54 protein-coding genes and 1 pseudogene are annotated in these 52,541 nt (G+C 61.7%); 46 read left to right on the plus strand and 9 right to left on the minus strand.

Going from position 1 to position 52,541, the window contains the following annotated elements:
* The first annotated feature begins 258 nt into the window (after nt 1–258).
* Together NKI38_RS25375 and NKI38_RS25380 are read left to right on the plus strand one after the other, a co-directional pair.
* On the plus strand, nt 259–1,188 hold the full coding sequence (locus tag NKI38_RS25375) for a DUF2493 domain-containing protein (RefSeq protein ID WP_352662363.1): 930 nt from the start codon (nt 259–261) through the stop codon (nt 1,186–1,188).
* A gap of 350 nt (nt 1,189–1,538) precedes the next feature.
* Complete coding sequence (locus NKI38_RS25380; protein ID WP_352662222.1) at nt 1,539–1,706, plus strand: hypothetical protein; 168 nt, start codon at nt 1,539–1,541, stop codon at nt 1,704–1,706.
* Nucleotides 1,707–1,900: 194 nt separating this feature from the next.
* Here NKI38_RS25380 and NKI38_RS25385 read toward each other — a convergent pair whose 3' ends face one another.
* Nucleotides 1,901–2,341 (minus strand): Lrp/AsnC family transcriptional regulator, encoded by a 441-nt coding sequence (locus tag NKI38_RS25385; RefSeq protein ID WP_038644816.1) that lies wholly within the window; start codon nt 2,339–2,341, stop codon nt 1,901–1,903.
* Nucleotides 2,342–2,475: 134 nt separating this feature from the next.
* On the opposite strand from NKI38_RS25385, the gene rocF reads away from it, so the two are divergent.
* The 14 genes from rocF (at nt 2,476) to NKI38_RS25455 (ending at nt 13,886) form a co-directional block, all read left to right on the plus strand.
* Nucleotides 2,476–3,408 (plus strand): arginase, encoded by a 933-nt coding sequence (gene rocF, locus NKI38_RS25390; protein ID WP_352662225.1) that lies wholly within the window; start codon nt 2,476–2,478, stop codon nt 3,406–3,408.
* Between the two features lie 2 nt (nt 3,409–3,410).
* Nucleotides 3,411–4,466: an ornithine cyclodeaminase gene (gene ocd, locus NKI38_RS25395; protein ID WP_352662228.1), complete on the plus strand. Its 1,056-nt coding sequence runs from the start codon at nt 3,411–3,413 to the stop codon at nt 4,464–4,466.
* 576 nt (nt 4,467–5,042) lie between these two features.
* Nucleotides 5,043–5,369 (plus strand): DUF736 domain-containing protein, encoded by a 327-nt coding sequence (locus tag NKI38_RS25400; RefSeq protein WP_352662231.1) that lies wholly within the window; start codon nt 5,043–5,045, stop codon nt 5,367–5,369.
* Between the two features lie 196 nt (nt 5,370–5,565).
* The gene (locus NKI38_RS25405; RefSeq protein WP_352662234.1) at nt 5,566–5,826 is read left to right on the plus strand and encodes a DNA -binding domain-containing protein; all 261 of its coding nucleotides are present in this window, start codon (nt 5,566–5,568) and stop codon (nt 5,824–5,826) included.
* A 122-nt stretch (nt 5,827–5,948) separates the two neighbouring features.
* Complete coding sequence (locus NKI38_RS25410; protein ID WP_352662237.1) at nt 5,949–6,287, plus strand: transcriptional regulator domain-containing protein; 339 nt, start codon at nt 5,949–5,951, stop codon at nt 6,285–6,287.
* Nucleotides 6,223–6,711 carry a DUF2285 domain-containing protein gene (locus NKI38_RS25415; protein WP_352662240.1) on the plus strand — a complete coding sequence of 163 codons (489 nt, stop codon included), beginning with the start codon at nt 6,223–6,225 and terminating at the stop codon, nt 6,709–6,711. The genes NKI38_RS25410 and NKI38_RS25415 overlap by 65 nt, the downstream gene beginning before the upstream one ends.
* A 126-nt stretch (nt 6,712–6,837) precedes the next feature.
* Complete coding sequence (locus NKI38_RS25420) at nt 6,838–7,098, plus strand: helix-turn-helix transcriptional regulator (RefSeq protein WP_352662243.1); 261 nt, start codon at nt 6,838–6,840, stop codon at nt 7,096–7,098.
* 104 nt (nt 7,099–7,202) lie between these two features.
* Nucleotides 7,203–7,721 (plus strand): DUF2840 domain-containing protein, encoded by a 519-nt coding sequence (locus NKI38_RS25425; protein ID WP_352662366.1) that lies wholly within the window; start codon nt 7,203–7,205, stop codon nt 7,719–7,721.
* Nucleotides 7,718–8,263 (plus strand): S26 family signal peptidase, encoded by a 546-nt coding sequence (locus NKI38_RS25430; protein ID WP_352662246.1) that lies wholly within the window; start codon nt 7,718–7,720, stop codon nt 8,261–8,263. Before NKI38_RS25425 ends, NKI38_RS25430 begins: the two co-directional genes overlap by 4 nt.
* Before the next feature lie 68 nt (nt 8,264–8,331).
* Nucleotides 8,332–8,667 (plus strand): DUF736 domain-containing protein, encoded by a 336-nt coding sequence (locus NKI38_RS25435; protein ID WP_352662249.1) that lies wholly within the window; start codon nt 8,332–8,334, stop codon nt 8,665–8,667.
* 3 nt (nt 8,668–8,670) lie between these two features.
* Nucleotides 8,671–9,432, plus strand: coding sequence for a lytic transglycosylase domain-containing protein (locus NKI38_RS25440; protein WP_352662252.1), 762 nt, complete (start codon nt 8,671–8,673; stop codon nt 9,430–9,432).
* 243 nt (nt 9,433–9,675) lie between these two features.
* The gene (locus NKI38_RS25445) at nt 9,676–11,415 is read left to right on the plus strand and encodes a relaxase/mobilization nuclease domain-containing protein (protein ID WP_352662255.1); all 1,740 of its coding nucleotides are present in this window, start codon (nt 9,676–9,678) and stop codon (nt 11,413–11,415) included.
* Nucleotides 11,416–11,436: 21 nt separating this feature from the next.
* Nucleotides 11,437–13,425 (plus strand): conjugal transfer protein TraG, encoded by a 1,989-nt coding sequence (locus tag NKI38_RS25450; protein ID WP_352662258.1) that lies wholly within the window; start codon nt 11,437–11,439, stop codon nt 13,423–13,425.
* Nucleotides 13,426–13,430: 5 nt separating this feature from the next.
* Nucleotides 13,431–13,886 carry a CopG family transcriptional regulator gene (locus tag NKI38_RS25455; RefSeq protein WP_352662261.1) on the plus strand — a complete coding sequence of 152 codons (456 nt, stop codon included), beginning with the start codon at nt 13,431–13,433 and terminating at the stop codon, nt 13,884–13,886.
* Nucleotides 13,887–13,981: 95 nt separating this feature from the next.
* Here the strand turns inward: NKI38_RS25455 and NKI38_RS25460 are convergent, their stop codons facing one another.
* Nucleotides 13,982–15,529, minus strand: a complete 1,548-nt coding sequence (locus NKI38_RS25460; protein ID WP_352662263.1) for a Fic family protein — start codon at nt 15,527–15,529, stop codon at nt 13,982–13,984.
* Nucleotides 15,530–16,102: 573 nt separating this feature from the next.
* Between NKI38_RS25460 and trbB the strand changes: the two genes are divergently transcribed.
* Genes trbB through NKI38_RS25515 form a run of 11 tightly spaced genes read left to right on the plus strand, consistent with a single transcriptional unit; the run spans nt 16,103 to nt 25,715 of the window.
* Nucleotides 16,103–17,086: a P-type conjugative transfer ATPase TrbB gene (gene trbB, locus NKI38_RS25465; RefSeq protein ID WP_352662266.1), complete on the plus strand. Its 984-nt coding sequence runs from the start codon at nt 16,103–16,105 to the stop codon at nt 17,084–17,086.
* Nucleotides 17,083–17,415, plus strand: a complete 333-nt coding sequence (locus NKI38_RS25470) for a TrbC/VirB2 family type IV secretion system protein (RefSeq protein WP_352662269.1) — start codon at nt 17,083–17,085, stop codon at nt 17,413–17,415. Before trbB ends, NKI38_RS25470 begins: the two co-directional genes overlap by 4 nt.
* Nucleotides 17,415–17,696: a VirB3 family type IV secretion system protein gene (locus tag NKI38_RS25475; RefSeq protein WP_352662271.1), complete on the plus strand. Its 282-nt coding sequence runs from the start codon at nt 17,415–17,417 to the stop codon at nt 17,694–17,696. Before NKI38_RS25470 ends, NKI38_RS25475 begins: the two co-directional genes overlap by 1 nt.
* Nucleotides 17,697–17,706: 10 nt before the next feature.
* Entirely contained in the window at nt 17,707–20,154 is a 2,448-nt protein-coding gene (gene trbE, locus NKI38_RS25480) for a conjugal transfer protein TrbE (RefSeq protein ID WP_352662274.1), read from the plus strand.
* Nucleotides 20,151–20,909, plus strand: a complete 759-nt coding sequence (gene trbJ, locus NKI38_RS25485; protein WP_352662277.1) for a P-type conjugative transfer protein TrbJ — start codon at nt 20,151–20,153, stop codon at nt 20,907–20,909. The genes trbE and trbJ overlap by 4 nt, the downstream gene beginning before the upstream one ends.
* 9 nt (nt 20,910–20,918) lie before the next feature.
* The gene (trbK-alt, locus tag NKI38_RS25490; RefSeq protein ID WP_352662280.1) at nt 20,919–21,245 is read left to right on the plus strand and encodes a putative entry exclusion protein TrbK-alt; all 327 of its coding nucleotides are present in this window, start codon (nt 20,919–20,921) and stop codon (nt 21,243–21,245) included.
* A 1-nt stretch (nt 21,246) separates the two neighbouring features.
* Nucleotides 21,247–22,593, plus strand: coding sequence for a P-type conjugative transfer protein TrbL (trbL, locus tag NKI38_RS25495; RefSeq protein WP_352662282.1), 1,347 nt, complete (start codon nt 21,247–21,249; stop codon nt 22,591–22,593).
* A 3-nt stretch (nt 22,594–22,596) separates the two neighbouring features.
* Entirely contained in the window at nt 22,597–23,286 is a 690-nt protein-coding gene (trbF, locus tag NKI38_RS25500) for a conjugal transfer protein TrbF (RefSeq protein ID WP_352662285.1), read from the plus strand.
* Complete coding sequence (gene trbG, locus NKI38_RS25505; RefSeq protein WP_352662288.1) at nt 23,283–24,338, plus strand: P-type conjugative transfer protein TrbG; 1,056 nt, start codon at nt 23,283–23,285, stop codon at nt 24,336–24,338. Before trbF ends, trbG begins: the two co-directional genes overlap by 4 nt.
* A complete protein-coding gene (locus NKI38_RS25510) occupies nt 24,335–25,489 on the plus strand; it encodes a TraB/TrbI/VirB10 family type IV secretion system protein (RefSeq protein ID WP_352662291.1) in 1,155 nt (384 codons plus the stop codon). The genes trbG and NKI38_RS25510 overlap by 4 nt, the downstream gene beginning before the upstream one ends.
* A gap of 1 nt (nt 25,490) precedes the next feature.
* Nucleotides 25,491–25,715 (plus strand): DUF2274 domain-containing protein, encoded by a 225-nt coding sequence (locus NKI38_RS25515; RefSeq protein ID WP_352662294.1) that lies wholly within the window; start codon nt 25,491–25,493, stop codon nt 25,713–25,715.
* A 40-nt stretch (nt 25,716–25,755) separates the two neighbouring features.
* On the opposite strand, the gene NKI38_RS25520 is transcribed toward NKI38_RS25515, so the two are convergent.
* Complete coding sequence (locus tag NKI38_RS25520; RefSeq protein ID WP_352662297.1) at nt 25,756–26,709, minus strand: LysR family transcriptional regulator; 954 nt, start codon at nt 26,707–26,709, stop codon at nt 25,756–25,758.
* A 308-nt stretch (nt 26,710–27,017) separates the two neighbouring features.
* Between NKI38_RS25520 and NKI38_RS25525 the strand changes: the two genes are divergently transcribed.
* From NKI38_RS25525 to NKI38_RS25540, 4 genes are all read left to right on the plus strand, one after another.
* On the plus strand, nt 27,018–27,677 hold the full coding sequence (locus NKI38_RS25525) for an ABC transporter permease subunit (RefSeq protein ID WP_352662299.1): 660 nt from the start codon (nt 27,018–27,020) through the stop codon (nt 27,675–27,677).
* 10 nt (nt 27,678–27,687) lie between these two features.
* Nucleotides 27,688–28,437: an ABC transporter permease gene (locus NKI38_RS25530; RefSeq protein ID WP_352662302.1), complete on the plus strand. Its 750-nt coding sequence runs from the start codon at nt 27,688–27,690 to the stop codon at nt 28,435–28,437.
* Between the two features lie 92 nt (nt 28,438–28,529).
* Nucleotides 28,530–29,336 carry a transporter substrate-binding domain-containing protein gene (locus NKI38_RS25535; protein ID WP_352662305.1) on the plus strand — a complete coding sequence of 269 codons (807 nt, stop codon included), beginning with the start codon at nt 28,530–28,532 and terminating at the stop codon, nt 29,334–29,336.
* Between the two features lie 77 nt (nt 29,337–29,413).
* Nucleotides 29,414–30,667 (plus strand): CapA family protein, encoded by a 1,254-nt coding sequence (locus NKI38_RS25540; RefSeq protein WP_352662307.1) that lies wholly within the window; start codon nt 29,414–29,416, stop codon nt 30,665–30,667.
* 16 nt (nt 30,668–30,683) lie between these two features.
* Here NKI38_RS25540 and NKI38_RS25545 read toward each other — a convergent pair whose 3' ends face one another.
* On the minus strand, nt 30,684–31,190 hold the full coding sequence (locus NKI38_RS25545; protein ID WP_352662310.1) for a helix-turn-helix domain-containing protein: 507 nt from the start codon (nt 31,188–31,190) through the stop codon (nt 30,684–30,686).
* A 158-nt stretch (nt 31,191–31,348) separates the two neighbouring features.
* Here NKI38_RS25545 and NKI38_RS25550 point away from each other — a divergent pair, with 158 nt between their 5' ends.
* From NKI38_RS25550 to NKI38_RS25560, 3 genes are all read left to right on the plus strand, one after another.
* Nucleotides 31,349–31,585 (plus strand): helix-turn-helix domain-containing protein, encoded by a 237-nt coding sequence (locus NKI38_RS25550; protein WP_352662313.1) that lies wholly within the window; start codon nt 31,349–31,351, stop codon nt 31,583–31,585.
* Nucleotides 31,586–31,892: 307 nt separating this feature from the next.
* Nucleotides 31,893–32,324 carry a VOC family protein gene (locus tag NKI38_RS25555; RefSeq protein ID WP_352662316.1) on the plus strand — a complete coding sequence of 144 codons (432 nt, stop codon included), beginning with the start codon at nt 31,893–31,895 and terminating at the stop codon, nt 32,322–32,324.
* A 272-nt stretch (nt 32,325–32,596) separates the two neighbouring features.
* Nucleotides 32,597–33,514, plus strand: a complete 918-nt coding sequence (locus NKI38_RS25560) for an NADP-dependent oxidoreductase (RefSeq protein WP_352662319.1) — start codon at nt 32,597–32,599, stop codon at nt 33,512–33,514.
* 461 nt (nt 33,515–33,975) lie between these two features.
* On the opposite strand, the gene NKI38_RS25565 is transcribed toward NKI38_RS25560, so the two are convergent.
* Nucleotides 33,976–34,977 carry a DUF1236 domain-containing protein gene (locus tag NKI38_RS25565; protein ID WP_352662322.1) on the minus strand — a complete coding sequence of 334 codons (1,002 nt, stop codon included), beginning with the start codon at nt 34,975–34,977 and terminating at the stop codon, nt 33,976–33,978.
* 966 nt (nt 34,978–35,943) lie between these two features.
* On the opposite strand from NKI38_RS25565, the gene NKI38_RS25570 reads away from it, so the two are divergent.
* A complete protein-coding gene (locus NKI38_RS25570; protein ID WP_352662325.1) occupies nt 35,944–37,278 on the plus strand; it encodes an ISNCY family transposase in 1,335 nt (444 codons plus the stop codon).
* A 194-nt stretch (nt 37,279–37,472) separates the two neighbouring features.
* On the opposite strand, the gene NKI38_RS25575 is transcribed toward NKI38_RS25570, so the two are convergent.
* From NKI38_RS25575 to NKI38_RS25585, 3 genes are all read right to left on the minus strand, one after another.
* Entirely contained in the window at nt 37,473–37,700 is a 228-nt protein-coding gene (locus tag NKI38_RS25575) for a hypothetical protein (RefSeq protein ID WP_352662328.1), read from the minus strand.
* A gap of 9 nt (nt 37,701–37,709) precedes the next feature.
* A complete protein-coding gene (locus NKI38_RS25580; RefSeq protein WP_352662331.1) occupies nt 37,710–37,952 on the minus strand; it encodes a hypothetical protein in 243 nt (80 codons plus the stop codon).
* Between the two features lie 83 nt (nt 37,953–38,035).
* Nucleotides 38,036–38,737: a Crp/Fnr family transcriptional regulator gene (locus NKI38_RS25585; protein WP_352662334.1), complete on the minus strand. Its 702-nt coding sequence runs from the start codon at nt 38,735–38,737 to the stop codon at nt 38,036–38,038.
* A gap of 370 nt (nt 38,738–39,107) precedes the next feature.
* Here NKI38_RS25585 and NKI38_RS25590 point away from each other — a divergent pair, with 370 nt between their 5' ends.
* The 11 genes from NKI38_RS25590 to NKI38_RS25640 all read left to right on the plus strand — a co-directional run bounded on the left by NKI38_RS25590 (nt 39,108) and on the right by NKI38_RS25640 (nt 51,433).
* Complete coding sequence (locus NKI38_RS25590) at nt 39,108–39,701, plus strand: non-heme iron oxygenase ferredoxin subunit (RefSeq protein ID WP_352662337.1); 594 nt, start codon at nt 39,108–39,110, stop codon at nt 39,699–39,701.
* A gap of 58 nt (nt 39,702–39,759) precedes the next feature.
* Nucleotides 39,760–41,058, plus strand: coding sequence for a sugar ABC transporter substrate-binding protein (locus NKI38_RS25595; RefSeq protein ID WP_352662340.1), 1,299 nt, complete (start codon nt 39,760–39,762; stop codon nt 41,056–41,058).
* Between the two features lie 88 nt (nt 41,059–41,146).
* Complete coding sequence (locus NKI38_RS25600) at nt 41,147–42,139, plus strand: ABC transporter permease subunit (protein ID WP_352662342.1); 993 nt, start codon at nt 41,147–41,149, stop codon at nt 42,137–42,139.
* Complete coding sequence (locus tag NKI38_RS25605) at nt 42,136–43,164, plus strand: ABC transporter permease (RefSeq protein ID WP_352662344.1); 1,029 nt, start codon at nt 42,136–42,138, stop codon at nt 43,162–43,164. Before NKI38_RS25600 ends, NKI38_RS25605 begins: the two co-directional genes overlap by 4 nt.
* Nucleotides 43,165–43,186: 22 nt before the next feature.
* On the plus strand, nt 43,187–44,737 hold the full coding sequence (locus NKI38_RS25610; RefSeq protein ID WP_352662346.1) for a xylulokinase: 1,551 nt from the start codon (nt 43,187–43,189) through the stop codon (nt 44,735–44,737).
* Nucleotides 44,738–44,742: 5 nt separating this feature from the next.
* Nucleotides 44,743–46,230, plus strand: coding sequence for a sugar ABC transporter ATP-binding protein (locus NKI38_RS25615; RefSeq protein WP_352662349.1), 1,488 nt, complete (start codon nt 44,743–44,745; stop codon nt 46,228–46,230).
* 98 nt (nt 46,231–46,328) lie between these two features.
* Nucleotides 46,329–47,330 (plus strand): fatty acid desaturase, encoded by a 1,002-nt coding sequence (locus tag NKI38_RS25620; protein ID WP_352662352.1) that lies wholly within the window; start codon nt 46,329–46,331, stop codon nt 47,328–47,330.
* A gap of 6 nt (nt 47,331–47,336) precedes the next feature.
* The gene (locus tag NKI38_RS25625; protein WP_352662355.1) at nt 47,337–48,584 is read left to right on the plus strand and encodes an NAD(P)/FAD-dependent oxidoreductase; all 1,248 of its coding nucleotides are present in this window, start codon (nt 47,337–47,339) and stop codon (nt 48,582–48,584) included.
* A complete protein-coding gene (locus tag NKI38_RS25630; protein WP_352662369.1) occupies nt 48,584–49,690 on the plus strand; it encodes a zinc-binding dehydrogenase in 1,107 nt (368 codons plus the stop codon). Before NKI38_RS25625 ends, NKI38_RS25630 begins: the two co-directional genes overlap by 1 nt.
* A 5-nt stretch (nt 49,691–49,695) precedes the next feature.
* Nucleotides 49,696–50,535 (plus strand): alpha/beta hydrolase, encoded by an 840-nt coding sequence (locus tag NKI38_RS25635; RefSeq protein ID WP_352662357.1) that lies wholly within the window; start codon nt 49,696–49,698, stop codon nt 50,533–50,535.
* The gene (locus tag NKI38_RS25640) at nt 50,522–51,433 is read left to right on the plus strand and encodes a LysR substrate-binding domain-containing protein (protein ID WP_352662360.1); all 912 of its coding nucleotides are present in this window, start codon (nt 50,522–50,524) and stop codon (nt 51,431–51,433) included. The genes NKI38_RS25635 and NKI38_RS25640 overlap by 14 nt, the downstream gene beginning before the upstream one ends.
* 443 nt (nt 51,434–51,876) lie before the next feature.
* On the opposite strand, the pseudogene NKI38_RS25645 reads toward NKI38_RS25640, so the two are convergent.
* A pseudogene (locus NKI38_RS25645) lies at nt 51,877–52,201 on the minus strand (tyrosine-type recombinase/integrase); the annotation flags it as partial.
* Nucleotides 52,202–52,541 lie beyond the last annotated feature (340 nt).

Genomic DNA, 52,541 nt, shown 5'->3' on the forward strand with positions numbered 1-52,541 from the left:
TCCATTGGGCTTCGGGGGGGCGCTCCACCGGCACCGCAATTGTCTCTCCCGACATTTTTCCCGCGCCCCTGCCCCCCCCCGCGGCGCGCGGCGTGGGGTGCAAGGGCCTTTCCATCGCGAACCAAAATAGCCGGTCTCGCCATCCTACACTTCCGTTACGGCCCTGCGCTGACGCTGTGGGTGCAAGTCCGGACCGCGCACCGCCTTCGTCGCCATGAAGGCCGCGATGGGCGCGGCCGATCCGCAGGAGGAAGCGCCATGGGCCACCAGCACGACACCGACCTCGAACCGCAACCCGCATCATCGCCTACCGACTACCTCCTTCAGGAACTCCAACTCTATGGCTATCGTCCCTTCGAAGACGAACCCGATCCGCGCCCGCTTCCCGAGGGCCATACAATCGCAGCCAGCATCGCCGATATCTTCGACGCCCTCGTGGTGGCGATGTCCGACACGCGCCTCGAACCCGACCTCGAGGAACTGCTTTGGGGCACGGTCAACCTGTTCCATCGCTCGACCCATCGGATCGAGCGCGAACTTGATGACAATGAACTCTCCCAACAACGCTTGCAGCGCGAACAGGACGGCTCCGAGGTCAAATCCGTGGAGTTGGAGCGACTCATTGCGCAAGGTCAGACGCTTGTCGAACGCCGCAACGCTTTCGAACTGATGCGCGACCAGGCCGTCGAGCACTTCGAGCGACACACGCATTCGATCTGGCGACCACGTTCAGGCTCCATCGTCAACCATCGCAAGCTCACCGCGACCATGATTGATAGTCGCGATTTCCTTGCGGCGAAGAAGCATGCCGAGAACCACGCACTTTTACCGCCCGGACCGAAGATCGCCGTCACCGGCGGGCTCGACTTCAATGACCATCGGCTCATCTGGGCCAAGCTAGACCAGGTCCATGCCAAGTATCCGGACATGGTTCTGCTCCACGGCGGATCGCCAAGGGGAGCGGAGTTGATCGCGGCCAAATGGGCTCACAATCGCAACGTGCCGCAGATCGCTTTCAAGCCGGAATGGATACGACACGGCAAGTCCGCGCCCTTCAAACGCAATGATGAAATTCTTGATGCACTGCCGATCGGCGTCATTCATTTTCCTGGCACGGGCATTCAGGACAACCTCGCTGACAAGGCACGCAAGCTCGGCATCCCGGTCTTGAAGTTCGGCGCCGCATGAGCGGCCGGACGGGGCCAGCCCCCTACAATGCCATGCTCGCCTCGGGGTACGCTCGCCCCTGCGGCCTGGCAGGCGCTGCCCGGCAGTTTGCAACGAATGCGAAGCCTGCGCGTCGAGCTCCAGCCATCTTCGGCTCCTGAAAATTCGATGGGGGAACCGATCACCCCGTTCATCGGCGCAATTCCTTGGTCCGGTCCGAGGGCCTGATGCCATCAACCCATAAAGGGTCGGACTACGCAAAGCGTGCCGCCGTGTCGGCTTCGCCTCGCCGGTGATTGCGGCCCTCGGCCGGACACATCGGGCGCCTGTCACGCGGGGACGGTCCCCGCTTCCAAACAGGAGCCGGAGTGATGTCTCCCGCAGAAGCAAACGCCTTCGCTTTCAGCCTCGCCACCAGCCTGATGGTCAGCATCATCATCTTCCGCGCCGGGGATGGCAGCCTCGCCGTCACGCCAGCGGACGAGTACGACGGGGACACCTCGGAGATCGTCGGTGAAACCGACCCCTACGCCGAATGAACCGTCTTGGGACGCAGCGAAAGACGAGGTGACGTCCAACTCCGACGCGCCTCGCCAGCTTGTTCCGCACTTACTGTGTCGCAGGCCAGGATCTGGCAGCGTTGCCAGATCCTGGGCGATAGGTGAGGCGAACAAGGCAACCGCGCGTCAGGCTGTGACGGAATGCGCGCCAAAATTATTGCCTTCCACGACAGCTAGGTCAGTCGTGCCCGCGTTGTGCGCGGCGTGGCCAGGAGCAGGCTCGTTTCGCTACCCGTAATGCCGGCTATGAGTCGGATGCGCCGTAGCACAGCATCGAAATCGGTCAGCGAAGCCGTCCCGAGCTCGACCACCAGGTCCCAGCGGCCGTTTGTCGTGTGAATTGTCGAGACTTCAGGGAAGCCACCAAGCGCCCGAACCACGCGGTCGGCGGCATGGCCTTCTATCTCGATCAGCATGATGCCACGGATGCGCTGATCGACTGCGTCGGCGCGCAGCACCACCGTGTAGCCGATGATGTCGCCGGACCGCTCCAGCCGCTCCATACGTGCTCTGACCGTGGCGCGCGAGACGCCGAGATCAATGGCGAGATCCGACACGCTGCGCCGCGCATCATGCCGCAGCAAGGTCACGAGTCGTTCGTCCAGCGCATCCATCAGGTTACCACTTTGGTCAATTTCGCTGCCGTCACGATAAACAATGCTTTTCGGATTGCCAATTCTACCTGTTCATATCGCCGCCTCGCCATGATCTCCTCCCGGCCAATCGAACTTGGTCAGCGGGAAAAACAATGCGTTGCAAAATCGTCGGGGCACCGGTGCAGGACGGCGCTGGCAGAATGGGATGCGAAATGGGGCCGAGTGCACTGCGGACCGCTGGCCTTGCTGAGGTCCTGTCCAGCCTCGGCCACGCTGTCGAGGATCTCGGCACCGTCCAGGCCATTCTGCCGAGGCGCGTCGTGCATGGCAATCTGGCGCTGAAGGCCTTGCCCGAAATATCGGCCTGGACATCCGCGATTGCCGACGCGGCATATGCGGCGAGCAACGACGCCATGCCGATCTTTCTCGGCGGCGACCATTCGATCTCGGCCGGGACCGTGTCGGGCCTCGCCCGCCGCGCTGCCCAAACCGGGCGTGCGCTGTTCGTGCTGTGGCTCGACGCGCATCCGGACTTCCACACGCTCGACACCACCGCCAGCGGCAATCTGCACGGTGTTCCGCTCGCTTACGCCAGCGGCCAGCCAGGTTTTAGCGGCTATTTTCCGGATCTGCCAGCAGCGGTCGATCCCAAGCGTATTTGCACCATGGGCCTGCGCAGCGTCGACCCGGCCGAGCGCAGCGCGCTCAACCAGGCGGGCGTGACCGTGCACGACATGCGCGCCATCGACGAGCATGGCATCGCGCCGCTGCTGCGCGCCTTCCTGGCGCGCGTGTCGGCGGAAGGCGGGCTGCTGCATGTCAGTCTCGACGTCGACTTCCTCGACCCGTCAATTGCGCCGGCGGTTGGCACCACGGTTCCCGGCGGCGCCACCTTCCGCGAGGCGCATCTGGTGATGGAGATGCTGTCCGACAGCGGTTTGGTCACCAGCCTCGATCTGGTTGAACTCAATCCCTTCCTCGACGAGCGCGGCCGCACCGCGACGCTGATGGTCGACCTGACGGCGAGCCTGATGGGCCGCCGCATCATGGACCGCCCGACCCGCAGCCATTCGGGGAGCTTTTGATCATGACAGCGGCAAAGCTGAACATCGTTCCCTTCGTCAGTGTCGACCGCATGATGAAGCTGGTGATCGCCATAGGTGTCGAGCGCTTCCTGACCGAACTCGCCAGCTATATCGAGGAAGACTTCCGTCGCTGGGACCTTTTCGACAAAACGCCACGCATCGCCTCGCACAGCCATGACGGCGTCATCGAGTTGATGCCGACAAGCGATGGCCGGCTCTATGGCTTCAAATACGTCAACGGCCATCCCAAGAACATGCGCCAGGGTTTGCAGACGGTCACCGCTTTTGGCGTGCTCGCCGATGTCGGAAGCGGCTATCCAATGCTGCTCACGGAAATGACCATCCTGACCGCGCTGCGCACAGCCGCCACATCCGCCGTCGCGGCCAAATATCTGGCGCCGAGCGGCGCCCGCACCATGGCCATCATCGGCAATGGCGCGCAGTCGGAGTTCCAGGCGATCGCCTTCAAGGCGTTGACCGGCGTCGGTCGGCTCAGGCTCTACGACATCGATCGATCAGCCTCGCTGAAATGCGCGAAGAACCTGGCTGGCATGGGATTCGACATCACCATTTGCGAAACCGGGCAGGAAGCGGTCGAAGGTGCCGGGATCATCACGACCGTTACCGCGGACAAGCAATGCGCCACCATTCTCACCGACAACATGATCGGCTCCGGCGTCCACATCAACGCCGTCGGCGGCGATTGCCCCGGCAAGACCGAACTCCATAGAGACATCCTGCTGCGCTCCGACATTTTCGTCGAGTTCCCGCCACAGACGCGCATCGAGGGCGAGATCCAGCAGCTGGATTCCGACCATCCGGTGACCGAGCTCTGGCAAGTGATCGCCGCCAGGGCGCAAGGGCGCCGAGAAGCCAAGCAGATCACACTTTTTGATTCCGTCGGCTTCGCCATTGAGGACTTTTCGGCGCTACGCTATGTGCGCGACCAGTTGCAGGCGACCGGCCTCTATGAGGAACTCGATCTGCTGGCCGATCCCGACGAGCCGCGCGATCTGTTCGGCATGCTGCTGAGGGCGGCCATGCAACCGGCAGCGTGAGACGGGTAACGTCCCGCAGGCCACCGTTTCGCCCGGTTGCGTGTGCGCCAGCTTAACCGGTGACGTTCATTGACTACAACGTTCAAGCGGTGGTCCGCAGTCATCTCCTGCGTCCGTCTGACCAAGGCCACAGCTTTCGATCACCACCGACGACGCGGGTGCAGCGGGAGAGGCTGGGCCCTGGGCTTGTCGCAGGCAATGCAAACAGATCGTGGAAGCATATCATGCTCGACGCAGATCGAGCGTCACGTCCCTGCTGTCTGAAGGCGCGCCAGAGCAGCCATATCTCCTTGATCCAATCCTGTCGTCGCGAGCACACCGGGAGCGGTCTCTTCGATCGGTGTTTCTTGTTCGAAGGACGGCTTCGCCTCGATCGCCTATAACGCAACGGCGCGTCGCGACTTTCTTCCCCTGCCGGCATTGCCGTCATTCCTCGCGCTACAACAAAGTCTCTCCCGCACCGTCCTCCGCTTTGCTTCGGCCCCTTGGGTGCGCCGGCGATTGCCTTCGACCTTTCGATCACCATCGAGACCGCGATGGTGCGGCTCGAAACAAACAGGATCAAGGAGAACTATCATGGCTACCATCGGAACCTTCAAGAAGTCCGGCAACAACGAGTTCACTGGCGACATCGTCACCCTCAGCGTCCAGGCCCGCGGTGTTCGAATCGTCCCCGAAACCCGCACCAACGGTGACAACGCCCCCAGCCACCGCGTCTTCGTCGGCAGAGCAGAGATCGGCGCCGCATGGGCCAAGCAATCCAACGAGGGGCGCAATTATCTCGGCCTCAAGCTCGACGATCCGAGTTTCAACGCCCCGATCTTCGCCAACCTCTTCGATGACGAAGACGGCGAGGGCTATAGCCTGATCTGGTCTCGCCCGAGCCGCCGCAACGCCGAATGAGGCGTCCAAGAAGCCCGCCCGATCCATTCGGGCGGGCTTCCCATTTTGAAGCAGGCTTGGCTTTGTGGGGCGGGTTCAAACATCGGGAGGCGATGCCGAGACAGCATCGCGTGATGCACTCCGAGCCTCCTTCGCTGGCGACACCAGACCTATAAGATTCGGACTTTACATCGACCGATGCCGCCGGAGGGCAACCATGATTGAGCCATTTGACGAGACCGCGCCGACTGGCGACGAACTCACCGACTACGATCGAAGCCACGTGAAGCTCTACATGCGTCTGTTCGATGCTGACGCCGACGGCGCCGATTGGCGCGAAGTGGTCAAGGTGCTTTTCGGAATTGATCCGACAAAGGAGCCCCAACGCGCCCGAACCGTCCATGGTAGCCATCTGGCTCGGGCGCGCTGGATGACGCGCACAGGCTACCGACACCTTCTGCGCCAGACTGACAATTAGCGGGCATTGCCGGCCGGCGATGCTGAAAAGGCATCACGCGATGCTTCCCCGTGACGTTTCGCTGGCCGACAGAGTCCGGAATCGATTCGAGCACGACTTGCCGATTTCGCGAGGAGATGCCGATGAAGCCGAACACGTCGCATTGGCGGGACAGCAACAGCTACGCCTTCTTCGACAGATTGCCAATCGAAGGGCTCGCCTGGGAATGTCTACGCCGCTCAGATTCCTATCATCGTACCTACCTGGGCCTTGTTCATTCGAGAACTGAAAGGGAGCCATTCCCCGAGGAGGCACAGAAACGCTGGGGGTTGCGATTTCCCGGCACGGCCCGATTTGTCGTCCTTGGCGCAAGACGTCTTGTGGTCGCCTCTGGTCGATCCTGCGGTGTTGGCCCTCATGTCATCACCCGACTTCCTGCCGATCGGTCCTGCAACGCTCGGCGGAGTCGGCAGGCATCGTGAGAGCCCGCAAGGATCTCACGCCATTCATGACAACGGGATCTCCGCGCAGATTCTGCTCCTTGCCGGCAGCGAGCGCGACCATTCGCTTGCAGCAGTGATCCCGCTCGATTCTCAAACGCTGGGGCGCGTCGAGGCCCTCGTCCGTCTTTGGCGGGGCTATCACAAGCGGCCTGTGCCGCCAGACACGCGAGTGACAGCTCAGCAGCGCCGTCGCCTGCGGTTGATGATGCAGGCGGCCGATGGCCGCACGAACGGAGCCAGCTATCGCGAAATCGCGACCGCCTGCTACGGAACTGAGCGTGTTGGCGCCAATCCGTGGAAGACCTCATCCCTGCGTGACGCTGCTATTGGCCTCGTCAAAGGCAGCGCGGCCATGATCGGCGGCGGCTATCTGCAACTCCTGCGCCACCGCACGCGACACTAGTCCCGGGGTGGAAATATCACGCCCCCCAATCTTCCCCATCCCCTGCGAAGCCCGCTTTCCGCCACCGTGATCCTCATCCGCCGCTGAACGCCAGCGGTTCCCTTTAGCCACACGGAGGCCGCATCCATGCGAGCAGATCTAGCCGTTTTGCCACCGCGCTTTCTTCGCACCAAGGAAGCAGCCGAATTCCTCAGCCTGTCATCGCGTACGCTCGAGAAGCATCGCACCTATGGCACCGGTCCCGCCTACCGCAAACTCGGCGGCCGTGTCGTCTACGCCATTGACGATCTCCAGGCGTGGGCCGAGCGCGGAGCGGTAATCTCAACATCGGACCCACGCGGTTCAGTCCTTCCCGCCAAACGTCATTTGCCAGTGCTCCGATCCTGACCGGACGGTGAGTTGCGGGACCGCGTAAAGGGCGTGCGCCGATCACGCAATGGACAACCGCTTGTCCTCATCCGGCTGAATCCCGACAAGAGCAGGAGCACATGATGACCGATACCACCGCTTTGGGTGAAGTCGGGTCCGCGCGCGATGCGTTGCGGAACGACAGCCTCACTCGTGTCGAGCTGACATGGATGGCGAAGAAGATCGAGTTCTGGATCCGCTTCGGGTCCGTCGATCGAGAGGAGATCCTTGATCGGCGCCGGCGTGTCCTTTGGTTTCGCCCCGGCGCTATTTTTGCCTTTGTGCGATGGGCCTCGAACGACTTCGGCACGATCATCTCCCGTCTTGATATCGTGCATGCCGTTGCCTCGGGCCAAGCCTACCAGACGCTGCCTTTCGTGCGACCAGGTGGCGACATCCTGCTGACGATGCACGGTTGGCATAGCGTCGAGCGGGTGTTGCAGATGGTCGATGCCGTCGAGCGTCTCGGGATCGATCCGGAAACCGTCTCGCCCGATCATTGGCGGCATGTCCACCACCGGATGACCGCCGGGCAGGAGCCGCGCGCCTACACGCTTGATCTCCATTGCGCCTACCTGCTTCGAAAGAGAATTCAGCCATGAGGCGGTCGGCAATCTACCTGGCGATGGCATTGGCCAGCACGGGCGCGTTCCTTCCAGGTCTCACGGCGTTGCCGCTCCAGTTTGTCTGGAACGCTTCAGCCAGCGTGCCGATCGGCTTCTACCGGATTGACCGCGGCGGCAAGTTTGCGACTGGCGATCTTGTCGCGGTGCGCCCGCCCGAACCGCTGGCAAGCTTCCTTGCCGAGCGGGCCTATCTGCCGAAAAGCGTGCTGCTCCTCAAACGCATCCTTGGTGTTTCTGGCCAGACAGTATGTCGGACCAAGCTCGCTATTTCAGTCGATGGCCGTGACGTTGGCGCCGCGCTTGAGCGAGATCGCGCTGGCCGTGATCTGCCAACCTGGCAGGGCTGTCACAATGTTCCGGCCGCGTCTGTGTTCCTGATGAACCGGCAGGTCCGCGACAGCCTTGACGGCCGCTACTTCGGCTTCTTTTCAACCGACCACGTCATCGGCCGCGCGGTCCCGCTGTGGACCGACGAGCAAGGCGACGGCCGCTTTCAATGGCGCGCGCAAGCGCGGTGAGCGCGCCACCAGCGGCTCTTTCAGGCCGTCCCCGGTCACCGCCGATCATCCTCGAAAGGACAAAGCACATGCCACAGATCGGACAGTTCATACGCAATCAAACCGGCTACTCCGGGCGCATCAGGACACTCAGACTCGACCTCGACATCGCAATCGTCGAGGCGGATGCGAGTGACGCCGAAAACGCGCCTGACTATCGCGTGCACGCCGGCCACGAAGATGGTCCTGCGATCGGCGCCGGTTGGAAACGCTCCGGGGAAAAGGCCGGTGAGTTCGTTTCGCTGCAGATCGACGACCCGACCTTCGCGCAACCCATCCGCGCCAACCTCTTCCAGAGCGGCGATGACAAGGCCTCCTGGTCGCTGCAGTGGTCGCGACCGCGCGACCGCGCTGAGAAGGATTGAGTGATGTCCGCGCGCCGTCGGTCACCGAACCATCTGGACCCGTCCGCATTGCTTCGTGTGAGTCGGGGCAACGCGCTTGTCCTGCTCGCCGGACTCTGCGTCCTATCCTCAGTTCCTGCGATTTCAGTGGCGAAGGATTCCACGGTCGGCACACCGGCGGCGCGCGACTACTACGAGGCCCATATCGCGGAGGCGGCGAAGCGATTCCGGCTACCGCCCGCCTGGATCCGTGCCGTCCTCGGCGCGGAAAGTGCCGGCGACCAACGCGCCACCTCGCGAAAAGGCGCCATGGGCCTGATGCAGATCGTTCCGAAAACCTGGGCCGAGCTGCGAGTTCGGTATCGCCTCGGCAGCAATCCTTACGATCCGCGCGACAACATTATCGCGGGCTCTGCCTACATCCGAGAGCTCCTCGATTGCTATGGATTTCCCGGGTGGATTGCCGCCTACAACGCAGGCCCGGGGCGCTACGAGGCGTCATTGCTGGGTCGGCAACTGCCTCGGGAAACGCGCGCCTATGTTGTTACCGTTGCGTCCGCCATCCGCAGCGACAACACGACGAGAGTTACCAGCCCGGGCCGCGCTGCGGCATCTGGCTGGAGGAAAGCGCCACTCTTCGTCGTGCAACCGGTAGGCAAGCCTGCCGCCAATTCCCGGCCCGCCGAACGTCCGCTCAATGACGCGTCGGGGGCGCAGATTGTGGGCGAACCATCCAATCCTGCACCTTGGTCGGCCGGCCTTTTCGTGACCAGGGCTGAGCCATGAGCCGGCATGCCATCTTTGGTGTCAACGCGAACTCTTGCGCACTATGGCGGGTGTCAGGGTTGAAGGCCGCGAACACGACCGAGGGATGGCAGGATAAAAGGGCGCACTTTGCGCGCCGGTTGGGTGGTTGTTTTTCCTGTGCTTTTCGGGGCGTGCGGCACCTTGCCGCCATTCCGCGCAACGTGCGCCAAATGGCGAACACCTTGGATCTGCATCCATTTCTCCACATTGCAGGAGAGTGCGATGGCCAATGAGCGCGAGTTTCGCATCCGGCCCGGGCGAATCCGCTCGACCCGCTCGCAGCAAGCCCGGCCCTTCATCGCGCAGGCCTTGGCGGCGGCGAGAAAAGCCGGCGGGGGCATCTCCCGCTCGGGACGGATCAATGCCGGCAATCGCTCCCGGTTTGGTCACGGTCAGCGCGCCAGCATCCAGGCCAACCGCCTCATCACCTCGCGGTCGCGAGGCGCCGTCGTCAAGGCACGCGTCGTTCGTCATTCCGTGCGCGCAATGCCACTCGCCACGCATCTCGGCTATCTGCGGCGCGAGGGCGTCAGCCAGGATGGAGAAAAGGGGCGGCTGTTCGGACCGGGAACGGAGAATGCCGATGGCGCGGCCTTCGCCGCACGCAGCCAGGAAGACCGGCACCATTTCCGCTTCATCGTCTCGCCGGACGACGCTCTTGAAATGGCGGACCTCAAATCCTTCACCCGCGATCTGGTTGGACAGATGGAGAAGGACCTCGCCACGCGGCTCGACTGGGTAGCGGTCGATCACTGGAACACCGAGCATCCTCATGTTCATTTGATCGTGCGCGGCGTTCGCGACGATGGCCAGGACCTCGTCATTTCGCGCGACTACATCAAGGAAGGAATGCGCGACCGCGCGCGCGATCTGGTTACCCAGGAACTGGGGCCGCGCACCGATCTTGACATACGCCGCACACTCGAAAGCCAGATCGAGTCCGAACGGTGGACGCAACTCGATCGGCAACTGCTTCGCGACAGCCGGGATACCGGAGTCGTTGATCTAGCCCCGAGTCCTCATGGTCAACCGGATGAGTATCACGCGCTGAAGGTCGGCCGGCTGCGCAAGCTCGACGCGCTTGGTCTTGCCGATCAGGTAGGACCTGGCCAATGGATAATTGATGACAAGGCTGAGGCGACCCTGCGCGAGCTCGGCGAGCGCGGCGACATCATCAAGCGGATCCACCGGGGGCTGTCCGAGCGAGGCATCGAGCGCGGCTCAGCCAGTTATGTCCTGGCCGCAGAACGTCTTGATACGCCCGTTATCGGGCGGCTGGTCGATCGCGGGCTCGATGACGAACTGAACGGAACGGCCTATGCCGTGGTCGACGGTGTCGACGGACGCACCCATCACATCAAGCTTTCCGGTTTGGAGGCGGCTGGCGACAGCGCACCAGGATCGATCGTCGAGCTGCGCAAATTCGACGATGCGCGCGGTCAACGTCGAGCCGCGCTCGCGGTGCGCTCGGATCTTGGGCTGGGTGAGCAGATTACGGCATCTGGCGCAACATGGCTCGACCGTCAGGCAATCGCGCGCGAGCCAACCGCCCTGGCTGAAGCTGGCTTCGGCGCCGAGGTCCACGATGCCTTGGACCGGCGGGTCGAACATCTTGTCAATCAAGGGCTCGCGGAACGGCAAGGCCGACGGATCGTCTTCACCCGTGACCTGCTCGATACCCTACGTCGCCAAGAGCTGGAGATGCTCGGCGACAGGCTCGCGCCCGACACTGGAAAACCCTTCAAACATGCTGCCAGTGGAGACTTTGTCGCCGGCACCTACCGCCAACGCTTATCGCTCGCCTCCGGCCGTTTTGCCATGATCGACGACGGGCTCGGCTTCCAGCTTGTTCCCTGGACGCCCTCTCTTGAAAAACACCTCGGCCAGCACGTCTCGGGTGTCGCCCGCGGGGATGGCGGTATCGACTGGGGCTTTGGCCGCAAGCGGGGGCTCGGACTCTGACACCATAAGAAGGACCACACCATGTCGGCCACGAAAATCCTCTGGGGCCAGATCCTCACCGTCTTTGCTATTGTACTGTTTACAAGCTGGGCGGCTACGCAATGGACCGCATGGAGGCTCGGCTTCCAGAGTGGGCTCGGACCGCCCTGGTTCGAGATCGCCGGGCTGCCCGTCTATTATCCACCGGCCTTGTTCTGGTGGTGGTATTTCTACGACGCCTACGCTCCTGGCATCTTCGTGGAAGGCGGATTGATCGCTGTATCCGGCGGCTTCCTCTCCATCATCGTCGCGATCGGCATGTCAGTGTGGCGGGCGCGCGAAGTCAAGAACGTCCATACCTATGGTTCGGCGCGCTGGGCCGACAGGAGAGAGGTTGAGGCTGCGGGCCTGCTTGGCGCCGAGGGCGTGGTGCTTGGACGCTATGAGGGGCACTATCTGCGCCACGATGGTCCTGAGCACGTGCTGTGTTTCGCCCCGACGCGGTCCGGCAAGGGTATCGGCCTGGTGGTACCTTCGCTGCTTACCTGGCCAGGCTCTGCGATCGTCCACGACATCAAGGGTGAGAACTGGCAGCTTACCGCCGGCTTTCGCGCTCAGCACGGTCGCGTGCTGCTCTTCGATCCGACCAATTCGACATCGTCAGCCTACAATCCTCTACTGGAGGTCCGCCGCGGCGAATGGGAGGTCCGCGACGTCCAGAACATTGCAGACATTCTGGTCGACCCGGAAGGCAGTCTGGAAAAACGTAATCATTGGGAGAAGACCAGCCACGCTCTGTTGGTTGGCGCGATCCTGCATGTTCTCTATGCCGAGCAGGACAAGACGCTTGCCGGCGTCGCCGGTTTCCTCTCCGATCCAAAGCGCCCGATCGAGTCGACGCTTGCCGCGATGATGAAGACCGCGCATCTCGGCGAAGCAGGCCCGCATCCGGTGATCGCCAGTGCGGCGCGAGAGCTGCTCAACAAGTCCGACAACGAACGCTCAGGCGTGCTCTCCACCGCGATGTCCTTCCTTGGTCTCTATCGCGATCCCGTGGTGGCCGGGGTGACCACGCGCTGCGACTGGCGGATCGCCGACATCGTCGGCGGCACACGACCGGCAACGCTTTATCTTGTCGTCCCGCCTTCGGACATCAACCGGACCAAACCGCTCATTCGCCTTATCCTCAATCAGATTGGTCGTCGTCTCACCGAGGACCTGCAAACGAAGACAACCCGCCACCGCCTGCTTTTGATGCTGGACGAGTTCCCTGCCCTCGGCCGCCTCGATTTCTTCGAAAGCGCGCTTGCTTTCATGGCGGGGTATGGGCTGAAAAGCTTCTTAATCTCGCAGTCGCTGAACCAGATCGAGAAGGCCTACGGTCCCAACAACTCGATCCTCGACAATTGTCATGTCCGTGTCAGCTTCGCCACCAACGATGAAAGGACCGCCAAGCGCGTGTCGGACGCGCTCGGCACGGCAACCGAAATGCGGGCGATGAAGAACTATGCCGGTCACCGGCTATCGCCTTGGCTTGGGCATCTCATGGTGTCGCGACAGGAGACTGCCCGCCAGTTGCTGACCCCTGGCGAGATCATGCAGCTTCCGCCGGCCGACGAGATCGTAATGGTGGCAGGCGCGCCGCCGATCAGAGCGAAGAAAGCGCGCTACTACGAGGATGGCCGCTTTCAGGAGCGCGTGCTGCCGCCACCCGAATTGGCTCGATCTGAAGAGGCTGACCGTAATGACTGGAGCCACTTGCCGATCTTGGCTAGGCCTGAGGTCACAAACGCTTCCGGCATGCCGCGGCAGGACGATGGCGATCCAACGGGATCGGAGCGTCGCCTGCAAGCCGAACTCAATCGGGCTCAGGCGGTCGAGAAAGCAGCTCCCATTGAAAACGAATTCGAGATGGTACCGGCCGACGATGGCGACGACGATGATGCCGTCCGCAACCGACGCCTGACTCGACTCATGCACGGCGTGGCACGCCAGGTTTCCCTGGACCCCGATGACGGCATGGAGTTGTAGGCGCGATGTCGGCTCGCAAAAAGAAAGTGCAGATTTCCGTCTATCTCGATCAGACCATCATGAGGATGCTTGCGGACTATGCGGCGCGGCGCGATCAATCCCAATCCATGATAGCGGAAGCCGCGCTCGCTTCATTCCTGTCGCCGGAAGGGGATGAACGTCGCGAGGCGGCTATTGCCAAACGTCTCGACCAGATCGATCGCCGCCTGGCCAGGCAGGAGCGCGATATCGGCATCGCGGTCGAGACCCTGGCGGTCTTCGTCCGCTTCTGGCTCGCGACCACGCCCGCATTGCCTGAGCCCGCAGCGCAGGCCGCGCGCGCCAAGGCGGCCGAACGCTACGAAGCCTTCGTCACGGCTCTGGGGAGGCGTTTGGCGAAGGGGCCAAAACTGCGGCAGGAGATTTCGGAAGATGTCCATCCGGTGGACGACAAAGGATTGCCGTCCTCAACCGGATTGTAGCCTGTTGTTCACGCCATCCAACGTCATGGCGGCATGACGGCGAGCTGCCACAGCTTTTTAATTCTTTAGCTTAGCCTTTGCCTGGCAGTGATCGCTCAACCGGCGGGAAGTGAGGCGGTTGCATTGCCCGACAGTCCTTGATTTGCCAGTTCTCCGAGAAAACGAGTGAACGGGACGATGTCTTGGTGAACGCTGGCCTGCTCAAGAGCGGCCATGTAGTCGGCGCGGCGTTGCACCGGAATGACAGTCCAGGGATAACCGCCGGCCGCCATCATGACATTCATCAAGAACCGCCCCATGCGGCCGTTCCCATCCATGTAGGGGTGGATGTAGACAAAAATGAAATGCCCGAGGACGACACGCGCCGCCGGATGCTCCTCTTCTTCGAGCATCTCAAAAAAGACAGGCATCGCGTCCCGCACGGCATTGGGCGGCAGCGGGACATGCATGGAATTGCGGATGAACACGCGCTCGCTGCGGTAGCCGGCGAGATCGCCGGGTTTGACGATACCCACGGTCACGCTGGGGGCGAATAGCTCGCGGTACCACTCGCCATGATCGTCATCGACGACGCGGCCAGCATTTTGATTGGCAAGCACAGACGTCACGCTGCGTTTGACCGCTTCGAAGGCCTGGTAGTAACCGCGTGCCGCGAGCGCGTCGCGGTGCTCGCCGTCTTGCGGATTCCTGTCGGGGTTCCAGGTGCCGCTGCGCACGCGATCGATCAGGTCGGGGCTGACCCGATAACCTTCGATGGAGAGTGAATGATAGGCATCGGCGGCATAGACGTCATCGACGCGCCGAAGGTAGCCGTCGACGTCATTCGGGCGTCCGGGTGCTTCTGGAAAATTCTTGATGACCGTGCCGCGCATCTCCTGCCACATCAGCCTGATCCGTCCGGCATAGGGTGACGTCTCGCGGCGAGGCAGGGACAACTCCACCTTCGTGTCGAACGGGTCGGTTTCACGAACCGTGTACCCGGCGGCCTGCATGCTGCGGACAATGTCATCTGCGATGCGCTCGCGACCGATGTTGCGAAAGGCACCGGTGAGGCGTCCGGCGATCGTGCTGTGACCTCCTTCGAGCAGGCGCGCGAGAATTTCTGAGGCATCCGAGAACATTGCCAATGCCGTCCGCGCGTCGGTCGGCTTTTGCGTGAAGAAAGCGGGTGAGGCTTCGATGAGCGCCGCTGGCAAGGCATAAAGTCGGAGGCCGTCTGTCTCGGCAATATCGCGAGCAACCGGCATGCTGGCTCGCATGTCGAAAATCGAGGTGCCGTGCAGAAGCGTGGTGGGTTTGTTGCCTCCAGTGGGAGATCGCACCAACAATTGCGCCGGGACCGTACGATTGCCGGCATGAAAGGAGAGGGAGGCGTCGGGTGCGATACACCAGTTTTTGCCGAAGCGATCGCTCAAATAGCTGGTGCAAAAATCCCAAAATGAGGCGTACCAGCCCGTCGTCTCGCCCTGGCGCTGATGTGGATTAGACGGGATGTACCAGCCCTTCATGACTTCTCGTAGGAAGCCGCCTTTGAGAAGCCGTTCGCGATGGGTACGTGAGAGATCGCTTGAGCGGATGGCGACGATGGGCCGATCCTGTAGTTCCTTCAGCGCGGCGAGCGACTCGGCCAATTTCTCATGCATCGGTGCCATCTTGCGCGGTCCTTAGGCTTTTACGTTGTGCGTTCATTAGGGTTTCACGTTGCCGCAGTATTAGGTTTTCATGCTGCACGATTATTAGGTTATTATGTTGCACCATTTTTAGGGTATCTAGCAATAGGCTACTCAGCTCGGAGGTGCTTGCTCTTGCGCGCCTGAACCGAAACTGGGTTCGGCCATACCATACTGACAGAGGTCATTGCTGGCTAAGCTTGAAGCGCAGAAGCTGGCGTGGGAATCGGCAAAAGCAATCAGGACTTGATCGGGACGACGACGATCACGGTCAGGAAGACGAGCATGATGATCATGCCGACGATCATTCCGCTGCTGATGCTATGACTATCAGGTGCCCCATACTGAGACGGAGGGGGGTCTCAACGTTTCGACCTCGGAAGCATTCTCGTCTCGCAGAGGCGATAGCGGCACCGCCGTTTTCCTGTATTTACACGCCACACTACGCATGCTCGATATACTTGTTGCAGCAGCCTAAAATACCCTCCTCTTAATCATCCCCGACCGGGGACCATTTGAATTGTCCCCGACCGAAACGGGGACAAAATGGCTACTTCGCACAACGATATCGAAGGACGAGCGCGCAGCTCGCGCATGCTGCGGACAGCGCTTGGGCCGGCCATCAGCCGGTTCTTGGACGATCCCAAAATCGTCGAAGTGATGTTGAACCCGGATGGCCGGATTTGGGTCGATCGGCTCGTTGAAGGTCTGTCCGGGACGGACGAGATGATCTCAGCCGCCGACGGCGAGCGCATCGTGCGACTGGTCGCCCATCATGTCGGCGCGGAAGTGCATGGCCGCTCGCCACGCGTCTCTGCGGAATTGCCGGACACCGGAGAACGCTTCGAAGGATTGCTGCCGCCTGTCGTCACAGCGCCTGCCTTCGCAATCCGTAAACCTGCTGTCGCCGTCTTCACACTCAAAGACTATGTGGCGGCAGGCATCATGAGCACTCAACAGGCAGTGACGTTGCGCGCCGCCGTCGCCACCCGTGCCAACATCCTCGTCGCCGGCGGCACATCAACCGGCAAGACGACGCTGACCAACGCCTTGCTCGCCGAAGTCGCCACGGGGTCTGACCGAGTGGTCATCATCGAGGACACGCGCGAACTGCAATGCGCGGCTCCCAATCTTGTCGCCATGCGGACCAAGGAGGGCGTCGCGACTCTGTCGGACCTTGTTCGTTCTTCGCTGCGTCTGCGGCCCGATCGCATACCGATCGGCGAAGTTCGCGGTCCGGAGGCTCTCGACTTGCTCAAGGCATGGGGCACGGGCCACCCCGGCGGCATCGGCACAATTCATGCCGGCTCCGGTATCGGCGCGCTGCGCCGGCTCGAGCAACTCATCCAGGAAGCCGTCGTCACCGTTCCCCGTGCGCTGATTGCCGAAACCATCGACATCGTCGCGGTGCTAGCCGGACGCGGCTCAGCGCGGCGGCTTGCCGAACTCGCGCACGTCGAAGGTCTCGGCCCTGACGGCGACTACCGCATCATTCAAGCCAAACCTACCGACACAGGAGACAATTCATGATCGCCGCTCTTTTACGCGGCTACCGCAATGCGGTTGCCGCAGCCACGACCCTTGCTGTCAGTCTCGCCGTTGCGCCGGCCGCACACGCGTCGGGCTCGTCAATGCCGTGGGAACAGCCCCTCGAGAAGATCCTGCAGTCGATCGAGGGCCCTGTCTCCAAGATCATTGCGGTCATCATCATCATCGTGACGGGTCTGACGCTTGCCTTCGGTGATACGTCGGGCGGCTTTCGGCGGTTAATCCAGATCGTCTTTGGTCTCTCGATCGCCTTCGCGGCCTCCAGCTTCTTTCTGTCGTTCTTCTCGTTCGGCGGCGGAGCCTTGATCTGATGGCAACCGCTTTCGAACAGCTCGACGCGGTGCCGGGGTGGGTCGTCCCCGTTCACAAGGCGCTGACCGAACACATCCTGCTCGGCGGCGCGCCGCGCTCCATCGCGATCCTGAATGGTACGCTCGCCGGCGCGGTCGGCCTCGGCCTGCGGCTCTGGCTGGTCGGTCTCATCATCTGGGCGCTTGGGCATGCCGCCGCTGTATGGGCTGCGAAACGCGATCCGCTCTTTTTCGAAGTCGGGCGTCGGCATCTGCGCATGCCCGGGCATCTGTCGGTTTGAGGACGCGGTCATGATGAATCTTGCCGAATTTCGCCGTTCCGGTAGCCGCCTTGCCGACTATCTGCCGTGGGCCGCTCTTATCGCCCCTGGCGTTGTCTTGAACAAGGACGGCAGTCTGCAGCGCACCGCCAGGTTTCGTGGACCCGATCTCGATTCAGCTGTGGCCGCCGAATTGGTCGCGGTCGCTTCGCGCATCAATAATGCCTTCCGTCGGCTCGGCTCTGGTTGGAGTATCTTCGTCGAGGCGCAGCGGCATGAGGCGGCGACCTATCCGCAGAGCCAGTTTCCCGACCCGGCCTCTGGCTTGGTCGACGCCGAGCGCAAGGCCGACTTCGAGGAAGAAGGCGTCCATTTCGTCTCGAGCTACTTCCTCACCTTCCTCTATCTGCCGCCCGCCGAGGAGGCAGCGCGCACGGAAGGGTGGCTCTACGAGGGGCGCGAACGGTCCGGCGTGGATCCGCATGAAACCCTGCGCGCGTTTGTCGACCGCACCGAGCGCATGCTCTCGCTGCTCGATGGCTTCATGCCGGAATGCCTTTGGCTCGATGATGTCGAGACGTTGACTTATCTGCACTCCACTGTCTCGACGAAGCGCCATCGCGTGCGGGTACCGGAGGCGCCGGTCTATCTCGATGCGCTGCTGGCCGACCAGCCGCTGACAACCGGGCTTGAGCCACGCCTTGGTGACCAACACATTCGTGTGCTCACCATCATCGGTTTCCCGACCGCCACCACGCCAGGCTTGCTTGATGAGCTCAATCGGCTGGCCTTTTCCTATCGATGGTCGACGCGCGCAATCCTGCTAGACAAGGTCGACGCCACGAAGCTGCTGACGAAGATCCGGCGCCAGTGGTTTGCCAAGCGCAAGAGCATCGCCGCGATCCTGAAGGAGGTGATGACCAACGAGGCGTCTGTGCTGATGGACACGGACGCCTCCAATAAGGCGGCCGACGCCGACATAGCCTTGCAGGAACTCGGCGCCGACATGGCGGGCATGGCGTATGTCACCGCGACGATCGCAGTCTGGGATGCCGACCCGCGGCTCGCCGACGAGAAATTGCGCCTTGCCGAAAAAATCATCCAGGGTTGCGACTTCACGGCCATGGTCGAAACCGTCAACGCCGTCGATGCCTGGCTGGGCTCATTGCCCGGGCATGCCTACGCCAATGTCCGCCAACCGCCGCTGTCGACGCTGAATCTCGCCCACATGATTCCCCTCTCTGCCATGTGGGCGGGCCTGGAACGGGACGAGCATTTCGGTAGCCCCCCCTTGCTCTACGGCAAGACCGAAGGCTCGACCCCGTTCCGGTTGTCCCTGCATGTCGGTGATGTCGGCCACACGCTCGTCGTCGGCCCCACCGGCGCGGGCAAGTCGGTGCTGCTTGCGCTGATGGCCCTGCAGTTCCGCCGCTACCCGCGCAGCCAAGTCTTCGCCTTCGACTTCGGCGGCTCGATCCGCGCGGCCACGCTGGCCATGGGAGGTGACTGGCACGATCTCGGCGGCGAACTCACCGAAGGTGCGCAGGCCTCCGTCTCACTGCAGCCGCTCGCCCGCGTCCACGACACCTATGAGCGCGCCTGGGCGGCTGACTGGATCGTTGCGATCCTTGCGCGCGAGGGCATTCCCATCACCCCGGACGTCAAGGAGCATGTCTGGACCGCGCTAACATCCCTCGCCTCGGCACCCATTGGGGAGCGCACCATTACCGGCCTGAGCGTGCTGTTGCAGGCGAATGCTTTGAAGCAGGCCCTGCGGTCATACTGCATCGGTGGTCCGCACGGCCGACTGCTCGATGCCGAGGCCGAACATCTTGGAGCGGCATCCGTCCAGGCGTTCGAGATCGAGGGCCTGGTTGGCACCGGGGCCGCGCCCGCCGTCCTGACCTATCTGTTTCATCGCATCGGTGACCGGCTCGACGGACGGCCGACGCTGCTCATCATCGACGAAGGGTGGCTTGCGCTCGACGACGAGGGCTTCGCAGGCCAGCTGCGCGAATGGCTGAAGACACTGCGCAAGAAGAACGCCAGCGTCATCTTCGCCACCCAGTCCTTGTCCGACATTGACGGTTCGGACATCGCACCGGCAATCATCGAGAGTTGTCCAACCCGCCTGCTCTTGCCGAACGAGCGCGCGATCGAACCGCAGATCACCGCCATTTACCGCCGTTTCGGCCTCAACGATCGCCAGATAGAGATCCTGGCGCGCGCGACCCCCAAACGCGACTATTACTGCCAGTCCCGGCGTGGCAACCGCCTCTTTGAGCTCGGCCTGTCGGAAATCGGCCTGGCGCTGTGCGCCGCATCCTCCAAGACGGACCAGACACTGATCGACAGCGTTCTCGCCGAGCATGGCCGCGACGACTTCCTCGCGGCCTGGCTGCGCGCGCGAGGCGTTGGCTGGGCCGCGGATCTCATTCCCAATCTCATCCCCCAAGCCGAAAAGGAGCCTCACTCATGAACACTCGTCGAATCCCCTCGCGCGCCCTTATGCTCGCTGCGGCGATGCTTGGGCCGCCCCTCATGGTCGCACCATTGGTGGCGACTCCAGCGCATGCCTTCATCGTGTTTGATCCATCGAACTACACGCAGAATGTGCTGACGGCCGCGCGATCGCTCCAGCAGATCACCAACCAGATCACCTCCCTGCAAAACCAGGCGCAGATGCTGATCAACCAGGCCCGCAATCTCGCGAGCCTGCCTTTCTCCTCGCTCCAGCAATTGCAGCAATCGGTGCAGAGGACGCAGCAGCTCCTCAACCAGGCGCAGAACATCGCCTTCGACGTCCAGCAGGTCGACCAGATGTTCCAGCAGAAGTACGGCAACGTTTCGCTCTCCGCGTCGGATGAAGCGCTCGTTGCCGATGCGCGCTCCCGCTGGCGCAACACTGTTGGCGGTCTTCAGGACGCCATGCGCGTGCAGGCGGGCGTCGTCGGAAACATCGACACCAACCGGACACAAATGTCGGCGTTGGTGAGTTCGAGCCAGTCCGCAACCGGCGCGCTCCAGGCGACGCAAGCCGGCAATCAGCTTCTCGCGCTGCAGGCCCAACAACTCGCCGACCTCACTGCCGTTGTCGCCGCCAACGGCCGCGCTCAGGCATTGACCGATGCCGAACGTGCCGCGGCCGCCGAACAGGGTCGCGAACAGCGCCGCCGCTTCCTCACCCCAGGCTCCGGCTATCAGGCCGGCAACGCCCAGATGTTCAACCGCTGAGGCCCGACCATGGACGGCCAGATCTTCGCGCGCCTCATCGCCGTCATCTTCGTCGCGATCGCCGTCTCGGCGACCGCGCTCAAGATGACCCGGAAGCAGGAAAGTCGGGTCGGCATCGCAGTGGCCGAGCGGGCACCTTCGGCGCCGGATCCACTTCGCGAGAGTCTACGACGCTGCCAGGGGCTCGGCGAGGCTGCCTTGCGTGACGATGATTGCTTGCGCGTGTGGGCAGAGCAGCGTGATCGGTTCCTCGGTTTCAAGGCACCGTCTGCGAGCTTGACCTCCGAGCCGCTCACGCCGCAGTCGCAAGACGCGACACAGCCGGAGGCGCGATAGCATGGGTAGCACCGGCGTCATCGACCAATTCCTTGGTACCTTCACCCGCTACATCGACAGCGGCTTCGGCCTGCTCGGCGGCGAGGTCGCCTTCATCGCCACCACGCTGATCGTCATTGATGTGACGCTCGCTGCACTCTTCTGGAGCTGGGGCGCCGACGACGACATCCTGGCGCGCCTCGTCAAGAAGACGCTGTTCGTTGGCGTCTTCGCCTACCTGATTTCCAACTGGAACAGCCTTGCCCGTATCGTCTTCGAAAGCTTTTCCGGTCTCGGCCTCAAGGCCAGCGGTACCGGCTTTTCGGCGCAGGATCTGCTGCGCCCCGGCAAGGTGGCGCAAACCGGTCTCGACGCGGGGCGACCGCTGCTCGAATCCATCTCCGGCCTGATGGGCTGGGTCTCCTTCTTTGAAAACTTCATCCAGATCGTCTGCCTGCTGTTCGCCTGGGCGTTGGTCTTGCTCGCCTTCTTCATCCTGGCGGTGCAGCTCTTCGTCACGCTGATCGAATTCAAGCTGTCGACGCTGGCCGGTTTTGTGCTGATCCCTTTCGGCCTCTTCGGCAAGACGGCTTTCATGGCCGAACGCGTGCTCGGCAACGTCATCTCATCGGGCATCAAGGTGCTGGTGCTGGCCGTCGTCATCGGCATCGGCTCGACGCTGTTCGGCGAGTTCACTCAAGGGTTCGGCGGCGAAAACCCCACCATCGATCAAGCCATGGCGATCGTGCTGGCCGCGCTGTCGCTTCTTGGTCTCGGCATCTTCGGCCCGGGCATTGCCAATGGCATCGTCTCCGGCGGGCCGCAGCTGGGTGCGGGTGCCGCCGTCGGCACAAGTCTCGCCGCAGGCGGCATGGTGCTTGCCACCGGCGCCGCCGCAGGCCTGGCAGCACGCGGCGGCTCGGCAGCGTTTGCCGCAGGCAGCTCCATTGTGCGAGGCGGCCCGCCTGCAGGCGTGTCTGGGCAAGGCGGCGTTACAGTTGCCGCTTCTGGCTTGGGTGGCGTGGCAAGTGCTGGTGTTTCGCAGAATGACTCGCCGCTCAGGCGCGCCGTCGCGCGCGCCAGTGAATCCGTGCAGTCGACCTCCGCCCCTGGTCCACGGTCCGCCACCGCGGGGACCAGCGAAACCGTGATAGCAGGGACGGTCGGGGGCGGTGCCAAACGCGCAGGCCCCCCTTCCGTCTCCCGCCCCACCGGCCTGGGCGAGGTGGCACAAAGTACCCCTGACTGGGCCAAACGCATGCAGCGGTCCCAGCGCCTGTCGCACGGCGTCCAGACCACCGCCCACGCAGTCCGCGCTGGCGATGCCCATGGCAGCGGCAGTTCCGTTTCTCTCTCCGAAGGCAAATGACCCATGAACATCTTTCGACGGCCCGCCATCCACTACGGCAAGACACCTCAGCCCGAGACCCCATACCAAAAGGCCGCGCAGGTCTGGGACGAACGCATCGGCTCTGCTCGCGTGCAGGCCAGAAACTGGCGCACCATGGCCTTCGGATCGCTGGTCCTCTCGGCCGGCATGGCCGCCGCGCTTGTGTCGCAGTCACTGCGAGGCAGCATTGTCCCTTGGGTGGTGCAGGTCGACACGCTCGGACAGGCGCAGGCACTCGCGCCCGCCGCCCCGGGCTACAAGCCGACCGACCCGCAAATTGCGTGGCATCTCGCCCGCTTCATCGAGCAGGTCCGCTCCATCCCGGCCGATCCGATCGTCGTGCGTCAAAACTGGCTACGCGCCTATGAGTGGACCACTGACGAGGGCGCTGCGGCGCTCAACGATTATGCCCGCATCAATGACCCCTTCTCCAAGGTCGGCAAGCAGCAGGTCTCGGTAGACGTCTCGTCAGTCATTCGCGCCTCTGCCGATTCCTTTCGCGTCGCCTGGGCCGAGCGCCATTACGAGAACGGCCAGCTCTCCACCACTGAGCGATGGACCGCCATCCTGACCACCGTGATCCAGCCACCGCGCGATGCCGACCGGCTGCGGGCCAATCCACTTGGCATTTACGTCAATGCCATCAACTGGTCACGGGAGCTGAATCAATGATCGTGCCTTCGTATGGTGCCGCAACACCCGCGTCTGGATGGTCCGCCTTTGCGGTGGTGTTGCTTTCGGGCTCCGTTCTTGCCGGCTGCGCGTCACCCCAGAAACCGCCGAAAATTGCCTACGATGCCTACGTACCGCCTTTGCCAGCCGCTCCGGCAGCGGCCCCCGATGAGAGGCCAAAACCGTTGCACATTCCACCGGGGTGGGTGGCTGCGCGCGGTGGCGCGGCCGGCAGCACGCCGGCGGCGCGCGTTGAGAATGCCAATGCGGCGGCGCGCGTCCAGCCGCGTCGTGAGGGCTATTACAACGCCATTCAGATCTATCCGTGGAGTGAAGGAGCACTTTATCAAGTCTATGCCGCCCCAGGGCAGATAACGGATATCGCGCTTGAGCCCGGCGAAAGCCTGACTGGCGAAGGTCCGATCGCGGCTGGCGATACCGCGCGCTGGATCATCGGCGACACCGAAAGCGGATCTGGCGTCTCCAGACGTGTGCATGTGATGGTCAAGCCTTCGCGCGCCGACATCACGACGAACCTCGTCATCACTACCGACCGGCGCAGCTATATGATCGAGCTGCAATCGGGCGAGAAGCCGTACATGCCGGCCGTGGCGTGGGCCTATCCCGCGCTCCCGGCTGGACAAGCGCGGACGATCCCCTCGACGCCGGTGATGCCCGACGTCACTGCGCGCAATTACCGCTACGGCCTCGCCGGCGACACGGCTCCCTGGAGGCCGGTCGGTGTCTATGACGACGGCAGGCGCGTCTATGTCGAGTTTCCGCACGGGATCGTGCAAGGCGAGATGCCGCCCATCTTCGTGATCGGCCCGGATGGCGAGGCCGAGATCGCCAACAGCCGCGTCTACCAGAACACCCTGATCGTCGACCGTCTCTTCGGCGCGGCGGAACTACGTCTTGGCAGTGGTAAGCGGCAGCAGACCGTCAGGATCGTCCGCACCGATGGGGCGAGGAGGGCCACTCTGAGGTCAAGCTTCAGTGCAACGTCGAACGTGACAGACGCACCTGGGCAAAGGGGAAGGGAGAAACCATGAACGAGACCGAAACCGCTGCCGCCCCGATGCAGCTTCGCGCCGATCCGCCGCGTGTCACCCGCCTGTCGCGCAACGTGCTCGCCGGCATCAGCCTGTTGGCATCACTCGGCGTCGGCGGCGCGCTGATCTACGCGCTTCACACGGGTGGAACGGGCCCTCATGGCGATGAGCTTTACTCGACGTCCAATAGGCAGCCCGCCGATGGGCTGGCCAGCCTGCCGCGCGACTATATCGGTCCCGTTCTTGGGCAGCCGCTGCCTGGCGATCTTGGCCGACCGATGCTTGATGCACAGAACAAGGGACAGCCCGTCGTGCCACCAACGATCGCGACGCCGATGGTGGATGAAGCTGAACCGCGCCGGCGGGCCGAGGACGAGGCGGCGCGAACGTCGCGCGTCTTCTTCCAGACGGGGCAGTCAACCTCGGCAATGGCCGACGCGCCCGCAGGAAATACCCCGTCGAACCTTGGCGGCTCTGAGCTTGCCGGTCAGATCGGCCAGTCGACCGCGCAAGACCGACAGCTCGGCTTCTTGAATGCGGCCGCCGATCGGCGCACCGTGTCGCCGGATCGCGTCACGCCGCCAGCGTCGCCCTATGTTCTTCAGGCAGGAGCCGTCATTCCGGCAGCGCTGATCACCGGCATCCGTTCCGATCTGCCTGGCCAGATCACCGCGCAGGTGACCGAAAATGTCTATGACAGTCCGACGGGTCGCTCGCTGCTGATCCCGCAAGGTACCCGCGTCATTGGCCAATACGACAACGGCGTCGGCTTCGGCCAGCGGCGCGTGCTGCTTGTCTGGAGCAGGCTGGTGTTTGCCAACGGACGTTCCATTGTTCTTGAACGCCAGCCTGGCACTGACGCTCAAGGCTATGCCGGCCTTGAGGACGGCGTCGACTACCATTGGGCCGAGCTGTTCAAGGCGGCAGCGCTCACCACCATCCTGAGTGTCGGCGCGGAGGCCGGCTCGTCGGGCCAGGAAAGTGATATCGTGCGCGCGCTGCGCGGCGGCGTCTCCGACAGCATCAGCCAGGTCGGCCAGCAGATCGTCCAGCGCCAGCTCAACATCGCTCCGACGCTGACGATACGGCCGGGCTTTAATGTTCGCGTCGTGGTCACACGCGATCTCGTGCTCGAACCTTATGGAGGCTGAAATGGCCAAGTTGAAACTCGGTCCGATCGCAGACGACAAGCCGGTTAAAGTCACAGTGGAACTGCCGGCGCCGCTACACCGCGATCTGTCGAGATATGCCGAGATCCTCGGGCGCGACTCGGGTCAGCCATCGGCCGATCCCCTTCGCCTGATCGTGCCGATGTTGGAGCGCTTTATCGCGACCGATCGCGGTTTTGCCAGGGCCAAGCAAGAGCGGAAGCCTTGAGCGGGGCGTCGTCGCCAAGCAGGACGACGAATGCCGTCGGTCACGCCGTCTCAGTCAGCAGGCGTGCGACATTTGTGCGAGCACCTGCGAGCGTTGTCCGGGCGAATGCGGATACGATGGCTTCGAGAGAAACATTCAACGCGTTGGAAAAGGTCCTGCCCTTCTGCCAAATCGCCACGTAGTGATACAGCGCGGAGGGTTCAACCGGTTTTGCTTCCAGGTTAAACGCTGCGTACTCGCGCGCAATGATCTCGTTGGTTATGGAGATGCCAAGGCCCGCCGAAACGTACCCCGCTTCGTGACCGTTGCAGTCGAATTCGACCAGTATGTCTGGCTCAACGCCTGCGAAGCGCAAGGCATTGAAGTTCATCTGGTGGGCGGCAAATTGGGGATCGATGTCGACTATGGTTTCGCCAGCGAGGTCTTGAGCCTCAATACGCGCCAGTTTTGCAAAACGATGATCGGGATGAAAGATACACACGTTGCGCGCTGAGCCCAGCGGCGCCCATTCAAACAGGGATGGATCGAGAGGCAGCCTTGAGATGCCGAGATCTGCCCGCCCGGCCAAAATGTGCTCTCCGATCTGATCGTAGCTTCCCGAAATCGATCGAACAGTCGACGCAGTCTTCGAACGAATTGTCGCTACGACCCGAGGCAAGGTCACAAAGCCGAAGACTGACGGCGCGGCAATGGCGATCCGTTGCTTTTCGTCGTTCTTCATCGCGAAGATGGACGATTCCAGCCGATCCAGGGACGCTATGGCGAGCTCGACGTTTCGCAGCAGTTCCCAGGCTTCCTGCAACGGGACGATGCGGTTCGACGACCTTTTGAACAGTGTAATGCAAAGCGTTAGCTCGAGTTGCTTCACATGTTGACTGACCGCCGGCTGGCTTATGCCGAGGGCCATTGCCGCGCGCCTTGTCGAACCGGTCCGCAGCACCTCGCGGAAAACCTGCAACTGCCGGAGCTTCAGGCCGCTTTGCAGCAACTCCATCCTTTGCATTCCTTTTTCCGACCGCGTGCTGAGCCAAGCAGGGGTGATTGCCGGGCGTGGCGATTCAAACCGGTTAGCTCCATGCTAGGCATCAGCTTTGAACTTAACCCGATTATATAAGAATTACTTATAGAGTAAATTGTGAAAATGATAGATTGATCAGGAGCTATCGGAGTTTATAGTAGGTCAATGTCGCAAGTGAACTTGAAATTACCGTTCGAACAATGCGCAACCATAGGTAAATATTCTAGATAACAGCGCTGGACAAGCGACGCGCTGCTCGAACTGCCAGCTGAAAAAGGTGCGCTATGAACGGTTTTTCTGCTCAGTTTCTTTTCGCATTCACGGTGACGCTGAGCCTTGCGCTTATCAGCGGGTCTGTCGGTACAGTATTCGGGCTGTTGCTGGCCATTTCCAAAGGCGCGGCCTCGCATCGGCTAAGAAGGGTTGTGACGGCTTACACGACGGTGGTTCGTGGCGTGCCAGAACTTGTCATTATCCTGCTCGTCTACTTTGGAGGCACTACGTTCGCCAGCATGCTCGCCGGCCGCTATGTGGAGGTGAATGCGTTCACCGCAGGGGTGATCGCGCTCTCGGTCGTGTTCAGCGGTTACGCGACGGAAGTGTTCCGGGGTGCGATTGCAGCGGTGCCTGCGGGGCAGACGGAAGCGGCGAAGTCGCTTGGGCTGAATGCCTGGCAGCGTTGGGCCTTCATCATCGGTCCGCAAATGCTGCGGCTGGCGCTGCCGGCATATGGCAATCTGTGGATCTCGCTTTTCAAGGATACCGCGCTGGTGTCCATTGTCGGCCTGACCGACATAATGCGCGTCGCCTTTGTCGGCGCCGGGTCCCTGCGCGCGCCGCTGACCTTCTATCTCGCGGCCTCAGCGCTTTATCTCACCCTCACAACAATGACGCTGGTCTCGATCCGGTTCGCGGAGCGGCGTTACCCCGCTTTCGGTCGCTAGGGGAACTGCAGTGAACCTCCAGTTGATGCTTGATGCGGTGGTGGTGCTCTCCTCAGGGGTGGGGCTCACCTTGACGCTGACCGCGCTATCGTTGATGGCCGGATTTCTACTGTCTGTGCCGCTAGCGTTCATTCGCGCCTTCGCGCGCCCAAGCCTGTCGCTCGCGGTGTTGGGCTATACCTATGTCTTTCGCGGCACTCCGATGCTCGTTCAGCTCTTCCTGCTCTATTATGGCCTCAGCCAGATCGAGGCGGTACGGGCGAGCGTCTTTTGGGTGATCCTTCGCGACCCGTTCTGGTGTGCCCTGCTGACATTCTCGCTGAACAGCGCGGCGCATACCACCGAGATCCTGTGTCGAGGTCTGCAGTCCGTGCCGAAGGGTCTCACCGAGGCCGCCGCGGCTCTCGGCTTGAAACGACTGCAAACCGCCCGCCTTATCACCTTTCCGATCGCGTTCAGGATTTCGCTTCCGGCTTACGGCAACGAAATCGTGGGCATGATCAAGGGTTCGTCTCTGGCAAGCACCGTGACGCTCCTTGAGATCACCGGCATGGCGAGGCAAATGGTTTCGGCCACCTTTGCCCCCTTCGAAATCTTCATCGTCGCCGGCGCGATTTACCTGTCGCTCACCTCGGTTGCCGTGAAAGCAACTCAGCTGCTGGAACGGCGGCTCTCGACCGACGGTCCGCCTGCCGCACGACGCAGGCTGCGACCAAAGCCAGCGCGTTGCGAACCCGAGATCACGACGCCCATGCCGTGACCTTGCAGCTTAGGCTGCTTTCCCACCAACCCCAATGAAAGAGGTGCCTTATGCGCATACCCTTTGCCATGGCTGTTTTGCTCGCATTATTCATGTCAGTCTTCCCGGTCCGGGCCGAGGGCGAGCGCGCGCTATCGATCGCCACCGAAGGCGCTTCGCCGCCATGGGACGGCACCGATGCCAATGGCGAGCTCTACGGTTACGACGTCGATGTCGGACGCGAGCTGTGTCGCCGCATCAACATCAAATGCAGCTTTGTCGCGCAGGACTGGGACGGCATCATTCCCGCCCTGGTCGTCGGCAAGTTCGACGCCATCATGTCCGGCATGGCGATCACCGAGAAGCGCAAGCAGTCGATCGCATTTTCAGTCCCCTACGCCGGGGGCTTCAACCAGTTCGTCGTGCGCAAGGAACTAGGGCTGGACGTCGGCGACACCAAGCAGAGGGTCAACCTTTCGACGGTCGGAGACAAGGAAAAGGCGGCCATCCAGCACGTCAGAGCGACGCTGAGCGGCAAGGCCATCGGGGTCCTGCGTTCGTCAAACTCGGAGGCCGTCCTCAAGGATCTCTTCGGCGATGTTGTGACCATTCGCAGCTATGACAGCCTGGACAATCTGAAGCTCGATCTTGCCGCGGGACGCGTCGACGGCGGGCTTGCCGACTTTTTCACATGGCGGGATTTCCTGGAGACCCCGGCTGGGTCGATCGCGGTGTTCTTCGGACCGGAACTGAAGGGCGGCCTCTGGGGCCCGGGCGTCGGCGTTGGCATGCGCAAAGACGATACCGAATTGCTCACCAAGTTCAACGCGGCCATCGACGCGGCCACCAACGATGGAACGCTCAAGGCCCTGAGCATCAAATGGTTCAAGACCGACATCGCGCCGGCGGTCTCGAAATAGCGGCCACCGTCTTCGACATCGTGTGGCGCTGGCCGCGTGCCAGCGCCCGACATCCCAAATCCCAAAAGGTGAGCTCCATGAAAGACCATTTTTGCGCAGTTGTAACGGGCCAATCCCTGATCACGCACGACATCCGCAATATCCAGGACGAACGGTTCTCCGAGATTGTCCGCTTCCTAGGGCAGGGCGACCTCGTATTCACCAACTTCGAGTCGACGATCCTCGGCAGGCACGGCGGTTGGCCAACCAAGGGCAAGTACTTCGGCTATTCCAAAGCCGAAGTGTTGGACGCGTTGCAGGCAATCGGCTTCAACGCGCTTGCCCTCGCAAACAACCATGCTTTCGATCTCGGCCCCAACGGCGTGTTGAATACCCTGGATGAGGTGGAAGTGCGCGGATTCCTCCATGCCGGCATTGGGGCGAACGCGTCGGACGCGGCCAGACCGGGTCGCCGCCGGCTTGGGGCGCGCGAGGTCGCACTTCTTGCTATCGATGCAGGCCCAGGGCCGGCCAACATGTATGCAGAGAATGCTACCGCTTTTCGTCCAGCGCGTGCTGGCGTCAACGGGCTAAAGACCGTTCGAAAGTTCGGGGTGCCGGACGGACATTTCCGCCGGCTCGCGAGGCTTGGTGAACATTTGCAGATCTCGCCCTTCGAACTGGCCAATCATGCGCAACCGGAAGATCCGCCGGAGGTCGCGAGTGGCAAGGAGATCAATTTCTACGGCACGGTGTTTGCGCAAGCTGCCAGCTTCGGTCGCATCGTCGAGGTCGACTCTCAAAGTGCGGCCATACATTTGTCCGCTATCCGGCAGGCAGCGGTGCAAGGCGATTTCGTCGTCGCCTATCTGCATCATCACCATTGGGAACCAGGTTGGCAGGACGTGCCGCGTTGGGTGCGGACCTTTGCCCGGTCCTGCATCGACGCCGGCGCCGATCTCTTCGTCAGCCACGGCGCTCCCGTGCTTCAAGCGCTGGAGATCTACAATGGCTCGCCGATCTTCTATGGCCTTGGAAACTTCCTTTTCCACGTGCACGCCGACGAAAACGAATGGGATCCGTCGGAGGTGTGGCAAAGCATCGTCGCAGCGTGCCGTTATGACGTGAGCGGAAGCCTTGAAGGAATAGACCTCCTGCCCGTTGTCATCGGTGCGGACGCGCAGTCTATCGGATCGGCAACGGGCAGGCTGGTTCCCACAGTGGCAATCGGGAACATCGCGCGAAATATCCTTGAGGGGTTTGCAACCCGCTCGCGGGTCTTCGGTACCGATATCGCGGTATCCGGATCCATCAGCCGCATCGCTGTGCCAGCTGCGCGGAAATACGGCTGACATGTCCTGATGGCTGTCAGGCCGTCTTGCGCTCGGCCGGCGAGCACTCGTCGGCCGTCTCGTTGTTCGCATCGGCCAATCCCAATTCTTCTCCTAAGGCGGCTATCAGAGCTGAGACCCGGCTACGCACCCGCGGGGGAAGGTTCATCAGCCCTTCGATCAAGCGGCGGCCTTCCGCGCTGGCAATGAAGTTCAGCCGTTCATCCACGGGCAGGGGCCTTGCTTCCACGCGTTTCTGGTCATTACCCGGCAGCCCCTCAAAGAATCGGCTGACCGGGACGTCCAACGACTTGGCGATCTCGCAGAGCATGGATGCGCTGACGCGGTTCCTGGCGTTCTCGTATTTCTGAAGCTGCTGGAAACTGATGCCTATCGACCGGGCGAGCTGGCCCTGCGAGACGTCCGACTGGACGCGAACCGTTGCGATCTGTTTGCCCACATGTTGATCGGCGGGGTGCGGGGCCCACTCCTTCTTTGGTCTCGATCTACTCTGAGCGAGGACGGAGCGTTGCAATTTCAACATGCCTCCCATGCTCCTCTGTTAACCGGATAGGATTTGCCTCCCGCGCCTGGAGTTGGTGCCGATGCCACCTAGCCCTCCAGTCGCTACTTAATATACCTTATAAGGTTTAAAATAACTCTATATGTGGCAAAGAAAATCGGCCTGCCGATTGTGGGCTCATGGTCAGTCCACGACAGATTCGAGCCGCACGCGCTTTGCTTGGCTGGTCGCAGCAGGAGCTCGCTGACAAGGCAATTGTGTCGCTGAATGCGCTCACCCGATTGGAAAACGGCAAGGTCGATTCCCGGATCAGTACTTTGCAGGCCATTGAGGCGGCGCTGATAAAAGCGGGCGTCGAATTCCTATCTGCTGGTCAGAGGGGCGAGGGTGTGCGGCTCATAGATCCTCACACTTGAATGCCCAGTTAGCGAACTCGTCACCGACGCATTGAGTGAGCCGTTGCCGCAACCGACTTGCGGCTGATTTCGAGCTGTAACCCGACTGTCCGCAATCGAGAGCTATATGGGTAAAGCGGCCGTTCCTTTACCGACCCCTTTGTAGACCTTCGGATTCGCTTGCCATATGTGCGACTCGTTCGGGTCGATCCGGAGTATCAAAATGTGCCAGGCGTGAAAGGCAATCGGAACCAAGCTGCGTCCGACGCCTCTTGTCGCCGAACTTACCCACCATATAATCAAATCACGGACCGCAGGTTGGTAAGTCATGAAGCCACAGATTGGTGTCGTCACGCTTGGGGTCGACGACCTAGCCCGGTCGCTCGCGTTTTATCACGAGGGCCTCGGTTTGCCCACAAAGGGTATTACAGCCGACGACTTCAAAGGCGACGACACGCATGCCGCTGGGGCCGTAGTGATGTTTCACCTGGAGGGCGGCCTTATTCTTGCCCTTTATCCCCGAAGTGAGCTTGCCAAAGATGCGCACCACTCCATTGGGGGACCAAGCTCCACAGAGTTCAGTCTTGGGTATTTTGCCGGTAGCAAAGGCGAGGTCGATCAAATACTGAACCAAGCGAAAGCAGCTGGCGCCACGCTCACTGACGCAGCTCATGACCGACCGTGGGGTATTTATTCGGGTTACTTCAAAGACCCGGATGGCCACCTCTGGGAGGTCATTTGGAATCCATCCACACCTTGATAGCGAACCAAGGCAACCGTCTGAATTCAGGATATCCGGCCCGTCGGATGAGCGACTGCCCGCAATGATTTCTGTTTGAGCAGGCCAAAGATCGGTCACCGCCCGAGCCAGCGACCTCAGCAAGACGGGAATGCCTTCAAAGCGATACTATGGCATTGCGGCCATGGCGCAATGGTACCAGCATTCCCGCCAATCTTGGTCCTGTTTCATGACCGGAGCGCCACATATCTACCGATATTGCCGCGTGACAAATGACCGAGGAGACATTTCCGATGAAGGCAATCGTTGTGACGGATCAGGCTGCGGGAACGGCCGGAATGAGGATCGTAGAGCGACCCGAGCCACAGGCGGCGATAAACGACGTCGTCGTTCAGATTTATGCGTCAGGATTCGTCCCGACTGAGCTGACGTGGCCCTCGACCTGGACTGATCGCGTTGACTGTGACCGAACGCCATCGGTTCCCGGGCACGAACTGGCCGGAGTGATTACCGCCCTCGGCTACGGCACGACGGGACTGTCCGTGGGCCAGCGGGTGTTCGGTCTCACCGATTGGTATCGCGACGGCACCCTAGCGGAGTATGTGGCCGTCGAGGCACGTAACCTCGCGCCGCTGCCGGGTGACGTCGACTTTGCGGTAGGCGCCAGTTTGCCGATCTCGGGCCTGACTGCGTGGCAGGGTCTGTTCGACCACGGCCGCATTCGGGCCGGGCAGAGCGTCCTTGCGCATGGTGCGGCCGGCGCAGTCGGGTCGATGGTGACGCAACTCGCACGAGAGGCCGGCGCCTACGTGATTGGCACCGGACGCTCAGCCGACCGTCAGAAGGTGCTCGACTTCGGCGCGAACGAGTTTGTTGACCTCGAGAACGACGCACTGGAAGACATCGGCGGCGTCGATCTGGTGTTCGATGTCATCGGCGGCGACATCCAGAAGCGGTCCGCGGGCCTGATTCGAGCCGGAGGAACACTGGTGACCGTCGTCGGGCCGCCCGATGCGCGGCCAGCCGATGGCCTGGCGGTCGACTTCGTTGTCGAGTCCGATCGTGCCCAACTGAGTGAGATCGTCCAGCGGATGCGGGATGGGCGGCTACGGACAAACATCGGCAACATCTCGACCCTGGACGATGCCGTTCCCGCCTTCAACCCGACCGAGCGACGCTCGGGGAAGACGATCATCCGCGTTCGTCCGTGAGGCCCGGAATGGCGAGCGGTTCTGACCTCATTGATTCTGAACTGGCTTCCCATCCCCGCAATATTGGACAGCGAGCTGGCTTCCTCTTCTAGTAGAGAACGGCGTCACGTGACCAGTCTATGGACCGCGCACCAGCGACCGCACCGGGGCTCATTCGTTGGCCTGCCGGGAACGGCATCATCAGGAGAATCTCAGCTCTCTGTGCGTTCGATCCATGAACGGCCCTACTGGCCTGGCGATCCTGGATGACTGAAATGGGGCCGCAACCTGATCGTCCGCGATTGGGAGCCACATGGGGCTAACGCAGCTGTTCCGGCCTTTCTGTCGGTTCTGTGATTCAATTTTTATGACATCTTGCGTGTCCTTTCCAACGCGAGCGGACTTTCGAGGCCAGAGCAAAAAATGCCGCCGAGCCTTGCGGCACGGCAGCATCTTTTTTGCTTTTCGCGATGTTGTCCCGATCAGGCCTCCAGGATAGCCACGATCTCGTAGGTATCCGGATCGACGATGACGATGCGTCCGTCGGCCAGCACGAAATACTCGTAGCGTTCATAAGCCGGGACGATCTCGACGATACGCGGTGGCAGCCGATGCAGGCGGATCTTATGTCGGGGCACCTGGACGCCGACCGAGATGTCGACGCCGACATCGCGAACCGGCCTGACGTGGGTCTCGTGGATGATCTGCGTGATCTGCGTCTTCTGCTCGACCGTCACGTTGTTGATCGAGGCCGTCTTGTTCTGGTCGGTCTGGACGTTGGCGTTGCCCTGGGCGTTCTGCTCGGTGGTTGTACCGGTCTTACCCTGGGCATTCTGCTGGGTCGGCGTCTTGGTCGTACCCTGGGCGTTCTGCTCAGTGGTGGCGCCGGTCTTTCCTTGGGCGTTCTGCTCAGTGGTGGTGCCGGTCTTGCCCTGTGCGTTCTGCTCAGTGGTGGTGCCGGTGTTGCCCTGGGCGTTCTGCTCAGTGGTTGTACCGGTCTTGCCCTGGGCATTCTGCTCAGTGGTCTTCATCTTGGTCTTGCCTTGGGCCTGCTCATTCGTCTTCGAACCCTTCGGGCAGTTGGCCATGCCGGTCTGGCACTTGGCCGTACCCTGAGCCTGCTCCTCGGTGTTGGTGCCAGCCTGACCCTGGGCCTGCTCGCTCGCCTTCATCTTGGTCTTGCCCTGAGCCTGCTCCTCGGCATTGGCGCCGGCCTTGCCCTGGGCCTGCTCATCGGTCTTCACCTTGGCCTTACCCTGAGCCTGCTCCTCGGTGTTGGCGCCGGCCTTGCCTTGGGCATTCTGCTCGGTCTGCGACTTCATCTTGCTTTGGGCCTGCTCGCCCGTCTTGCCGCCCTTCTGGCAGTCGGCCTGGCCGGCGGCGCAATTGTCCCCTCCGCTCGGCTGCGCGGATTCGGTCTGCGCCATCGCGGCGCCGCAACCGACGCCGAGCGCGACCATGCTCGTGATCAGAAGATGTTTCATCTGATTTCTCCTCGGAACTTAGTCCCTTCATTCGATAAACCGCAGGCGAAAGGCATGGTTCCGAAATTTGCGTGCAAAACCCGGTGATGTGAAAAGGCAGACAGCAATTTTGTCAGGAACAAGGCCCGGTCGTGCCCTATAAAGCCCGCCTGGCCAACAAGGTCCGGGTGGCAAGCGGTGATGGCAAAGCGCCTGCCCTATCTGGTCGGCGATCTGGCGCGAAGTCCATCGGATCACATGCGGCGTGGACGTGCAGAAACGCTTTCTTCTATGTTGTCCGTGGCTTCGTCGTGCGGGATTCGTCCAATCCTATACGCTGCATTCGTGATCGCGCTGCTACGCTCCTGCCAAGAGAATAACCGGCCGCATCTAGGTACCGTGATAATCGATTCCCCTCTGACGAATTATAAGAAACGGGGAAAAGCGGTCAGTGACGATGAGCACGTGAACGCTGGAATCGAAGCTGCATTCTGGGAGTCTCTGCGCAGCGTAAGGAAGGGCATCCAGATCATTGTAATTGCGAACAAGGAGCCCCCGCCCAATGTTGCGGTTTCGGCCCATTATGAGCGGTTTGCCGGACAGAAGCGGAGCCCGGAGAGCGATTGGGCTTCATACGGCAATAACTGGTCTGCGGAGGCCCGGAAGTTGGGGCAGCGTTGGAGAGCATGTCCGCTCTCGGACAATGCGAGACCTCACGTCGATGACCGACATTAGGCGCATTGCTGACGGGCATCATCGGACTGCAACCTGACCGTCCGTGATTGGGAGCCACATGGCTAAAGTGGCTGTTCCGCTATTGAGCTTCGACGGGAGCCTAGTCTTAGTCTAGTCTAGTTTCCGTCCACAAACGGGCAAATATTTGATTTTATTGATTGAATCGTAGCTTTGCGCGAGCAAGGCCCGGCGGTTTCAGGTATCTTGGATCATGCTACTGAGTCCAAAACCTGTCACCGCCGGAGCCCGACAATGCGCCAAGAACGCACCGTCCAAGCCAGCATATTCGATGTTTTCGCCACGCACGAGATCGGCCACGAGTTGAAGGCGATGTCGCAATGGCTGGACGAACATCGCGATCTGCTCGGCTTGGTGGCTCGCGATTTGGTTCGGGTCGGCGTCAAGGCCACCGGGCGGCAGGGCTTGCCGGGCGAAGCGGTGTTGCGCTGCGCGATCCTCAAGCAGTACCGGCAACTGAGCTACCAGGAACTGGCGTTCCACCTCGAGGACTCCGCCTCGTTTCGCGCCTTTGCCCGCCTGCCGTGGTCATGGAGCCCACAGAAGTCTGTACTACAAAAGACCATTAGCGCGATCCGGCCCGAGACTTGGGAACAGATCAATCGGACACTGCTGTCGGGCGCTCGGGAGGCGAAGCTCGAAGACGGCACGGTCGTGCGGCTGGACAGCACCGCGACCTCGGCACTCATTCACGAGCCGAGCGACAGCAGCCTGCTTTGGGATGCGGTGCGGGTCATGGTGCGCCTGCTGAAGCGGGCCGATACCTTGGTCGGCGCCGGCTCATGGCGCGATCATTGCCGTGCAGCCAAGAAGCGCGCCCGCAAGATCCAGTTCACGCGCGGTCGACCGAATCGGGTCCAACTCTACCGCGAGCTGATCGCAATCACCTGCGCGACCTTGGCCTATCTGAAGCAGGCGAGCGAGCGATTGGCCATGGCGAGCACACCGGCCATCGCACTGTGGCAGCTCCAGGTCCATCACTATGAGCCGTTGGTCGAGCGCATCATCAGACAGAGCGAGCGACGGGTGTTGGCCGACGAGCCGGTGCCTGCCGGCGAGAAGTTGGTCAGCCTGTTCGAACCACATGCAGATATCATCGTCAAAGGCAGCCGCAATACCGAGTACGGCCACAAACTCAACCTGACCACAGGCAGGAGCGGCATGACCCTCGATCTGGTGATCGAAGCAGGCAATCCGGCCGACAGCGAGCGGCTGCTGCCGATGCTGGAGCGCCACATCGCCTTCTACGGCAAAGCGCCGCGGCAAGCGGCGGCCGATGGCGGCTTCGCCACTCGCGACAACCTGGCCACAGCGAAGGCGTGGGGCGTCTCCGACATGGCCTTCCACAAGAAAGCCGGCCTCCGGATCGAGGACATGGTCAGAAGCAAGTGGGTCTATCGCAAGCTACGCAACTTCCGTGCCGGCATCGAAGCTGGCATCTCTTGCCTCAAACGCGCTTACGGCTTGGCACGCTGCACCTGGCGCGGACTTGACCACTTCAAGACCTACGTCTGGTCCTCGGTCGTGGCTTACAACCTCGTCCTCTTCACTCGCCTCCAACCAACCTGATCCCAACTCGGCATTGCTGCTGTCTCAGCCGGCAAACGCCGCCCGCGGTGGCCTGTGCCTGATCGTGCCGATGACACCATCCTGTCGACAATTAGTGCTCTTGATCCTGTCCTTGCCGTCAAAGGCGCCTTTCAGGTCCAGCACAAGATCTTGTAAACGCTGTGAAATACGCACGTTTATGGACGGAAACTAGTCTAGGGGCCCGCCGCGTCGAATTCAATCGCAAATCCCGCGTCGATCGCGCTTCGCGCAATAAGATCGCCAAGTTCCCAATCCGTGAGTTCGCAAAGCGGGAATATTTGCCGTACGGCGTGGCTAACCTCGGATATCGAAATGCACGGCCTGCCGACATTGTCGGTCAGGCAGCGGACAATCTCCTGGCGGATGTCCGATAAGGTAGGTGTTTGGGCGAGCGCGGGCATATTGGCCTGCTAATGAAGCCCTGGTTCTCGGCCGTCGGCTGTTCTTGCGTCGAAAGCGACAGGCACGCCGTGAACGATGGAAGCCGCCGCCAACAGCTCCTCCAACTCGCGGTCAGTAGCCTTGCATCTCGGCATGAGCGTCCGGATGGCGCGGATCGCCTGTGCGACGGACAGGAACCGGGCCTTGCCTCTGGAGAGAACATAGGCTTCGGCAGCCCGTTCAACCGTGACGGTGTGAAAAGTGTTGGTCATCGAAAATTCCTCCCTGAACCCTGACCAACACCATTTGTGGCAGCAATTCGGCGGCCTGTAAGCGTTTGTCCGATCCCGGACAATCAGGCGAATGCGAGACCGAAATGACTTTGCTCCTCGTCGCCATAGGCACCATGTGTGAGTTGTATCATTCCAGCGCGGTCGACAATCGTGATCTCGCCGCGCCTGGCGTGAACCAGCCCCCGATACTCAAGCATTTGGAGTGCAGTGGTAACCCCGGGTCGCCGGGCGCCAAGCATGGTCGCCAGGAATTCATGCGTCAGGTAGATCCTATTTCCTTCGACGCGGTCTTGGACCATGAGCAACCAGCGGGCCAACCGCTCCTCGATTTTCGAATGGCCGTTGACCAGTGCCGTCCGGGACGACTGGACGAGGAACGCGTAGGCATAGCGAAGCAGTGACCCGCGAAGGGACTGGCTTGCCGCAATCGCAGAGCGAAGGTTTTCAACCGGAAGCATCCAGCCATTGCCTGCGACCTGGATATAAGTTTCATTGGGAGACCTGTCTTGGCCGAGGACAACGGCAACCCCTGTCATGCCGTCGTGGCCGACGATGCCGACCTCGCTTTGCCGCCCGCCGGTCATCGTGGCGACCACTGACGCGATGCCCATCTCTGGAAAATACACACGCTTGATCGGCTGATATGAGACTTCAAGCTGGGCTTTGATGCCCAGTTCGACGTGGTGCATTGACGGCTGCAGGAGCGCGAAATCCTCCGGGGAGAGGGTTTTCAATACATGGTTGCGAAGAAGGGATTGGGGCATGGCTCTCTCCCTGACGGGCAAGAGCACGTACCTCTTACTGTCGGCTGCGTCCGAAGGATCTGGCGGCCGATATAGTGAGCATAGGCTTCAAATGCGCGACTGGCAAAGAATCCGTCGGCGTATTGCGCTGGCGAGTAATTTGTCGTGGGCGCGGCGGACTCACGGCGGCTGGCCAGACGTTGCGCGTCAGCGCTGCGACGTCTCGTTGCGAGCCGGAGAGCGGCCCGTTTTATGACTAATCCAGCCCTTGTTTTGGAAACGGCTTCCATCATTTAGGACTGTCTAATATCTGGCGGCCTCCATTGGCGCGGGGCGCGACTATCTTGGCAATGCCTGATGGATCGCCGCGTTCCCCGGCATCGCGATCGTCGTGACGACGCTCGCGATCAGTCTTGTCGGCGATGCGCGACCGGTTCGATCCGACCCTTCGATAAAATCCGCAGCGATGATTGCGGTTGCGGCGGCGCTGGCGATGGCCGGTTCAAGCCGCGCCGCTGGCGGTTCTGTCCTGCATGCTTTACGCGGGAGCCATCAATACCCGCATTCCTACAATGAATTTGCTGCCCGAGGAAAGAAAACGAAAATAAGCGAACACAAATTGATGAATGCGAGGAGACGGATGACGGCAGAAGCGAGTACGACGGGCAAACAATGGCTCCAAGCGATCCGGGCCGACAGCCTGCCCGTCCATGACGCGACGCGTATCGAGCACAACGGGTCCTGCATCGCGATCTTCAATCTGGCGGGCAAGTTCCACGCAACCGCAGGCGTTTGCACGCATGCACACGCTTTCCTCTCGGAGGGCTATATCGATGGGCAGACCATCGAATGCCCACTGCATCAGGGACTGTTTCATATCCCGACCGGCACACCGCTTTCACCGCCCGTAACCGAGCGGCTGAAGACTTACGAAACCAAGGTGATGGACGGTTACGTCCACGTCCTGGTGGAAGGAGGAGAATGACCACGACTTCTTCGGGACATATCCCGGGCTGAAACCAAAATATGGGAGGAGACCTTAAATGCTAAAGCCATCACGACGTCATCTGTTGAAGACGGCCGCCGCACTTTCCGTGCTTGCCGCGGCACCTGCGGGAATCGTCCCGGCGTTCGCGGGAGACTCTGTTCACACCGTTCTCAACGGCCTGATCAAGAAATACGCCGACGAAGCCAAGGCCGGCATGTCGAATGGCGAAGTTAGCGCACTATTCGAGAAGGACGGTTTCCGGGACTATCTCGACGTCTACCCCGTGGGCGATCTCGCCGGCGGGTTCGTCTGGAAACCCGGCATGGGCACCAGCTTCACCGGTCCCTACAGCAAGCTCAAGATCAAATCGCCCTTTACCGATTATCTGCCGCTGCCGGAAGGGCCGGTGCTCGATGCGAACAAGAAATACCGGATCGGCCTCGTCTTTCACGGGTTCAATCATCCCTGGCTGATCAGCCTCGCGGACACCGCGGCTTGGGAAGCTGCGCGCCATCCCAACATCGAACTCGAAGTCATCGATGCCGAGTTCGACGACAACAAGATGGGCCAGGTGATCGATACCTGGATCGCCAAGCGGTATGACGGCATCGTGCTATGGCCGAACCGTGAGGCGCCCATGGGGCCGCCGGTCGACCGCGCCATCGCGGCCGGTATCCCGGTCGTCAGCCTTGATCGCCGCACCTCATCCGAACAGATCAGCTCGGAGGTGCTCGGCAACTTCTATGCCAACGGGCTGCAACAAGGCCTTTACCTCAGGCATGCCGCGCCGGACGGCAATATCGTTTTCAACCGCAAGGATCTCGGCAGCACCGCGGATTCGATCCGCACCGGCGCCTTTCTTGAAGCGATCGGTAATACGCCGGGCTACAAAGTGCTGGCCAATTACCATACCAACAGCCAGCGTACGCAAGCCTTCAAAGCGACGGCGGACGCCCTCCAAGCGTTCAAGGATATTTCGGTGTCATTCAACACCGGCGGCGAGGAAGCCATGGGCGCTCTCGACGCGATCCGCGAAGCCAACCGGCTGAACAGCGCGCCGGGTGGCAAGAAGATCATGATCCTCGCCAACGACGACGCCCGCGAGGTGCTGAAGGAGATCAAGGCCGGCAACATCGAGATGGTGTCGCCCTACACGCCGCTGATCGGCGACATCGGCATCCGAGCCGTCGTCATGCATATCGGCGCCAAGGCGGGTCTCAACGAAGCGCCGCCCAAACTTATCATGACGCCGAACCTGCCGATGATCACCAAGGAGAAGATGAACATCGAAGGCATCGAGACACTGACGCCGGACGAATGGCCCTACGCCTACGGTCCGGAAATCTCGGGCTGACGGCCGCTCCCAAGCCGCCTGCCGGAATCCTGACGCGTCGGGATCCGGCAGGCCTTGACCCAATCAGGCAGGCACGGTGCGAAACAATATGAGCATTCTCGAAAACGAGGTCGCCGAGCCGGTTTCCCCGGCGCGACCGGCCGGCGCCCGGCGGCACCTGGGCGCCGGCGACATGAGCCGCGTCGCGGTGCTGGTCGCTCTGCTTATTGCGGGGCAGGCGATCGCGCCCTCGTTCCTTTCCCTTGCCAACATCCACGTCATACTGCTCGCCGTGGCGGGGATCGGCATCATGGCCTATGGCATGACGCTGGTGGTCATCACGGGAGAGATCGACCTGTCGGTTGCGGGCGTCGCCGTCCTTTCCTGCGTCGTCGGTGGCCTGCTGATCCCGACCGGATCGGCCACTCTGGTGATCAGCGCGACCTTGCTCGTCGGCCTCGGTGCAGGCTTGGGCAACGGCGTTCTGGTCGGCGCTTTCGGCATTCCTTCGCTGATCGCGACACTTGGAATGCTGGGGATCAGTCGCGCCGTCGCCAACATTGCCTCGGGTGGGCAGGCGCTCTACCCGGAAGGCCTCGTAGCATATCTATGGCTTGGCCGCGGAGCCTTCGTCGGCATCCCCGTTCCTGTCTGGCTGCTTCTCGTGCTGGGTGCGGCGGCGATCGCTCTGACCAAGTATTCGATCTTCGGCCGTGCGCTTTTCGCAACCGGAGGCAATGCAAGGGCCGCGGCGCTGTCAGGCATCAACATCGTTGCCGTTCGCGTCACTGTATTCGTGATTTCAGGCGTCTGCGCCGCGCTTGCCGGCATGCTTGAAAGCGCGCGCCTGTCTTACATCAATCCCGCCGGCTTCGAAGGCATGGAACTATCGGTGCTCGCGGTGACCGTTCTCGGGGGCGCGGCGCTGGCGGGCGGCGTTGGGTCGATCAGCGGAACCTTCGTAGCGACCATGATCATTGGCATCGTCAACAACCTTCTCAACCAGCTCGGTGTCAGCATCTACCTGCAACAGGTGGTCACGGCAGCGGTCATTCTTGCAGTGGTCTTGCCGGGCATGTGGCAGCGCGGGATAGCGAAATGAGCGTCGTCGATGTTTCAGGAGCTACCACATCGCGCGTTGCTCCCTTTCTGCAAGGATTGGCGCGCGAGCCGATCGTCTGGCTGATCGTGTTGATTTTCGCCGTCGGCGCGTTGACATCCGAGTACTACCTCACCGCGCTGAACCTGGAGAACCTGATGCGAAATGTCGCCGTCATCGGGCTCCTGTCGCTGGGTATGACTGTCGTGCTGCTCACAGGCCGCATCGATCTTTCCGTCGCCGCCCTGATGATCTTTGCGGTCGTCGTCGGTGTCATCGTCATGACCGAGATCGGCCCGATGCTGGGCGGCCGCTGGCTGGTGCGCGGCAATACCTATGCGGGGCCGATCATCCCGGTGATCCTGGTCGCGCTGGCGACGGGCACCATGGTCGGCGCCGTCAACGGCATCGGCATCGCCTATTTCAAGGTACCCTCCTTCATCATGACGCTCGTGTCGCTGACTGCGTTGCGCGGTTTCAACTACGTGCTCACCAACGGTCATCCCTACTATCTCAAGGCGCCGCTCTACGGCTGGATCGGCGACAGCAAGGTGGCGGGCATTCCGGTCAGCTTCCTGATCTTCCTTCTCGTGCTTCTTGGGCTGATCGCCTTCGTCAACGGCACGGTCCGCGGCGGCCGTTTCTACGCCATTGGCGGCAACGAGAAGGCCGCGCTCTATGCGGGTATCAAAGCACAGCGTTACGTGGTGCTGGCCTATGTCATCAGCGGGTTCTGCGCCGCCGTCGCGGGCATCGTCTTCACGGCGCGGCTGAAATCCGTCGATGCGCCGCTCGCCGCCGGCTACGAATTGACCGCGATCGCCATTGCCGTCATTGGTGGCACCGCATTGGCAGGCGGCGTCGGCTCGCCCTGGCGCACGCTGCTCGGCAGCGTCGCCTTCGCCGCCGGCCTGAACCTGCTCGCCATCTGGGGCATCGGCAACTGGTATCAGAACCTGGCGATCGGCATCGTTCTCATCGCATCGGTCGGCTTGTCGAGGACGAGCCGCAAGAAGACGCATTCATAGCCATTCAAGGGAGAGCGATCATATGGGCGGACATCTTACGCTCGGCATCGATATCGGCACGACCAACGTCAAGGCGGCAATCCTCGACACCAACACCGGAAAGGTGGTGGCGTTCGGCTCGCAGGAGCATCCGCTATTCCATCCGTTTCCGGGCTGGGCGGAACAGGAGGCGTCGAACTACTGGAGCGCCGTCGTCTCCGCCGTCAGGCAGTGCCTCGAACAAGGCCGATTCGCCGACGACATCGCCGCGGTGGCGTTGTCCGGCCTGGTTGGCGTCACGCTGCCAGTGAGCGACCAGGGCAAGCCGCTGCGCGCTGCCATGATCTGGATGGATTCCCGCTCCGAAGAGGAGTGCGACGACATCCGCCGCAGTGTCGGCGAAGCGACGATCAACAAGAATAATGGCAACCGCGTCGCGCCGTGGTTCATCGATCCCAAGGCGCTGTGGATCAAGAAGCATGAGCCGCATATCTTCAATGCAACACATAAGTTCCTGTCGCCGTCCGGCTATTGCACTTACCGCATGTGCGGCAACTTCACGATGAACACCGGCGACGCCGGACTGGCCTACGCCTATGAATACCAGAAGGGGTGCTGGAACGAATCCATCGCCAAGGCGATCGGCATCCCGCTGGAGAAATTCCCGCGTCTTTATCAGTCACATGAAGTGGTTGGCGAGGTGACCAAGCAGGCGGCCGAGGAAACCGGGCTGCGTCCCGGCACCATAGTTGCGGCGGGCGGCACCGACATCAGCTCGGCGGCGCTCGGCGTCGGCGTCACCAAGGCGGGCGAGGCCTACTATTCCATGGGGACAGGATCAAATCTCGGCATCATGATCCCGACGGAGCAGGATGTTCATGAGTATCGCATCCTGAAATGGCCGCACGTGCTGCCCGGCTTGACCATGTTCGATGGGCCGATGGCCTTCACCGGCGCATCGCTGAAATGGTTTCGCGACCAGTTTGGCGACTCCGAGTTCCGGCTGGCCGAGCGCATGGGCCACAATGTCTTTGACCTGTTCACGGAGCAGGCCAAGCAAGTGCCGGCCTGCTCTGATGGCCTGCTCTACCTGCCATATCTCGGCAACACGCTGTCGCCCAACTGGAACAGCAGCGCCGCCGGGGTCTTTTTCGGTGTGCGGCCAACGACGACACGAGCGCATTTCATTCGAGCGCTGATCGAAGGTGTCGCCTTCGATCTCTACTCAAATGTCCGCATCGCCAATGAGGCGGGCGTGAACGTCGATGGGCTCATCCTCAATGGCGGCCCGACGAAGAGCCGGTTCTGGAACCAGATCACCGCCAGCGTGGTCAACCTGCCGCTGAAGGTGCCCGACATCGGCGAAGCCGCCCCGATCGGCGACGCAATCCTCGCTGGCGTCGCGGCGGGCCTCTACAAATCGCCGACCGAGCCGCTCGAAAGCATCGTGCGCATCAAGGAGACGATCGATCCCGATCCAAAGCTGCACGAGCGCTACCACGAATTCTTCGAGGTCTGGTCGTCGGTCTATCAGAATCTGCGCGGCGACATGGATCGCCACCGGATGCTGCTCAACAAATACCATTCGGGATGACCGCAATGGGCGCCCCGCTACTCGAACTCAAATCCATTCGAAAGACGTTTCCGGGCGTGCTGGCGCTCGCCGACGTGACGTTCGATCTTAAAGCCGGCGAAGTGCATGCATTGGTCGGCGAGAACGGCGCCGGCAAATCGACGCTGCTTTCGGTAATGAACGGCCTGACCGCAGCCGACAGCGGCGAAATCCTGATCGAAGGCAACCCAGTGGTCCTCGGCGACCCGACGGCGGCGCTGGCGAAGCGGCTGGCGCTGGTCCATCAGGAATTGGTGCTGTGCCCGAATCTCAGTGTCGCGGAAAACATCTTTCTCGGCCGCGAGCCCGCGGGCCGCATGGGCGGGAACAATCGTGCGGCGCTCAATTGGATGGCGAAGGAGCTGCTCGACGAAATCCACGTCAGCCTCGACCCTTCGCGGCCAGTCGGCGAACTCAGCTTGAATGAGCAGCAGATTGTCGAAATCTGCCGGGCCCTTGCAAGTCGGCCGCGCGTGTTGGTGTTCGACGAGCCGACCGCCTCGCTGAATGACGATCAAGTTCGTCACCTGCTGGACATAATCCGCAAGCTCAAGGCGAGCGGCCTCGGCATCATCTACGTCTCTCACCGGCTGAGTGAGGTTCTTGAGATATCGGATCGCGTCACCGTCCTGCGCGACGGCCGCGTGGTTGGCACGCGCACCATGGCGGAGATGGACGAGGCAGCGCTTGTCTCGTTGATGGTTGGGCGCGAACACAAGCCTGGCCAGACAGCCTACAGGGAAAGACGGCACGGCGCCGTTGCACTGGAGGCCCGGGCCATCGGCAAGACAACGGTCTTCGACGACGTGTCGCTTGAAGTCCGGGCGGGCGAAGTCGTCGGTATTGCCGGCCTGCTTGGCTGCCAGCGCGAAGCGGTTGTTCGCGCGATCTTCGGCGCGACGTCGATCGACCGCGGCGAAATCCGGGTCCGAGGCAGGCCGGTTACGTTGCGCTCGCCTCGCGATGCCATCGCGGCGGGCATCGGTTTCATGCCCGCTGACCGCAAGAGGGAGGGGCTGATCCTGCCGATGAATGTCGGCGACAATCTCGGCATGACTATCCTGCGCCGGCTCGGCCGTTTGGGCTTCCTAAAGCGCCGGCAAAGAAATGCAACAGCCAATGATCTCATGCAAAAGCTGGCGATCAAAACCAGCGGGCTGTCGCAGCCGGCCTCGCAATTGTCCGGAGGCAACCAGCAGAAGATCGTCATCGGCAAATGGATCGCCCGCGGCGGCGACATCGTGATTGCCGAAGATCCGACTCGGGGCGTCGATGTCGGCGCCAAGTTCGAGATTTGGCGCGCAATCCAGGATCTCGCGAAAGAGGGCAAGGCCATCCTGCTGCTGACCACCGAACTGCAGGAGATGATGGATGCCTGCGATCGAATCTTGGTGATGAGCCGCGGCCGGGTGACCGGGCACTTTCACCGCGGGGAGTTTTCGGCGGAGGCGATCGCTCATTGCTTCGTCGTGTGAGGCCGAAGCGATAGCGCCATGGGAACAATGAATTTTTCTTTCGCCGAGCGCCTGGGTAGATCTTCCGTGACAACGAGCAATCTGAAAGGAGGATCAGCATGCAGGGAGATAATTCTGCAAGCTATGCCGGGATCGGCGGCATCGGCAGCAAGATCTGGCCGCTGACGGGACCGGAAATTATTTCACGCGACAAGCTGAAGACGCTTCGCGCCCGCACCAATAGGCCGGGGCTGATTAGGCTGGCTGTTCATCTGTCGGCACTGGCACTGGGCATTCTCGCGATCTATCTGTCGGCCGGAACGCTTTGGCTGCAAATTCCCGCGATGTTTGCCTATGGCATTGTCATCGTGCTGCTCTTCGCACCTCTGCACGAGTGCTCGCACGGTACCGCCTTCCATTCGCGATGGATCAACCATCTCGTGGGCTTCGCCGTCGCCGCCTTTACGTTCCGCCCGTTTCTCTACTTCAAATACCGCCATGCGGCGCACCACACATTCACCCAGCACGAGGACCATGACCCGGACATCGTGCCTTTCCCAACGTCGCTGCGCGACTATTTCGGGCAGATCCTGGGCCTCTCTTTCTGGCCGAAACTCGTCGGCACGTTGTGGCGCGGGTCGACAGGACATTTCACGGAGGACGAGCGCGAGTTCCTGCCGGAATCGGTATTCAAACAGGTGATGCTGGAAATCCGCCTGCTGGTCCTGGCCTACATCGCCATCGCAGCAGTCTCGATCTATTTTGGCAGCGCTGTCGCGCTGGTCTACTGGTTGCTGCCCCGGTTCATGGGCGAACCTGTGCTGCGCGCCATCCGTATGGCCGAACATACCGGGGCCGAGGAGAGCCCGAACCTTCTCGCCAACACCCGCACGACCTTGGCGAACCCCGTGTTGCGGTTGCTCTACTGGAACATGCCGTTCCATGCCGAGCACCACCTTGCCTCGTCCGTCCCGTTCCACGCGCTCGGCAAGCTCCACGCCGAAGTCTCGCCGCATCTTCAGTGCGTGAGCAAAGGCTACTTCCGGGTGCATCGCGAGATCCTTCGCGAGGTGCGGAAGAGCAGCCGCGCCGGCGATACCCCCGCCGGCCAGGGAGCGTGAGCGGCAATGGCACACATCGGGAGAACAGCCGGAGTCGTCATAATCGGCGGCGGACATGCGGGCGGCCGCACGGCGGAGCGGCTTCGGCACGGCGGCTTCGCCGGATCGATCGACGTGATCGGGATCGAAAAGGAGCTGCCCTACGAGCGGCCGCCGCTGTCGAAAAGCGTGCTGACGTCCGCTGAAGCGCCGGCGAATGCCTATCTGCTGCCGTCGGCGAAATGGAAGGAGATCGGCGTAACCTTTCATTTAGGCGCCGAGGCGACAGGCATCGACAGGCATGCGAAGTCGGTTGTGCTGGAGGGCCGTAGCCCGCTCGCCTATCGTAAACTGGTGTTGGCGACGGGACTGTCGCCCCGCAGGATCGCCAGCCTGGAACCAATTGCCGACCGGATCGCTTATCTCCGCTCCTTCGAGGATGCGCTGTCGCTGCGCAGCCGGATCGTCCCGGGTATGTCGATCGTGCTGGTCGGAGCGGGACTGATCGGCCTTGAAGTTGCCGCGAGCGCCGTCCAGCGAGGCGCCTACGTCACCGTGCTCGAGGCCGCGGATCGGCCGCTGAGCCGGCTGCTCCCCAGCTATCTGTCGCAATGGATCGCGCAGGTGCACGAGCGGGCAGGGGTTCGCATCCTCTGTGGCCGGCAAATCGCCGCCTCGGAATCGCTGGGCCAGAGCGCATGCCTGCACATCGACGACGGCTCGCAACTGCAGGCCGATCTCGTGCTGGTCGGCATCGGCGGTACCCCCAACGACCGCCTGGCTCGCGAAGCCGGGCTCGATATCGACAACGGCATCGTCGTCAACGCATTCGGCCAGACCAGCAGTCCCGACATTTTCGCCGTCGGCGACGTCGCCGCTCACGAAAATCCGTTCTTCGGTCGCCGCTGGCGACTGGAATCCTGGAAGAACGCCGAGGACCAGGCCGGCATAGTCGCCAGCTATCTTTGCGGCCAACCGGCGGCTTACGGCGAGGTGCCGTGGTTCTGGACCGATCAATACGATCTGAACATCCAAGTGGCCGGCCTGCCCGGCGCGAATGGGCCAACCTATGAGCGGGGCAAGCCTGGCGAACGCGCATATCTGGCCTATTTCACCGAAGGCGAACGGCTGATCGGCGCTGTCGGCGTCGGCTGTGGCCGCGATATCCGCATTGCGCGCGAAATCATCAAGGCAGGCGGCAAACTGGATGCAGCGGACCTCGTTCGCAAAGGACTCGCGCCGTTTCCAGCCTCGCTTGCAAGGCGCGTGTCGTGATCCGCTCGCCTGCTGCGATCTGTTTTGAGCCGAACCGGCCGCTGGCGGTCGAAACCGTGCGGGTGGCGCCGCCAGGCCACGGCGAAGTGCTGGTCGAGATCGTCGCTTCCGGTCTCTGCCATACCGACCTTACGGCGCTGGACGGCGTCAATGCGACCAGCGTCTACCCGCTGATTCCCGGACATGAGGGTGCCGGGCGCGTCGTCGAGACCGGCGCAGGCGTAATCGGATTGCGGCCCGGCGATCACGTCATTCCGCTCTACGGGCCGGAGTGCATGCATTGCCGCATGTGCAGGAGCGGCCGCACCAATCTGTGCTGGACGATCAAACCGACACGCGACAAGGGCGTAATGCCGGACGGCACGCCACGTTTCTCGCTGGACGCCGTGCCTGTGCATCACTTCATGGGCACCTCGACGCTGTCCCGCTATACGGTCGTTCCCGAAATCGCCCTGGCCAAGATCCGGGAGGATGCCCCGCTGGACAAGGTTTGTCTTTTCGGCTGTGGCGTCACCACCGGCGTCGGTGCCGCGCTTTCCGAGATCCGCGAGGGCGATGCGACCGTCGTGTTCGGACTGGGAGGCATCGGCATCAATGTCATCCAGGGGGCACGGCTGGCCGGTGCAAGGACGATCATCGGCGTCGATGTCACCGACCGAAAAAACGAACTCGCCAAAGCCTATGGCATGACCGATTTCATCGATGCGGGGCGTGATGGCCCGAAAGTGGTGCAGGCTATCCGTGACATGACCGAGGGTGGCGCCGATGTCGCGTTCGAGTGTACCGGAATCGTGCCTGTCATGCGCCAGGCCTTCGATTGCTGCCATCCGGCCTGGGGAACGGCGGTGCTGCTCGGCGTTGAACCACCAGGCGCTGAAATGGGCTTTCCGCCAGTCGGGGTGCGTTATGGCCGAACCATCCGTGGCAGCTATTTCGGTGGCGTCAAGGGGCGCAGCGGGCTCGGTCGCTTGATCGATTTCTACATGGATGACAAGCTCGACCTCGACCGGCAGATCACCCACAGGCTTACGCTCGGCGAGGTCAATCACGGCTTCGACTTGATGCGGGCGGGAAAGTCCGTTCGCGGCGTTGTCCATTTCGAGTGAACGACATGGGACGCCGCACCGAAGCCGGGTACGTCTTCCGCGACCGATATCCGGAGCGGATGGATGTCTACCGCAGGTTCGACGAAGCAAGTGCCGCGGCGCGCGCGACGCTTCCATGCAAACGCAACTTGGCGTATGGCGGGCATCCACGCCAGGTCTTCGATCTTTTTCCCGCAGGCAACGGCGCGCCGTTAGTGGTCTTCGTCCATGGCGGCTACTGGCAGAGCCTCGACAAAGATCGCTATTCCTTCGTCGCTTCGTCGCTGCTTTCTCGAGGGTTCTCGGTTGCCCTGCCGAACTACCCGCTTTCGCCCGACGCCGACATGAAAGCCATCATTGGCAGTGTCAGTGCTTGCCTGCCCGCAATCCTTGACACGCTCGAAGCGCCGCCGCCGCTCTGGATCGCGACCGGCCACTCAGCCGGGGGACATCTCGCCGCAATGCTGGCCATGAATGCCAAAGCTTGCAATGTGCCGCTGGCGGCGTGCGCGCCGATCAGCGGCATCTTCGACGTCGAGCCGCTGGTGGAAACATCGCTGAATGCAGCGCTCGGCCTGGACGTCGAGCGCGCCGCGGCGCTCAGCCCCATGCGTCGCCCGCCGCCTTGCTGTCCACTTACGGCTTTTGCCGGGGCAAGCGAAACGCCCGAGTTCATAAGCCAGTCCGAGCGGTTCGTAGCGCATTGGCGTGCGAGCGGCCAACCTGCCGAACTGGTTTCGCTCCGGGACAAAAACCACTACACGGTCCTTTGCGATCTGCTGGAGGAGCATTCGGAAATCGCCGAAGGGATCACGCGGGCGGCGAAAGCCTTTCGCCGGGAGGAGAAAAGGATTGAGTGGCGCTAACAAGCTGCATTTCGTCAATTTCAGCCAGCTGCGGTCCTTTTATGCGGTCGGGCGTGAACTGAGCTTCACGAAGGCGGCGGACCTGCTGTGCGTCGGCCAACCGACGGTGACGACGCAGATCAAGGCGCTGGAGGAGACGTACGACGTCCAGCTTTTCCTGCGCTCGCCGCGGGGCCTGAAGCTCACCGATGCCGGTGAGGCGCTGCTTACCGTCGCTCGCCAGATATTCTCGCTGGAGGAGCAGGCGGTCGGAATTCTGCAGGCCGAGGGCAACCAGATATCGGGCAAGCTGCGCGTCGGTACCGTCGGACCGTTTTTCGTTATGGAACTGCTCAGCGCCTTCCACGCAAAATACCCGCTGATGCAGGTTTTCCTGGAAAGCGGCAATTCGGACGCAATCTATAACAAGCTTCTGAACTACGAGGTGGATGTCGCAATCATCGGCCGCGACTACGACGATCCGCGTCTCGATCTCATTCAACTCGGCCGCCATGAGGTGATCGTCTTCGTCCATCGCGACCATCCATGGGGCGGGCGCCAGCAGATCGATCTTGAGGAACTGGACGGGCAGCGCTTGATCGTCCGCGAGCCGGGTTCGATGACCCGTCGCGCGCTGGAGGAGTTGCTCGACCAGCATCGGGTGAAGCCGAACGTAGTGATGGAAATCCCACGCGACGGGGTTCGTGAAGCTGTCGCCGCAGGTCTAGGCGCCGGCATCGTTTCGAAAACCGAATTTCTCCCGGATGATCGCCTGACGGCACTTTCAATTTCCGATCACAAACCCTTCACGCAATCCTTCGCCGCATGCCTGAAGGCACGCCAGACCCTTCGCCCCATAGACGCGTTCATGAAATTAGTCAGGGGCCATCAGACGCCGGTTCAAATTCCCGACGAATGAAAGAGGGCGTTCTCGATCCTGTGAGCGTTTGGCACGGAAATGTACTACGCATCCGTTCGCGACGATGCTGGCATGTAGCCCCGATCGCCGCTCATGAATTGCGGATTGAGATTGAGCATGGCATTGAGCATCCTCCGGGCCGGTTGAGAGCTACACTACCTATAGACCGACACATCGGCCCCTTGATGGACCTTCAGGCATGTCGACTTGCCGCGTAGGCCACTCTGACCCACGCCGCACGTCAGGTTGGAGCAGGCACAGAGCGGCGCCTAACGGACGTCTGACTTCGTGGGGCGCACTTCGAAAGCCGCCGGTCCGCTTCCCAAGTCACGATTTACCCCAGGACAAATGGCTGCTTTCGAGACACAATAGTGCAGATCTGAAGGACAGAGATGCGGCGCAAATTGTTCACGGCTCCACTCGTGAAGTGGAGCCGCTCTTGATCATACCTCAGTTGCCTCGGCAAGTTCGAGAGCATCTTCTACGTGGACTCCCAGATAGCGGACCGTGTTCTCGATCTGATGTGACCGAGCAAAATCGGGACGGCTCGCAAATTTCCCGTCTCTCTGTAGATAAGCGAAACCTTGATTCGACGGAGGGAATGCGTGCCGTATCCTGGGGTCGAAGCCCGATCGCCTCGACCCATTCGTCGACGAGGCGGGCGTACTGCCTTGTGCTCATATGAGCCCTAGGATCGATCCTACTAGGAAATGCGTAACCATCCACTGTCCCGCCGCGTCGTTCCAGCCATGCGAGAAGGCTGCGGCGGATGCCGCGCTCCGCCATCAGTGCGAAGGCTGGCTTGCCCGCCTCAAGCTCGACGACAAGCAGCTCGTATTCGTCAATCCGATTGGGGCCGGAAGCGGTCCGACAGCTTCCAGCATCAAAACGCGATGGCAGACATTCAACCAGGTGGGATTGAAATCTCTAACTGATCCAAACACGACAACCAACATCGCGGCCAACAGGTCGGTGCGCCAAAAAACGAAGTTGCGAAGCAAATCTCAACCATCGTGACCTTGCCCCTCTGATCTAATCCGGTTTGAAGTTCGTTCTGGCCCATCGAGAGGACCAGGACATGAAACGTAGCCGCTTCTCTGAAGAGCAG

This window comes from Mesorhizobium sp. M0621, from assembly GCF_040320745.1.
Lineage (GTDB): Bacteria > Pseudomonadota > Alphaproteobacteria > Rhizobiales > Rhizobiaceae > Mesorhizobium.

Bases quoted from the DNA above. Each gene is read 5' to 3' on its own strand.
- NKI38_RS25515 (WP_352662294.1), top strand. From the start codon at position 25,491: ATGGCCAAGTTGAAACTCGGTCCGATCGCAGACGACAAGCCGGTTAAA.
- NKI38_RS25435 (WP_352662249.1), top strand. From the start codon at position 8,332: ATGCCACAGATCGGACAGTTCATACGCAATCAAACCGGCTACTCCGGG.
- NKI38_RS25535 (WP_352662305.1), top strand. From the start codon at position 28,530: ATGTCAGTCTTCCCGGTCCGGGCCGAGGGCGAGCGCGCGCTATCGATC.
- NKI38_RS25440 (WP_352662252.1), top strand. From the start codon at position 8,671: ATGTCCGCGCGCCGTCGGTCACCGAACCATCTGGACCCGTCCGCATTG.
- trbB (WP_352662266.1), top strand. From the start codon at position 16,103: ATGGCTACTTCGCACAACGATATCGAAGGACGAGCGCGCAGCTCGCGC.
- NKI38_RS25585 (WP_352662334.1), bottom strand. From the start codon at position 38,737: ATGCCCCAATCCCTTCTTCGCAACCATGTATTGAAAACCCTCTCCCCG.
- trbF (WP_352662285.1), top strand. From the start codon at position 22,597: ATGAACATCTTTCGACGGCCCGCCATCCACTACGGCAAGACACCTCAG.
- NKI38_RS25375 (WP_352662363.1), top strand. From the start codon at position 259: ATGGGCCACCAGCACGACACCGACCTCGAACCGCAACCCGCATCATCG.
- NKI38_RS25565 (WP_352662322.1), bottom strand. From the start codon at position 34,977: ATGAAACATCTTCTGATCACGAGCATGGTCGCGCTCGGCGTCGGTTGC.
- trbJ (WP_352662277.1), top strand. From the start codon at position 20,151: ATGAACACTCGTCGAATCCCCTCGCGCGCCCTTATGCTCGCTGCGGCG.
- NKI38_RS25520 (WP_352662297.1), bottom strand. From the start codon at position 26,709: ATGGAGTTGCTGCAAAGCGGCCTGAAGCTCCGGCAGTTGCAGGTTTTC.
- ocd (WP_352662228.1), top strand. From the start codon at position 3,411: ATGACAGCGGCAAAGCTGAACATCGTTCCCTTCGTCAGTGTCGACCGC.
- NKI38_RS25550 (WP_352662313.1), top strand. From the start codon at position 31,349: ATGGTCAGTCCACGACAGATTCGAGCCGCACGCGCTTTGCTTGGCTGG.
- trbE (WP_352662274.1), top strand. From the start codon at position 17,707: ATGATGAATCTTGCCGAATTTCGCCGTTCCGGTAGCCGCCTTGCCGAC.
- NKI38_RS25615 (WP_352662349.1), top strand. From the start codon at position 44,743: ATGGGCGCCCCGCTACTCGAACTCAAATCCATTCGAAAGACGTTTCCG.
- NKI38_RS25405 (WP_352662234.1), top strand. From the start codon at position 5,566: ATGATTGAGCCATTTGACGAGACCGCGCCGACTGGCGACGAACTCACC.
- NKI38_RS25385 (WP_038644816.1), bottom strand. From the start codon at position 2,341: ATGGATGCGCTGGACGAACGACTCGTGACCTTGCTGCGGCATGATGCG.
- NKI38_RS25420 (WP_352662243.1), top strand. From the start codon at position 6,838: ATGCGAGCAGATCTAGCCGTTTTGCCACCGCGCTTTCTTCGCACCAAG.
- NKI38_RS25455 (WP_352662261.1), top strand. From the start codon at position 13,431: ATGTCGGCTCGCAAAAAGAAAGTGCAGATTTCCGTCTATCTCGATCAG.
- NKI38_RS25415 (WP_352662240.1), top strand. From the start codon at position 6,223: ATGTCATCACCCGACTTCCTGCCGATCGGTCCTGCAACGCTCGGCGGA.
- NKI38_RS25470 (WP_352662269.1), top strand. From the start codon at position 17,083: ATGATCGCCGCTCTTTTACGCGGCTACCGCAATGCGGTTGCCGCAGCC.
- NKI38_RS25510 (WP_352662291.1), top strand. From the start codon at position 24,335: ATGAACGAGACCGAAACCGCTGCCGCCCCGATGCAGCTTCGCGCCGAT.
- NKI38_RS25610 (WP_352662346.1), top strand. From the start codon at position 43,187: ATGGGCGGACATCTTACGCTCGGCATCGATATCGGCACGACCAACGTC.
- NKI38_RS25580 (WP_352662331.1), bottom strand. From the start codon at position 37,952: ATGACCAACACTTTTCACACCGTCACGGTTGAACGGGCTGCCGAAGCC.
- NKI38_RS25430 (WP_352662246.1), top strand. From the start codon at position 7,718: ATGAGGCGGTCGGCAATCTACCTGGCGATGGCATTGGCCAGCACGGGC.
- NKI38_RS25425 (WP_352662366.1), top strand. From the start codon at position 7,203: ATGACCGATACCACCGCTTTGGGTGAAGTCGGGTCCGCGCGCGATGCG.
- NKI38_RS25410 (WP_352662237.1), top strand. From the start codon at position 5,949: ATGAAGCCGAACACGTCGCATTGGCGGGACAGCAACAGCTACGCCTTC.
- NKI38_RS25635 (WP_352662357.1), top strand. From the start codon at position 49,696: ATGGGACGCCGCACCGAAGCCGGGTACGTCTTCCGCGACCGATATCCG.
- rocF (WP_352662225.1), top strand. From the start codon at position 2,476: ATGCGTTGCAAAATCGTCGGGGCACCGGTGCAGGACGGCGCTGGCAGA.
- NKI38_RS25475 (WP_352662271.1), top strand. From the start codon at position 17,415: ATGGCAACCGCTTTCGAACAGCTCGACGCGGTGCCGGGGTGGGTCGTC.
- NKI38_RS25560 (WP_352662319.1), top strand. From the start codon at position 32,597: ATGAAGGCAATCGTTGTGACGGATCAGGCTGCGGGAACGGCCGGAATG.
- NKI38_RS25450 (WP_352662258.1), top strand. From the start codon at position 11,437: ATGTCGGCCACGAAAATCCTCTGGGGCCAGATCCTCACCGTCTTTGCT.
- NKI38_RS25400 (WP_352662231.1), top strand. From the start codon at position 5,043: ATGGCTACCATCGGAACCTTCAAGAAGTCCGGCAACAACGAGTTCACT.
- NKI38_RS25570 (WP_352662325.1), top strand. From the start codon at position 35,944: ATGCGCCAAGAACGCACCGTCCAAGCCAGCATATTCGATGTTTTCGCC.
- trbG (WP_352662288.1), top strand. From the start codon at position 23,283: ATGATCGTGCCTTCGTATGGTGCCGCAACACCCGCGTCTGGATGGTCC.
- NKI38_RS25445 (WP_352662255.1), top strand. From the start codon at position 9,676: ATGGCCAATGAGCGCGAGTTTCGCATCCGGCCCGGGCGAATCCGCTCG.
- NKI38_RS25600 (WP_352662342.1), top strand. From the start codon at position 41,147: ATGAGCATTCTCGAAAACGAGGTCGCCGAGCCGGTTTCCCCGGCGCGA.
- NKI38_RS25460 (WP_352662263.1), bottom strand. From the start codon at position 15,529: ATGCATGAGAAATTGGCCGAGTCGCTCGCCGCGCTGAAGGAACTACAG.
- NKI38_RS25575 (WP_352662328.1), bottom strand. From the start codon at position 37,700: ATGCCCGCGCTCGCCCAAACACCTACCTTATCGGACATCCGCCAGGAG.
- NKI38_RS25545 (WP_352662310.1), bottom strand. From the start codon at position 31,190: ATGTTGAAATTGCAACGCTCCGTCCTCGCTCAGAGTAGATCGAGACCA.
- NKI38_RS25555 (WP_352662316.1), top strand. From the start codon at position 31,893: ATGAAGCCACAGATTGGTGTCGTCACGCTTGGGGTCGACGACCTAGCC.
- NKI38_RS25540 (WP_352662307.1), top strand. From the start codon at position 29,414: ATGAAAGACCATTTTTGCGCAGTTGTAACGGGCCAATCCCTGATCACG.
- trbL (WP_352662282.1), top strand. From the start codon at position 21,247: ATGGGTAGCACCGGCGTCATCGACCAATTCCTTGGTACCTTCACCCGC.
- NKI38_RS25380 (WP_352662222.1), top strand. From the start codon at position 1,539: ATGTCTCCCGCAGAAGCAAACGCCTTCGCTTTCAGCCTCGCCACCAGC.
- trbK-alt (WP_352662280.1), top strand. From the start codon at position 20,919: ATGGACGGCCAGATCTTCGCGCGCCTCATCGCCGTCATCTTCGTCGCG.
- NKI38_RS25595 (WP_352662340.1), top strand. From the start codon at position 39,760: ATGCTAAAGCCATCACGACGTCATCTGTTGAAGACGGCCGCCGCACTT.
- NKI38_RS25525 (WP_352662299.1), top strand. From the start codon at position 27,018: ATGAACGGTTTTTCTGCTCAGTTTCTTTTCGCATTCACGGTGACGCTG.
- NKI38_RS25620 (WP_352662352.1), top strand. From the start codon at position 46,329: ATGCAGGGAGATAATTCTGCAAGCTATGCCGGGATCGGCGGCATCGGC.
- NKI38_RS25605 (WP_352662344.1), top strand. From the start codon at position 42,136: ATGAGCGTCGTCGATGTTTCAGGAGCTACCACATCGCGCGTTGCTCCC.
- NKI38_RS25625 (WP_352662355.1), top strand. From the start codon at position 47,337: ATGGCACACATCGGGAGAACAGCCGGAGTCGTCATAATCGGCGGCGGA.